Source organism: Streptomyces sp. NPDC047043, assembly GCF_040644055.1.
Classification (GTDB): domain Bacteria; phylum Actinomycetota; class Actinomycetes; order Streptomycetales; family Streptomycetaceae; genus Streptomyces.
The window spans coordinates 1-55,304 of sequence record NZ_JBEYVO010000051.1 but is presented as its reverse complement, the minus strand read 5'-3'; the positions used below and the strand labels follow the sequence as shown (position 1 = coordinate 55,304).

54 protein-coding genes and 2 pseudogenes (1 of these 56 running past the window's edge) are annotated in these 55,304 nt (G+C 71.1%); 23 read left to right on the top strand and 33 right to left on the bottom strand.

Annotated elements, in window-relative coordinates:
• The 11 genes from ABZ880_RS50120 to ABZ880_RS50070 all read right to left on the bottom strand — a co-directional run.
• A protein-coding gene (locus ABZ880_RS50120; RefSeq protein WP_361277776.1) for an enoyl-CoA hydratase-related protein crosses the window boundary here: on the bottom strand, positions 1–801 show its 5' portion. The gene continues 258 nt to the left of window position 1, outside the view; 801 of the gene's 1,059 nt are visible here — the first part of the coding sequence; it begins with the start codon at positions 799–801; its stop codon lies beyond the left edge, outside the window.
• Positions 798–1,568, bottom strand: a complete 771-nt coding sequence (locus ABZ880_RS50115; protein ID WP_361277775.1) for an SDR family oxidoreductase — start codon at positions 1,566–1,568, stop codon at positions 798–800. Before ABZ880_RS50115 ends, ABZ880_RS50120 begins: the two co-directional genes overlap by 4 nt.
• A complete protein-coding gene (locus ABZ880_RS50110; protein ID WP_361277774.1) occupies positions 1,565–2,341 on the bottom strand; it encodes an SDR family oxidoreductase in 777 nt (258 codons plus the stop codon). The genes ABZ880_RS50115 and ABZ880_RS50110 overlap by 4 nt, the downstream gene beginning before the upstream one ends.
• Positions 2,338–3,552 carry an acyl-CoA dehydrogenase family protein gene (locus ABZ880_RS50105; RefSeq protein ID WP_361277773.1) on the bottom strand — a complete coding sequence of 405 codons (1,215 nt, stop codon included), beginning with the start codon at positions 3,550–3,552 and terminating at the stop codon, positions 2,338–2,340. The genes ABZ880_RS50110 and ABZ880_RS50105 overlap by 4 nt, the downstream gene beginning before the upstream one ends.
• A gap of 12 nt (positions 3,553–3,564) precedes the next feature.
• Entirely contained in the window at positions 3,565–4,536 is a 972-nt protein-coding gene (locus ABZ880_RS50100) for a phosphotransferase family protein (RefSeq protein ID WP_361277772.1), read from the bottom strand.
• On the bottom strand, positions 4,533–5,744 hold the full coding sequence (locus tag ABZ880_RS50095; RefSeq protein WP_361277771.1) for an acyl-CoA dehydrogenase family protein: 1,212 nt from the start codon (positions 5,742–5,744) through the stop codon (positions 4,533–4,535). The genes ABZ880_RS50100 and ABZ880_RS50095 overlap by 4 nt, the downstream gene beginning before the upstream one ends.
• Before the next feature lie 30 nt (positions 5,745–5,774).
• Positions 5,775–6,923, bottom strand: a complete 1,149-nt coding sequence (locus ABZ880_RS50090; protein WP_361277770.1) for a thiolase family protein — start codon at positions 6,921–6,923, stop codon at positions 5,775–5,777.
• On the bottom strand, positions 6,920–7,291 hold the full coding sequence (locus ABZ880_RS50085) for an OB-fold domain-containing protein (RefSeq protein ID WP_361277769.1): 372 nt from the start codon (positions 7,289–7,291) through the stop codon (positions 6,920–6,922). Before ABZ880_RS50085 ends, ABZ880_RS50090 begins: the two co-directional genes overlap by 4 nt.
• Entirely contained in the window at positions 7,276–8,064 is a 789-nt protein-coding gene (locus ABZ880_RS50080) for an enoyl-CoA hydratase/isomerase family protein (protein ID WP_361277768.1), read from the bottom strand. Before ABZ880_RS50080 ends, ABZ880_RS50085 begins: the two co-directional genes overlap by 16 nt.
• Positions 8,065–8,168: 104 nt before the next feature.
• Entirely contained in the window at positions 8,169–9,302 is a 1,134-nt protein-coding gene (locus tag ABZ880_RS50075) for an acyl-CoA dehydrogenase family protein (protein WP_361277767.1), read from the bottom strand.
• 116 nt (positions 9,303–9,418) lie between these two features.
• Positions 9,419–10,213 (bottom strand): SDR family NAD(P)-dependent oxidoreductase, encoded by a 795-nt coding sequence (locus ABZ880_RS50070; RefSeq protein WP_361277766.1) that lies wholly within the window; start codon positions 10,211–10,213, stop codon positions 9,419–9,421.
• 61 nt (positions 10,214–10,274) lie between these two features.
• Between ABZ880_RS50070 and ABZ880_RS50065 the strand changes: the two genes are divergently transcribed.
• From ABZ880_RS50065 to ABZ880_RS50045, 5 genes are all read left to right on the top strand, one after another.
• Positions 10,275–11,351, top strand: a complete 1,077-nt coding sequence (locus tag ABZ880_RS50065) for an NAD(P)-dependent alcohol dehydrogenase (RefSeq protein ID WP_361277765.1) — start codon at positions 10,275–10,277, stop codon at positions 11,349–11,351.
• Between the two features lie 119 nt (positions 11,352–11,470).
• Positions 11,471–12,829, top strand: coding sequence for an FAD-dependent oxidoreductase (locus ABZ880_RS50060; protein WP_361277764.1), 1,359 nt, complete (start codon positions 11,471–11,473; stop codon positions 12,827–12,829).
• A gap of 163 nt (positions 12,830–12,992) precedes the next feature.
• Positions 12,993–13,862 (top strand): branched-chain amino acid ABC transporter permease, encoded by an 870-nt coding sequence (locus ABZ880_RS50055; RefSeq protein WP_361277763.1) that lies wholly within the window; start codon positions 12,993–12,995, stop codon positions 13,860–13,862.
• 12 nt (positions 13,863–13,874) lie between these two features.
• Positions 13,875–16,400 (top strand): ATP-binding cassette domain-containing protein, encoded by a 2,526-nt coding sequence (locus ABZ880_RS50050; RefSeq protein WP_361277762.1) that lies wholly within the window; start codon positions 13,875–13,877, stop codon positions 16,398–16,400.
• 68 nt (positions 16,401–16,468) lie between these two features.
• The gene (locus ABZ880_RS50045) at positions 16,469–17,635 is read left to right on the top strand and encodes an ABC transporter substrate-binding protein (RefSeq protein ID WP_361277761.1); all 1,167 of its coding nucleotides are present in this window, start codon (positions 16,469–16,471) and stop codon (positions 17,633–17,635) included.
• Between the two features lie 30 nt (positions 17,636–17,665).
• On the opposite strand, the gene ABZ880_RS50040 is transcribed toward ABZ880_RS50045, so the two are convergent.
• Positions 17,666–19,204, bottom strand: coding sequence for a CYTH and CHAD domain-containing protein (locus tag ABZ880_RS50040; RefSeq protein ID WP_361277760.1), 1,539 nt, complete (start codon positions 19,202–19,204; stop codon positions 17,666–17,668).
• 148 nt (positions 19,205–19,352) lie between these two features.
• Between ABZ880_RS50040 and ABZ880_RS50035 the strand changes: the two genes are divergently transcribed.
• From ABZ880_RS50035 to ABZ880_RS50020, 4 genes are all read left to right on the top strand, one after another.
• Complete coding sequence (locus ABZ880_RS50035; protein ID WP_361277759.1) at positions 19,353–20,525, top strand: MFS transporter; 1,173 nt, start codon at positions 19,353–19,355, stop codon at positions 20,523–20,525.
• A gap of 204 nt (positions 20,526–20,729) precedes the next feature.
• A complete protein-coding gene (locus ABZ880_RS50030) occupies positions 20,730–21,932 on the top strand; it encodes an Ig-like domain-containing protein (protein WP_361277758.1) in 1,203 nt (400 codons plus the stop codon).
• Positions 21,933–22,003: 71 nt separating this feature from the next.
• Complete coding sequence (locus ABZ880_RS50025) at positions 22,004–22,543, top strand: hypothetical protein (RefSeq protein ID WP_361277757.1); 540 nt, start codon at positions 22,004–22,006, stop codon at positions 22,541–22,543.
• A gap of 78 nt (positions 22,544–22,621) precedes the next feature.
• Positions 22,622–23,584 (top strand): MerR family transcriptional regulator, encoded by a 963-nt coding sequence (locus ABZ880_RS50020; protein WP_361277756.1) that lies wholly within the window; start codon positions 22,622–22,624, stop codon positions 23,582–23,584.
• Here the strand turns inward: ABZ880_RS50020 and ABZ880_RS50015 are convergent.
• The gene (locus ABZ880_RS50015) at positions 23,572–23,988 is read right to left on the bottom strand and encodes a hypothetical protein (RefSeq protein WP_361277755.1); all 417 of its coding nucleotides are present in this window, start codon (positions 23,986–23,988) and stop codon (positions 23,572–23,574) included. The genes ABZ880_RS50020 and ABZ880_RS50015 overlap by 13 nt on opposite strands.
• Before the next feature lie 212 nt (positions 23,989–24,200).
• Between ABZ880_RS50015 and ABZ880_RS50010 the strand changes: the two genes are divergently transcribed.
• Entirely contained in the window at positions 24,201–24,407 is a 207-nt protein-coding gene (locus ABZ880_RS50010) for a hypothetical protein (protein ID WP_361277754.1), read from the top strand.
• 53 nt (positions 24,408–24,460) lie between these two features.
• Here ABZ880_RS50010 and ABZ880_RS50005 read toward each other — a convergent pair whose 3' ends face one another.
• The 6 genes from ABZ880_RS50005 to ABZ880_RS49980 form a co-directional block, all read right to left on the bottom strand.
• Complete coding sequence (locus ABZ880_RS50005) at positions 24,461–24,733, bottom strand: DUF6510 family protein (protein WP_361277753.1); 273 nt, start codon at positions 24,731–24,733, stop codon at positions 24,461–24,463.
• A gap of 12 nt (positions 24,734–24,745) precedes the next feature.
• Positions 24,746–25,471: a ferredoxin reductase gene (locus ABZ880_RS50000; protein ID WP_361277752.1), complete on the bottom strand. Its 726-nt coding sequence runs from the start codon at positions 25,469–25,471 to the stop codon at positions 24,746–24,748.
• Positions 25,472–25,473: 2 nt separating this feature from the next.
• Positions 25,474–26,073 (bottom strand): sulfite oxidase-like oxidoreductase, encoded by a 600-nt coding sequence (locus ABZ880_RS49995; RefSeq protein WP_361277751.1) that lies wholly within the window; start codon positions 26,071–26,073, stop codon positions 25,474–25,476.
• 107 nt (positions 26,074–26,180) lie between these two features.
• Entirely contained in the window at positions 26,181–26,789 is a 609-nt protein-coding gene (locus tag ABZ880_RS49990) for a DJ-1/PfpI family protein (protein ID WP_361277750.1), read from the bottom strand.
• Positions 26,789–27,472 carry a BBE domain-containing protein gene (locus ABZ880_RS49985; protein ID WP_361277749.1) on the bottom strand — a complete coding sequence of 228 codons (684 nt, stop codon included), beginning with the start codon at positions 27,470–27,472 and terminating at the stop codon, positions 26,789–26,791. The genes ABZ880_RS49990 and ABZ880_RS49985 overlap by 1 nt, the downstream gene beginning before the upstream one ends.
• 42 nt (positions 27,473–27,514) lie before the next feature.
• A complete protein-coding gene (locus ABZ880_RS49980; RefSeq protein ID WP_361277799.1) occupies positions 27,515–28,117 on the bottom strand; it encodes a Crp/Fnr family transcriptional regulator in 603 nt (200 codons plus the stop codon).
• 197 nt (positions 28,118–28,314) lie between these two features.
• Between ABZ880_RS49980 and ABZ880_RS49975 the strand changes: the two genes are divergently transcribed.
• Entirely contained in the window at positions 28,315–29,055 is a 741-nt protein-coding gene (locus ABZ880_RS49975; protein WP_361277748.1) for a maleylpyruvate isomerase family mycothiol-dependent enzyme, read from the top strand.
• 18 nt (positions 29,056–29,073) lie between these two features.
• Here the strand turns inward: ABZ880_RS49975 and ABZ880_RS49970 are convergent, their stop codons facing one another.
• Positions 29,074–29,475 (bottom strand): MarR family transcriptional regulator, encoded by a 402-nt coding sequence (locus ABZ880_RS49970; RefSeq protein WP_361277747.1) that lies wholly within the window; start codon positions 29,473–29,475, stop codon positions 29,074–29,076.
• Between the two features lie 85 nt (positions 29,476–29,560).
• Between ABZ880_RS49970 and ABZ880_RS49965 the strand changes: the two genes are divergently transcribed.
• Positions 29,561–31,051 carry an MFS transporter gene (locus ABZ880_RS49965; RefSeq protein WP_361277746.1) on the top strand — a complete coding sequence of 497 codons (1,491 nt, stop codon included), beginning with the start codon at positions 29,561–29,563 and terminating at the stop codon, positions 31,049–31,051.
• A 71-nt stretch (positions 31,052–31,122) separates the two neighbouring features.
• Entirely contained in the window at positions 31,123–31,407 is a 285-nt protein-coding gene (locus ABZ880_RS49960) for a DUF6332 family protein (protein ID WP_361277745.1), read from the top strand.
• On the opposite strand, the gene ABZ880_RS49955 is transcribed toward ABZ880_RS49960, so the two are convergent.
• From ABZ880_RS49955 to ABZ880_RS49945, 3 genes are all read right to left on the bottom strand, one after another.
• Positions 31,368–32,033, bottom strand: a complete 666-nt coding sequence (locus ABZ880_RS49955; RefSeq protein ID WP_361277744.1) for a response regulator transcription factor — start codon at positions 32,031–32,033, stop codon at positions 31,368–31,370. The genes ABZ880_RS49960 and ABZ880_RS49955 overlap by 40 nt on opposite strands.
• Positions 32,030–33,271: a sensor histidine kinase gene (locus ABZ880_RS49950; protein ID WP_361277743.1), complete on the bottom strand. Its 1,242-nt coding sequence runs from the start codon at positions 33,269–33,271 to the stop codon at positions 32,030–32,032. Before ABZ880_RS49950 ends, ABZ880_RS49955 begins: the two co-directional genes overlap by 4 nt.
• A 103-nt stretch (positions 33,272–33,374) precedes the next feature.
• Positions 33,375–34,085: a TetR/AcrR family transcriptional regulator gene (locus ABZ880_RS49945; protein WP_361277742.1), complete on the bottom strand. Its 711-nt coding sequence runs from the start codon at positions 34,083–34,085 to the stop codon at positions 33,375–33,377.
• A gap of 171 nt (positions 34,086–34,256) precedes the next feature.
• On the opposite strand from ABZ880_RS49945, the gene ABZ880_RS49940 reads away from it, so the two are divergent.
• Together ABZ880_RS49940 and ABZ880_RS49935 are read left to right on the top strand one after the other, a co-directional pair.
• A complete protein-coding gene (locus ABZ880_RS49940; protein ID WP_361277741.1) occupies positions 34,257–34,724 on the top strand; it encodes a nitroreductase family deazaflavin-dependent oxidoreductase in 468 nt (155 codons plus the stop codon).
• 110 nt (positions 34,725–34,834) lie between these two features.
• Complete coding sequence (locus tag ABZ880_RS49935; protein ID WP_361277798.1) at positions 34,835–35,230, top strand: nitroreductase/quinone reductase family protein; 396 nt, start codon at positions 34,835–34,837, stop codon at positions 35,228–35,230.
• 6 nt (positions 35,231–35,236) lie between these two features.
• Here the strand turns inward: ABZ880_RS49935 and ABZ880_RS49930 are convergent, their stop codons facing one another.
• Complete coding sequence (locus ABZ880_RS49930; RefSeq protein ID WP_361277740.1) at positions 35,237–36,502, bottom strand: geranylgeranyl reductase family protein; 1,266 nt, start codon at positions 36,500–36,502, stop codon at positions 35,237–35,239.
• Positions 36,503–36,634: 132 nt separating this feature from the next.
• Between ABZ880_RS49930 and ABZ880_RS49925 the strand changes: the two genes are divergently transcribed.
• The 3 genes from ABZ880_RS49925 (at position 36,635) to ABZ880_RS49915 (ending at position 39,826) form a co-directional block, all read left to right on the top strand.
• Positions 36,635–37,990, top strand: coding sequence for a dipeptidase (locus ABZ880_RS49925; RefSeq protein ID WP_361277739.1), 1,356 nt, complete (start codon positions 36,635–36,637; stop codon positions 37,988–37,990).
• 61 nt (positions 37,991–38,051) lie between these two features.
• Positions 38,052–38,756, top strand: a complete 705-nt coding sequence (locus ABZ880_RS49920) for an MBL fold metallo-hydrolase (protein ID WP_361277738.1) — start codon at positions 38,052–38,054, stop codon at positions 38,754–38,756.
• A gap of 11 nt (positions 38,757–38,767) precedes the next feature.
• Positions 38,768–39,826, top strand: a complete 1,059-nt coding sequence (locus ABZ880_RS49915) for a protein kinase family protein (protein WP_361277737.1) — start codon at positions 38,768–38,770, stop codon at positions 39,824–39,826.
• 13 nt (positions 39,827–39,839) lie between these two features.
• Here ABZ880_RS49915 and ABZ880_RS49910 read toward each other — a convergent pair whose 3' ends face one another.
• Together ABZ880_RS49910 and ABZ880_RS49905 are read right to left on the bottom strand one after the other, a co-directional pair.
• A complete protein-coding gene (locus ABZ880_RS49910; protein ID WP_361277736.1) occupies positions 39,840–40,883 on the bottom strand; it encodes an NUDIX domain-containing protein in 1,044 nt (347 codons plus the stop codon).
• A 138-nt stretch (positions 40,884–41,021) separates the two neighbouring features.
• Positions 41,022–41,234: a hypothetical protein gene (locus ABZ880_RS49905; protein WP_361277735.1), complete on the bottom strand. Its 213-nt coding sequence runs from the start codon at positions 41,232–41,234 to the stop codon at positions 41,022–41,024.
• Positions 41,235–41,316: 82 nt separating this feature from the next.
• Here ABZ880_RS49905 and ABZ880_RS49900 point away from each other — a divergent pair, with 82 nt between their 5' ends.
• Positions 41,317–41,661 (top strand): hypothetical protein, encoded by a 345-nt coding sequence (locus ABZ880_RS49900; RefSeq protein WP_361277734.1) that lies wholly within the window; start codon positions 41,317–41,319, stop codon positions 41,659–41,661.
• Positions 41,662–41,671: 10 nt separating this feature from the next.
• Here the strand turns inward: ABZ880_RS49900 and ABZ880_RS49895 are convergent, their stop codons facing one another.
• From ABZ880_RS49895 to ABZ880_RS49885, 3 genes are read right to left on the bottom strand one after another with little or no spacing between them, the layout of a single operon-like run.
• On the bottom strand, positions 41,672–42,604 hold the full coding sequence (locus ABZ880_RS49895) for a carbohydrate ABC transporter permease (RefSeq protein WP_361277733.1): 933 nt from the start codon (positions 42,602–42,604) through the stop codon (positions 41,672–41,674).
• Positions 42,601–43,518, bottom strand: coding sequence for a sugar ABC transporter permease (locus tag ABZ880_RS49890; protein ID WP_361277732.1), 918 nt, complete (start codon positions 43,516–43,518; stop codon positions 42,601–42,603). The genes ABZ880_RS49895 and ABZ880_RS49890 overlap by 4 nt, the downstream gene beginning before the upstream one ends.
• Positions 43,519–43,536: 18 nt before the next feature.
• A complete protein-coding gene (locus ABZ880_RS49885) occupies positions 43,537–44,808 on the bottom strand; it encodes an ABC transporter substrate-binding protein (protein WP_361277731.1) in 1,272 nt (423 codons plus the stop codon).
• A 267-nt stretch (positions 44,809–45,075) separates the two neighbouring features.
• On the opposite strand from ABZ880_RS49885, the gene ABZ880_RS49880 reads away from it, so the two are divergent.
• Positions 45,076–47,097 (top strand): NPCBM/NEW2 domain-containing protein, encoded by a 2,022-nt coding sequence (locus ABZ880_RS49880; RefSeq protein WP_361277730.1) that lies wholly within the window; start codon positions 45,076–45,078, stop codon positions 47,095–47,097.
• A 91-nt stretch (positions 47,098–47,188) separates the two neighbouring features.
• On the opposite strand, the gene ABZ880_RS49875 is transcribed toward ABZ880_RS49880, so the two are convergent.
• Positions 47,189–48,136 (bottom strand): ROK family protein, encoded by a 948-nt coding sequence (locus tag ABZ880_RS49875; RefSeq protein ID WP_361277729.1) that lies wholly within the window; start codon positions 48,134–48,136, stop codon positions 47,189–47,191.
• 188 nt (positions 48,137–48,324) lie between these two features.
• Here ABZ880_RS49875 and ABZ880_RS49870 point away from each other — a divergent pair, with 188 nt between their 5' ends.
• Together ABZ880_RS49870 and ABZ880_RS49865 are read left to right on the top strand one after the other, a co-directional pair.
• Positions 48,325–49,434 (top strand): LacI family DNA-binding transcriptional regulator, encoded by a 1,110-nt coding sequence (locus ABZ880_RS49870; RefSeq protein ID WP_361277728.1) that lies wholly within the window; start codon positions 48,325–48,327, stop codon positions 49,432–49,434.
• 7 nt (positions 49,435–49,441) lie between these two features.
• Positions 49,442–50,263, top strand: a pseudogene (locus tag ABZ880_RS49865) (hypothetical protein).
• Here the strand turns inward: ABZ880_RS49865 and ABZ880_RS49860 are convergent.
• Both ABZ880_RS49860 and ABZ880_RS49855 read right to left on the bottom strand, forming a co-directional pair.
• On the bottom strand, positions 50,209–52,200 hold the full coding sequence (locus ABZ880_RS49860) for a serine/threonine-protein kinase (protein ID WP_361277727.1): 1,992 nt from the start codon (positions 52,198–52,200) through the stop codon (positions 50,209–50,211). The pseudogene ABZ880_RS49865 and the gene ABZ880_RS49860 sit on opposite strands and share 55 nt — an antisense overlap.
• Before the next feature lie 96 nt (positions 52,201–52,296).
• Positions 52,297–53,595 carry an aldolase/citrate lyase family protein gene (locus tag ABZ880_RS49855; protein WP_361277726.1) on the bottom strand — a complete coding sequence of 433 codons (1,299 nt, stop codon included), beginning with the start codon at positions 53,593–53,595 and terminating at the stop codon, positions 52,297–52,299.
• 212 nt (positions 53,596–53,807) lie between these two features.
• Here ABZ880_RS49855 and ABZ880_RS49850 point away from each other — a divergent pair, with 212 nt between their 5' ends.
• Positions 53,808–54,755: an endonuclease/exonuclease/phosphatase family protein gene (locus ABZ880_RS49850; RefSeq protein ID WP_361277725.1), complete on the top strand. Its 948-nt coding sequence runs from the start codon at positions 53,808–53,810 to the stop codon at positions 54,753–54,755.
• A gap of 30 nt (positions 54,756–54,785) precedes the next feature.
• Here ABZ880_RS49850 and ABZ880_RS49845 read toward each other — a convergent pair.
• Positions 54,786–55,118 (bottom strand): annotated as a pseudogene (locus ABZ880_RS49845) (zinc ribbon domain-containing protein); the annotation flags it as partial.
• Between the last annotated feature and the right edge of the window lie 186 nt (positions 55,119–55,304).

Genomic DNA, 55,304 nt, shown 5'->3' with positions numbered 1-55,304 from the left:
CGCGACCTCGGACCCGGCACCCCCAAGCCGCACGAATTCCGGCCGGCGCCCCGCGAGAAACGCCGCCACGCCTTCCCGGCCCTCCGCGGACACCGCGGCGGCGGCCAGCTGACGGGCCTCCGCGGCAAGGTGTTGGTCGAGGTCGGCGGAGAGCGCCCGACCGACCAGCCGTCGCGTCGCCCCGTATGCCGCCGTGGCTCCACGCGCCAGCGTGCCCGCCGTCTGCACGGCCTCCTCGTTCAGCCGCTCGGGCGCCACGACCCTGCTCACCAGACCCATCTGCAGGGCCTCGGCGGCCGGGACGCGCCGGTTCGTCAACAGCAGGTCCACTGCCCGCCGCGGTCCCACCAGCCGGGGCAACGACCAGCTGACCCCTGCGTCCGGCGTGTACCCGATCGCGGTGTACGCGGCCGTGAAACCGGCGTCGCTCGCCGCGAGACTCACGTCCGCCGCCCCCACCAGCCCCAGCCCGGCCCCCGCAACCGCCCCCTGCACCGCGACCACCAGCGGAGCGTCCAGCGCGGCGAGAATCCGCAGGGCCCCGTGGAGCGCGTCGGTGACGTCGGTGAGATGTGCTGCCAGGCGCTCACCCGATAGCGCAGCGAACTCCTTGAGGTCACCGCCGACGCAGAAGGACCGCCCTCGCCCGGTGAGCAACACCGACCGTACCCGCGCCTTCTCGCACTCCCGGGCGGCGTCCAGCAGCGCCCGGGCCATCGCCAGGTCGATCGCGTTGCCCGAACCACGGCACATCTCGACCCGTGCCAGCCCGTCGCCGTCGATGTCGACCGTGACCCTCATCGCGCCGTCCACCCGCCGTCGACGGTGAGCACGTGCCCGGTGCAGTACGAGGACGCGTCCGAGGCCAGATAGAGCACCGCCCCGTCCAGTTCCCCCTGCTCACCGCCACGCCCCAGCATCGTGCCCCGCTCGACCCACCGCCGGGAGCGCTCGTCGGAGAACAGCCCCTCGGTCATCTCCGAGCGGAACCAGCCGGGGGCGAGCGCGTTGACCCGCACCCCCGACCCGCCCCACTGGCCCGCCAGTTCACGGGTCAGCCCGACGAGCCCGGCCTTGGAGGCGGCGTAGGCCGCACCGCCCAGTGGGGCGCCGGAAACCAGCCCGAGGACGGACGAGACGTTCACGACCGATCGCGTACGACCGGGATCGGGCACCGGGGCCTCGGCGAGAAGCCGTGCGAGGTGGAAGGGGGCCACAAGGTTCACGGCCAGTACGTCCGCGAAGTCGTCGGCACTCTCGTCCTCGGCGCGAACGGCGCCGGGAGCGCCGGCGTTGTTGACGAGCACGTCGATCCGTCCGGTCTCGTCGAGTGCCGTCTCCATCAGCCGCACACGGTCCGCCTCGCGCGACACATCGCAGACGGCGGGATGGATGCGCGGATCCTCGTCGGCGAGTTCCTTGAGCTTCTCCAGGCGCCGGGCGGCGGCGAAGACAGTTGCACCGGCCGAGGCAAGCACGGTGGCGAACCGGGCCCCGAGGCCGGACGACGCACCAGTGACCACGGCGGTCCGCCCCCGCAGCGAAAACAACTCCCCGACGCTGGTCACGCCTCCACCCCGATCGGCAACACGGTCGCCCCGCCGTCCAGGACCAGCGTCTGCCCCGTCATCCAGGAAGAGGCCTCGGAGGCCAGGAAGACGGCCGCGTGCGCCACGTCCTCCACCGTCCCGAGTCTGCGCAGCGGCAGCTTCGCGGTCAGGATCGGCTCCCTGGGCTCCCAGACGGCCCGGGCCAGCTCGGTCTTGATCAGCCCGGGCGCGATCGCGTTCACGCGTGCCATAGGGCCGAGCTCGTAGGCCAGTTGCCGGGTCATGTGCAGCATGGCCGCCTTGGTGGCGTTGTACCAGCCGATGTGCGGGTCGACGACCAGTCCGCCGACGGAGGCGATGTTGACGACCGCTCCCCCGTGCTCCCGCATCCACGCCCGCCAGGCGCACCGGGTCCAGGCGACCATGCCGTACTGGTTGACCCGTACGGTCTTCTCCGCACGCGGCAGGTCGAGGTCGAGGAGATCGCCCATGTAGGGGTTGGTGGCCGCGTTGTTGACCAGGACGTCGAGGCTGCCGAGGCGCGACACGGTCTCCTCGACACAGCGCTCGGCGTCCGCCGGCTCACCGACGTTGGCGACGACCTCGTGGATCTCGCCGTCGCCCTTGACCCGCAGCAGTTCCTCGCGGGCCGCGGCCAGTCCGTCCGGCTTCCGGGAGGCGATGACCACATGGGCGCCCGCCTCCCGGTACGCCTTGGCGATACCGAGTCCGATGCCCCGCGACCCGCCGCTGATCACTGCGACCCGGCCGCCCAGTTCCTGTCCGTTCACGCCGACTCCTCCGGATACTTGGCCAGTTCACGCCGCGCGACCGTCCGCAGATGCACCTCGTCCGGTCCGTCCGCGATCCGCAGCGCCCGAGTGATCGCGTACAGCCGTGCCAGTACGGTGTCGTCGCTGACCCCCGCGGCGCCGTGCGCCTGGACGGCCCGGTCGACCACCCGGTGCGCGACCTCCAGCGCGGCCACCTTGATCGCGGCGACTTCGGTACGGGCGGCCGCGTTGCCCGAGGTGTCCATCAACCAGGCCGACTTGAGGACCAGCAGCCGCAGTTGCTCGATCTCGATGCGGCTGCGGGCGATCCACTCGCGCACGACGCCCCGATCGGCGAGCGGGCCGCCGAAAGCGGTGCGGGTGAGGGTCCGGCGGCACATCAACTCCAGTGCGCGCTCGGCGAATCCGACCGCACGCATGGCGTAGTGCATGCGTCCCGGCCCCAACCGCCCCTGAGCCAGGGCGAATCCCTCGCCCTCGCCGCCCAAGAGCGCCGACACCGGCACCCGTACGTCCTCGAAGAGCACGTCGCCATGACCGCAGCGGTCGGTGTAGCCGAACATCGGCAGATCGCGCAGCACCGTGATGCCAGGGGTGTCGCGCGGGATCAGCAGCATGCTCTGCTGCCGGTATGTCGGTGCGTCGGGGTCGGTGACCCCCATCAGGATGATCAGCCGGCAGTCGGGGTCGAGGATCCCGGACGTGTACCACTTGTGGCCGTTGACGACGTACTCGTCGCCGTCCCGGGTGATCCGGGTGCGGATGTTGCGCGCGTCGGAGCTGGCCACTTCGGGTTCGGTCATGGCGAAGCAGGAGCGGATCTCGGCGGCCAGCAGGGGCCGCAGCCAGCGTTCCTGCTGTTCGGGGGTGCCGAAGAGGGCGAGCAGCTCCATGTTGCCGGTGTCGGGGGCGGAGCAGTTGAACACCTCCGGCCCGATGATCGACCGTCCGGCCAGCTCGGCGAGCGGCGCGTACTCGAGGTTGGTGAGGCCGGCGCCCCAGTCGCCGTGCGCGAGGAAGAGGTTCCAGAGCCCTTCGGCGCGTGCCTTCTCCTTCAACTCACGCATCACCGGCGGCAGTTCATGGTGATTGTCCGCCTCGGCGAGCTGCCGGTCGTAGACGGGCTCGGCGGGCAGGACGTACTCCGCCATGAACGCGGCCATGCGCGAGCGGAGTTCGTCGGCCCTCGGGGAGAGTCCGAAATCCATGGTGGCGCTCCTTCAAGGCCGTCGGGCGAGGATGTCGCGGGCCGTGCGGATCATTGCCGCGATGGTCGGCGGCAGCCGCTCCTGGTCAGGGTCGTGGTGCTTGCCCTCGCGGTGCCGGCGCAGGTTGTGGCCCATGATCGCGGCCATCTTGGTGCGGGCCAGGGCACGGAACCAGTCGAGGGTGGGGGGTTCGGGACGGCCGTCCAGATAGGCGGTGAGCAGCTCTTCCTCACCGGGTAGGCCGGAGACGGCACGGCCCACCCGGGGGAAGTTTCGGTGGTCGGCGAAGAGGAGGAACCAGGCGAGGTCGATGCGCGGATCGCCGTACGCCCAGATCTCCCAGTCGACGACGGCGGCCGGACGTTCGCCCCGGCACAGGACGTTGCCGAGGCGGAAGTCGCCGTGGGTGAGGGTGGCAGGAATGCCGTCGGGGATGCGCGAGGCCAGGACGTCCAACAGATCCTCGGCCCCGGGACGCAGTTCCGGCGGCACGGCCCGCATGGTGCGGCTCCACCTCTCCAACTCCCCTGCCGGGTCCAGCGGTTCACCCGCCTCCGGTCCCGTCGTGCCGTGCAGATCCCGGAGCACGTCGGCCAGGGCCAGCATCCGGGCCCGGCAGAGCCCCGGATCGAGCCGGTGCTCGTCGAGGACCGGCTCGATCGCCTCGCCGTCCACGAACTCCATGGCGAACCAGGCGGGTTCACCCTCGTCGACGGCGAGGACACCCGGCACGGGCACCGGTGATCCGGCGAGTGCGCGCAGGACCAGTGCCTGACGCAGGACGTCGTTGCGGCCGACGGGGCGTTGTCCCGGTGGCACCGCTTTCACGACGTACGAGGCCGGTCCCGCCGTGACGACATAGGTGAGGCCCGAGTGGCCGCCGGGCAGCGTGCGCAGGTCACTGACGTGCTCGCCCGGGTGTCGATCCGCGAGCCGCTCACGGACCCGTCGCCCGAGTTCGGTCACCTCGGTCGTCGTACTCAACTTCCCGCTCCTTTCGGCTCCTTGGGCAGCCGCAGCACCCGCTCGGCCAGGATGTTGCGCTGGATCTCGTCGCTGCCGCCGGCGATCCGGTAGCCGGGAGCGCCGAGCAGGTGCTCGGTCCAGGCGAACGTGCCCCACTCCCCCGTGTCGGCGGCCAGGCGCGGCCCGAGGAGTTGCTGGACGAGGTCGGTGGTGGCGCGCATGGTCGCGGTGGCGTGCAGCTTGCCGACCGAGGCCTCGGCGCCCGGCTCACGGCCGGCCGCAAGGGCCGAGGTCACACGCAGCCCGATGAGCCGCTGGACGAGCGTGCGCACGAACAGGTCGGCCGCCTGCTGCCGTTCGCCGCCGGTGAGCGGGCGGGGCAGGTGCCGGGCGAGGTCGAGAGCGCGGTCGGCGTTGTCCAGGCCGAGGCCGCCGGAGTCGAGGCGTTCGGCGGCGAGCACGGTGAGGGTGACCCGCCAGCCCTCGCCGACGGGGCCGAGCCGGTCGCTGTCGGGCACGAACACGTCGTCCAGATAGACCTCGTTGAAGCTGGCGCCACCGGTCATCTGCCGGATGGGCCGTACGGTCACGCCCGGCGCGTCCATCCGCACCAGGAAGACCGTGATGCCCGCGTGTTTGGGTACGTCCGGGTCGGTGCGGCACACGGCCACGCCCCAGGTGGCGACCCGGGCACCGGACGTCCAGATCTTGTGCCCGCGCAGGACCCAGCCGTCGCCCTCCCGCACCGCCCGGGTGCGGACGGCAGCGAGATCGGAACCCGCCTCGGTCTCCGAGAAGAGCTGGCAGGCGAGTTCGTCGGTGCGGAGCATGGCGCGCAGCCAGCGGCGCTTCTGCTCCTCCGTGCCCCAGATTCGGACGGCTGGGGCGACGAGCTGCTGGGTGACCGGGAAGACCTCGGTGCGTCGCGGCACGTCGAAGGCGGCCTCCTCGGCGCGGTACAACTGCTCGTAGTACGAGGGCAGTTCACGCCCGCCGTACTCGGGCGGCCAGCCGAACGCGCCCCAGCCCTGGTCGTACCGGATGCGCTCCCAGTCCCGTATACGGTCGGTGTGGGCACGCTCCTCGGCCTCGGTCCAGTTCTCGAAGACGGCCACCGAGTCGTCGCCACGGCCCCATTCCCGGTCTGCGGCGCGCTCTTTCGCCACGCCGGTCAGCCAGTTGCGGGCCTCGGCGCGGAACTCGTCCGGGCCGGGTATGCCGTCCATGATCCTCCTTTCAGCCGGTCAGCACGGTCCTCAGCGGGTCAGCACGGTGCAGGCGCTGACGCCCGGTGCCCCGTAGACATGGGTGAAGCCGGTCGACGGATCCCCCGGCACCTGCCGTTCGCCGGCGCGGCCGCGCAACTGCTGCACGACCTCGTGGACCTGGCGCAGTCCGGAGGCGCCGATGGGCTCGCCGTTGGCGATGCACCCGCCGTCGGTGTTGACCGGCAGCGAGCCGCCGATGCCGGTCGCCCCGAACGGGATGAGAGACTCCTGCTCGCCGTGCTCGCAGAACCCGCACTCGGCCAGGTGCATCACCTCGGCGCCGCTCTCGGTGTCCTGCAGCTGGCACACGTCGATGTCGCGCGGCCCCAACCCGGCTTCCTCGAAGGCGTGTTGAGCGGCGTCGGCGCTCACACTCGTCGGCGTCCCGGGCGGCGCCCAGGGGCTGAACACCTCGAAGGAGCCGAACCGACGGGTCCGTACGACCGCCGCCCGCAGCGTGACCGGCGTTCCGCCGAGTTCGCGGGCCACCGCCCTGCTGCACAGGATCAGGGCGACGGCACCCTGGCCGGGCGAGCAGAACATGTATCTGGTCAGGGGGTCGTTGACCATCCCGGACGCCAGGATCTCGTCCGCGTCGAGCGGCTTGCGGCGCCAGGCGTGCGGGTTGAGCACTCCGTTGGCGTACGCCTTCTCGGCGACCAGCGCGAGGGTGCGGGCGCTGATGCCGTGGTCGTGCATGTACCGCTGGATCTTCATGGCGAAGAACTGCGTGGTCACCATCAGCCCGTCGCGGCCGTACGCCTCGTCGAGCCCCCAGTCGGCGGGCCGCGGGTCGAAGGCGCCGCGCGGATGCTTGTCGAAGCCGACCGCGAGAGCGACGTCCGCCGCCCCGGACCGGATCGCGCCCACGGCTGCAACCAGTGCGCTGCCGCCGGTCGCACAGCCGTTGCGCACGTTCGTGAACGGCACGCCCGTCAGGCCGAGTTCCGCGACCAACGTGTCGGCGTTGCCGGCCGCATCGCTGCCGCCGTACGCCGCCCGCACCCGCGACCACGGCAGTCCTGCGTCGACGAGGGCGGACCGCACGGCCTGCACTGCCAGCTGCCGGCCGCTCGCCTCCGTACGGGCGAAGGAGGTGATCCCGGCGCCGCAGACGAGCACGTCCTCGCCGCTCATACGGCGGCTCCCGCGGCTCTCGGCACGCCGTCCCCCGCCGTGATCGTGAGCGGCATGCCGATCTCCGCCTCCTCTGGCCGGATGTCGAGGACGGCCAACACCCGTACTCCTTCCGGCAGTTCGACGTATCCGACGGCGAACGGGGCGAATCCGGCGGCGGGCGGAACGTACGGCGGCGTTTTGGGCGCGTACCGCTGCACGGTCCAGGTCCACAGCGTGCCCGTGGCGGAGAGCACGACCGGCTCGGCCGGCCCTCCGCAGCGCGGACACGCCGGGTCGGCGGGGTAGGTGGCCACCGCGCAGTCGGCGCACCGGGAGCCGCGAAGCCGGCTCCCGGTCTCCCGCACCGCGCTCAGCGGCCCTTCCACTGCGGCTCCCGCTTCTCCAGGAACGCCGACACACCCTCCGCCGCGTCCTCGGAGTTGAGCATCACGCCGACCGCGAGGTGCTCCATGACCATCAGCGACTGGATGTCGGCGTCGAGGCTGCGGTCGATGGTCATCTTGGTGATCCACATGGTGAACGGGCTCTTGTCGATGAGCTGGTCGGCGAACTCCTCGACGGTGGCGTCGAGCTTGTCCGCGGGTGCCGAGGAGTTGATGAGGCCGAACTCGGCGGCCTCGACCCCGGTGAGCAGCTTGCCGGTGAGCATCAGCTCCTTGGTCTTGCGGACGCCGATCATGCGCGGCACCCGGTAGATCGGTCCAGCACCGCCGAACAGTGCGCGCCGGATGTGGAAGTCCCCGATCAGGGCGTCGTCCGCGGCGATCGCGAAGTCGCAGGAGATCATCAACTCGAAGCCACCCGCGGTGACATGACCCTCGAGGACCGCGATCGACGGGGTCTTCATCGAGTAGAGCCGGTCGCAGACCTTCGCCGACAGCACGGCGACGTCGATGGCGTTGGACCTGCCGACGAAGTCGGCCTTGAGGCTGTCCAGGTCGAACCCGGAACAGAAGGTGTTGCCGCGGCCGCGCAGCACCAGCACGCGCAGCTCGGGGTCGGCGTCGACCTCGGTGATGATCTCGTCCAGCCGGTTCAGGATCGGCACGGTCACACAGTTCTTCTTGTGCGGCCGGTTCAGCCAGACCCGTGCCACATGCCCGTCCCGCTCGAACTGGATCTCGTCCTCGACTGCCATGAGCTCCTCCAAACTGAACTGAATTGAGTTCGATTCTGTGGGCGGATGGGTGCCCCTGTCAATGGATCGGGAGGCGGTGACCGCTCCGATCGGCCGGCGCGTGATCAGCCGGTACGGCCGGTGAGGCCGAGCAGACCGGCCAGGCGCAGGCGATGGTCGTCGCCCGTCCCCAACAGCGCCTCGTCGGCCCGTGCCCGGCGCAGATACAGATGGGCCGGGTGCTCCCACGTGAAGCCGATCCCGCCGTGGAGCTGCACGTATTCCGTGACGGCGAGGCGATAGGCACCAGTGCACGCAACGGCTGCGGCACTCGCGGCCACGGGCAGTTCCGACGTATCTCCGGCAAGACAGGCGCTCGCGTACGCCGAGGCCGACCGTGCACCCTCGACCTCGACGAGCAGATCGGCCAGCCGGTGCTTGACGGCCTGGAACGAGCCGATGACACGCCCGAACTGGGTCCGTTGGGACACGTAATCGAGTACGGCGTCCAGGGCGTGCGCACTGCCACCGACGTGCTCGGCGGCCAGAGCCACCCGGCCCGCGTCGAGCACGGCCTCGACGACTCCCGCCGCCTGCCCGGGCTCACCGACCGCCTCGGCCGGCGCCCCCCGGAAGCGCACGAGTGCCTGACGCCGCGTGGAGTCCAGGACCCGCCGAGCCGCACGGTCGCAGGTCGCACCGTCCGGCTCACAGGCGAACAGCCGCTCCCCGTCCGGTGCGCGGGCGGCGACGAGCATCAGATCGGCACCCTGCCCGCCGGGCACGAAGTCGGCCTCCCCGCGCAGTACCCAGCCGCCCGGGGTGCGCTCAGCCGTCACGTCGGCAGGGTGCAGGAATCCGGCGACCGTCGCCGTGAGTGCGCCGGCGGCGATGCCCGGCAGCCAGCGCGCACAGGCCCGTCGATCGCCGCTGCCCAACAGGGCGTGTCCGGCGAGGACGACGGTGGTCAGCAGAGGCGCGGGACACAGCACACGCCCGGTCTCCTGCAGCACCACGGCAAGTTCGGCAAACGTGTACCCGCTCCCGCCGTACTCGTCGGGCAGGGCAAGCCCGTGCACTCCGATCTCGCCGGCGAGCCGTTCCCAGAGCACCTGGTCGTACCCGCGCGGGCTCTCGGCTTGCCCACGGATCTCCTCTGGCCCACAGGTCTCAGCAAGCAAGGCCCGTAGGACTCCTCGAAGTTGACGCTGCTCATCGCTCTCCAGCAACAGCGCTGGATCGGCATCGAGCCGAAACATCCAAACCTCCCTCGACCACACCCCTCAGGGGCGCGGGGCTGTGACATCGTGCGGCTCCGCCGCGTGGGCGCGACCAGCCACAAACAACCCGCAGCCGACCACTCGGGGTTGGTCCCTCACACCGTGAACCGCCCACCATTCGCCAGCAACACAGCGCCCACAAGATTCGCCGCCTCCGAACTCGCCAGGAACAACGCAACGTCGGCAATCTCCTCCGCCGTCGCATACGGACGAACCCGCGGATCGGCAAACCCCCGCCGAAGCGCCGCAGGCGTCCGCGCCGCCATCCCCGTCTCCGTCGGCCCCGGCGCCACCGTGTTGACGCGAACCCCGAACGCGATGGCCTCCTTGGCCACCGACTGGCTCAGCGCATGCACCCCGGCCTTCGAGGCCGCGTAGTGCGGATAGCCGGCCTGGGCGTCGAAGGCCGACGAGGAGCCCACCGTCACCACGGTTCCGGACCGGTGCGGCACCATGACCCGCAGAGCGCCACGCAGCACATGAAACGTGCCGTCCAGGTTGACGCGCATGACGCGCCGCCATGCCTCGTCGCCGAGCCGCGCCGTCACCTCCGGCGGCCGGTCCGCGACCAGGGCCTCGGCGATCCACTCCTTGGCCGTGGGGTCGTCGACTCCGGCCGCGTGCACCACGACGTCGAGCCGTCCGTGCCGCCGTACGACTTCGTCGAAGGCCTCGTCGACCTGCGCGGGGTCGGCCACGTCGACGGTGAGGGAATGCGCTCGCGGCAGCTCCTTCGCGACGGCCTGCGCCGCCGGGCCGTCGACGTCCGCGACGAACACCTCGGCCCCCTGTGCGGCAAGTCCCCGGGCGACCGCCGCGCCGATGCCGGATCCCGCACCGGTGACGAGGGCGACCCGCCCGGCGAAGCGCCCCACGTGCTCACCGCCCATGCACGACCACCACCTCACAGTCGGCTACTGAACTGACTTCATTTTTGTTAATGTCTCAGGTATGTCAACAGGCAGGACGAGAGCGGTACGACTGACCCGGTGGGGCGGCCCGCCGATCCTCACCGAGGTGGCACGCCCCACCCCCACGGCCGAAGAGGTGCTGGTCCAGGTGGAGGCGGCCGGCCTCTGCCGTTCGGACCTCCACGTCGTCGACGCCCGGCCGGGAGACCTCCCGTACCGGATTCCGTTCACCCTCGGACACGAGGTCGCGGGCCGAGTGGTGGAGCGCGGCCCGCTCGCCACGGGTCCGGCGGTCGGTGAACGCGTGGTCGTCTACGGCCCCTGGGGCTGCGGGCGTTGCGCGCGCTGCGCGGTCGGCGCGGAGAACTACTGCGACCGGCGCGCGGCTCTGGACGCCGACCGCGTCGGCACGGGGGCGGGACTCGGGCGCGACGGCGGGATGGCGGACCTGATGCTCGTACCGTCCGGGCGACTGCTGGTCCCGGTCGGCGACCTGGCCGCCGACCGGGCCGCGCCCTTGTCGGATGCCGGGCTCACCGCGTACCACGCCGTGACCACAGTCCGGCATGCATGGAACGACGACGTCCCGGATGCCTGCGTGGTCGTCCTCGGCATCGGCGGCCTGGGGCATCTGGCCGTCCAGATCCTGCGCGCCACGACGACCGCACAGGTGCTGGCCGTGGACGTGCGGGAGGAGGCGCTCGTCCTGGCCGACGAGTGCGGGGCGCACTTCGGAACGCTTCTGCGGCCCGACACCGCGGCGGTCCTGCGGGAGCGGACGGGCGGAGTCGGGGCGGTGGCCGTGCTCGACTTCGTGGGCAGCTCCTCCAGTCTGCAGCCGGCGGTGGACGTGCTGCGGCCGGGCGGAGAACTGGCCGTGGTGGGCAGCGGCGGCGGGGAACTCGCGGTCCGCAAGCCCGGCGTACTCCCTCCCGGGACGCGGATCTCGCTGCCCTTCTGGGGGACCCTGCCCGAACTGGAAGAGGTCGTGGCCCTGGCACGCAAGGGCGTGCTGCAGGTGGGGGTCGAACGGTTCGCGCTGTCGAGCATGCCGGAGGCCATGGCGAGGCTCCGCACCGGTGATGTGCGGGGGCGTGCGGTCCTCATTCCCGACTGACGGCCGACTCGGCCGAAACCCGTACTGTCGCACCACTTGTCGACCACCCTCTCGACTCCAGAAGTGAGTTCAATTAGCGTCTTGTTCCACTCGGCGACGTGAAGGCGGTGGGACCCGCTATGGATGCGGAGACAGTGGATCTGCTGGTGATAGGCGGCGGCATGGCCGGACTCTCGGCCGCCGCCCGGGTGGCCGCGGAGGGCGGCTCGGTGGTTGTGGTGGAGAAGGCGGAACGCACCGGCGGCTCCGCCCGCTTCGCCGGTTTCGTATGGACGACCCCGACCGTCGAGGAGATGCGCCGGGTCAACCCGGACGGAGACCCGGAGCTGGCCGCCGCCCTGGTGGACGGGTTCGCCGACGGCGTGGCCTGGATCCGGTCGCTCGGCGTGGAGTGCCGGCCGCCGGTTCCGGTGCTCGGCTTCGGCCGCGGTCACCAGGTGGACACGAACCACTACCTCGACACGTGCGAGCGGCTGATCCGCGACCGCGGCCAGGAAGTGCTGACCGCCACCCGGACCGTCTCCCTCGTGACGGAGGACGGCGTGGTCAAGGGTGCCGACTGCCTCCTGCCGGACGGATCCCGGCGCCGGATCCAGGCCACCTGGACCCTGCTCGCGACCGGCGGTTTCCAGGGGGATCCGGGCCTGCGCGCCGAGCACGTGCATCCGCGGGCCGCGGACATCGGACTGCGCGCCAACCCGCGCAGCCGGGGCGACGGCCTCAGGCTCGGGCGCGGCGCGGGCGCGGCGTTCGGCAAGAAGGACGCCGGGTTCTACGGGCACTTGATGCCGGCGGGCGTCTCCCTGGCCGACCCCGCACGCTTCGTCGACCTGGCGCTCTACTACAGCGAGCACGCCCTGCTGTTCGACACGGCCGGCGAGCGCTTCGTCGACGAGACGGTCGGGGATCATCTGACCACCATGGCGCTGCTGGAACGGCCGGAGTCCCGCGGCCTGTTGGTCGCCGACGCGCGGGTGCACCGTGAGTGGATCAGCGCCTCGTACGTGGAGGGCATCCCGGGCGTGGACAAGTTCCAGCTGTGCCATCGTGCAGGTGCCCGCAGCGCGGTGGCGGACAGCCTGGAGGACTTCGCGTCGATGCCCGAGGAGTGGGGTTATCCCGGCGCCACGATCCGCGACCGCATCGAGGAGTTCAACGCCACCGTGAGCGCGAACGGCGCGACGACGCCCGGTCGGCTGCTCGACCGCCGGCCGCTCGACGAACCGCCGTACTACGTCGTCGAGGCGGCCCCGGCGATCACGTTCACGTTCGGTGGCCTGCTGATCGACGCCGGCGCGCACGCACTGACCGCGGACTCGGACCGGCCCGCTCCGGTACCCGGCCTGCTCGTGGCCGGCGCGGACGCGGGCGGGCTGTACCGGCGCGCCTACGCGGGCGGGCTCGCACCGGCGCTGGTCTTCGGCCTGGCGGCGGCACGGACGGCGCTCACCGAGACTCCGACGACCGTCGGTCACTGATCTCCGGCCGGCCGCTCGGCACAAATCCTGTGCACGAGTCTTGCCCGCCCGGCACCGGAGTACCTAGCTTACTGAATTGAGTTCACTTTGACTCCGTGGTTCGTGAGGTGATCATGCTTCTCACATGCGTGGCGCGAACGCGCTCTTTTCCGAGGGAGGGACTGTGAGTCAGTTCCTGCTTGTCCTGGTCAGCGGTGTGGCCAGTGGAGCCGTGTACGGCCTCATGGGTCTCGGGCTGGTCATCATCTACCGGGCCACGGACGTCGTGAACTTCGCGATGGCCTCGCTCGCGACCCTGGGCCTGTATGTGGCGCTCTCGCTCCACGACCGCGGTGTGGCGACGGTGCTCGGCATCCTCGCCGCCGTCGCGATCACCGTGGCGGCGGGCCTGGTGGTGCGCGAGACGGTGATCCGGCCGCTGGGGCAGGGGCAGTTGTTCTCCGCGCTCGTGGTGACGATGGGCGTGTCCCTGGTCGCGGAGAGCACAGCCGGATCGATCTGGGGCGACCAGCCCAAGGACTTCCCCAATCTGGTCGACGGGTCGGTGCGCTGGTCGGGCGCCGCGGTGCCGGTCCAGAGCCTGGTGACGATCGCCGTGGCCGCCGTGGCGATGGCGCTGGTGGGCTATCTGTTCGCCCGCACCACACTCGGCTCGGCCATGCGCGCCGCGGCCGAGTCGGCGGACACCGCCCGCGTGGTCGGGCTGAGTTCGCAACGGCTCGCCAGGATCTCCTGGGCGCTCGGGCTGGGGCTGGCCGCGCTGGCCGCCTGTCTGTACGCACCGCGGTCCGGCCTGGTGCCCACCGCGCTCGTCGCGCCCCTGTTCCGGGCCTTCGCCGGAATCTTCCTGGGCGGCCTGACCAGCATGTACGGCGCCGTCCTCGGCGGGCTGACCATCGGCGTCCTGGACAACATGGCGGCGAACTACGTCTCCGCCAGCTTCCGGGACACGTTCGTGTTCTCGTTCACCGTGCTGGTCCTGCTGATCCGCCCCCAGGGCATGTTCGGCACCCGCACCTTCCAACGGGTCTGAGGGGTCGCATCCATGGTCTTCAACCGTTCCCTCCTGGCCAGGGCCGCCCTGGGCCCGGCCGCCGGCGCGGTGCTCATGGCGTTCATGGCCTCCGGCGCGATCCCCGCGTACCAGATGTACTCGGTGGGCCTCGCGGCCGTGTACACCATCGTCGTACTGTCGGTCGGCCTGCTCGCCGGCTGGTCCGGCATCTGGTCGGTGGGCCATCCCGCCTTCTTCGCCATCGGCGCCTACTTCGCGGCGTACGGCAGCGGTCACGAATGGCCTCTGGAAGCGGTGATTCTCGGGGCCGTTGCCACCGGTGCCGTCCTGGGCGCCTTCCTGGGGTACGCGGGCGCCAGGTTCTCGGTGCTCTACATCGCCCTGCTGACCCTCGCGTTCACCACGGTGACCCTGGAGCTGATCAACCGCTGGAGCAGCGTGACCGGCGGCGACCAGGGGGTGCCGGTCGTCCAGCTGCGCAGCGCACTCGGCCTGGGCACCCTCCTGGGTGGCGGCACCGAGGCCCAGTACCTCGCGGTCGGCGCCGCCGCCGTCGTACTCGCGCTGGCCGTGCCGGCCGCCGCCTCGGGGCTGCGGATGCGGCTGGTGGCCGCCAAGTCGCACCCCCTGGCCGCCCGTACGATCGGCATCGCGCCGGAGGCGCAGTCGTCGCTGTCGTTCGCGGTGAGCGGGGCGTGCACCTGCTTCGCGGGCGTGCTGCTGGGCCTGCTCACCGGGTTCGTCAGCCCGGATCCGTTCTCGCTGAGCTTCGGCATCTCGCTGATCGCGGCATGCGTGCTCGGCGGGGTCGGCACCATCCTCGGCGCCGTGGTCGGGGGCGTCTACCTGACCTGGAATCCGTCCCTCTCGTCCGCCGTCGGGATGCCCCAACCCGTCGTACAGGGCCTCGTGTTGATCGCGGTGCTTCTGTTCCTGCCGGGCGGGGTCGTACCCTTCCTCGCCAAGCCCGCACGAAGCCTCCTACGGCGGGTGCGGCGACGACCGGACGCCGAAGTGCCGCTGCCTGCCGACGAGTTGACGGATATTGCGCCGCTCGGGCCCTCCGGCGACGGCCCCGTCCTGCTGCACCTGGAGCACGTGTCGGTCTCCTACGGCGGACTCAAGGCCCTGGAGGACGCCTCGCTGTCCCTGCGACAGAACGAGATCCTGGCGGTCATCGGGCCCAACGGGGCAGGAAAGACAACCCTGTTGAACGCGCTGTCGGGGCTCACCGGCAACGGCCGGGTGAGCGGGAGCGCCGAATTCGCCGGACGCCCTCTCCTCAAGGCCAGGGCGACCGCACGGCGGCGGCTGGGCATCGGCCGTACGTTCCAGCACGCGGAGGTCTTCTCCGAACTCACCGTCGCGGAGAACGTGTTGTGCACCCGCCGCCGGATCACCGCCCGGGACCGGGCCGAGGTCACGCGGCTGCTGCGCTCCGTCGGTCTCGCGGACGTGGCCGACCGCCGTCCCGGGGAGCTGCCGTTCGGTCTGCAGAAGCGTCTCGACCTGGCGCGTGCGATGGCCGAGGATCCGAAACTGCTGGTCCTGGACGAGCCGTTCGGCGGCCTCGACGCGGGTGAACGGGCGCTGCTGGCACGGCACATCAGGCGGCTGCACGCCGAGGGCACCGCGGTCGTGGTCATCGACCACGTCCTCGACGACCTCTTCTCCGTCGCCCACCGGGTGCTCGCGTTCGACTTCGGCCGCACGATCGGCGAGGGCACCCCGGACACCGTTCTGCAGGACCCGAAGGTGCGGTCCTCGTACCTGGGAACCGTCGACGGCAGGACCCGGCCGCCCGCGCAAGGGGGCGAGCGGAGCATGATCCGCCTGCACGGGGTCGGCCACACGTACGGCGGCGTGGTCGCCCTGCGGGACGTCGATCTCGATGTCCGCCAGGGGGTCGTGCTGGGCATCGCCGGAGCCAACGGCGCGGGCAAGAGCACACTGGCCGGCATCCTGCACGGCTCGCTCGAACCGGCCCGTGGCGACCGGGAGTTGGGCGGGGCGGTTCGCACCAGCCTGGCGCCCGAGGGGCGGGCCCTGTTCAAGACGCTCTCCCTGCGCGAGAACCTCGAAGTCGCCGCGTACGCGGCGGGCATCAGCGGTCCGCCGCTGCGCGCACGGCTGGAGGAGACCGTCCAGTGGCTGCCGGCGCGGCTGCGTGACCGGATGTCCGCCTCCGCGGGCGGGCTGTCCGGCGGGGAGCAGCAGATGCTCGCCATCGCCCGGGCCCTGATCGTCGCGCCGGACGTCCTGATCGTCGACGAACCGGCACTCGGGCTGGCCCCTGCCCTGGTCGACGAGGTGTACGACCGGCTGGCCACGCTGGCCCACGAAGGCCTGACCGTCGTGCTGCTCGAACAGCTGCTCAGCCGGGCCATGTCCGTGTGCCACGAGGTGGCCGTGCTGCACGAGGGCGTCGTCGCGGCCCAAGGGCGGCCGGGCGACCCGGAGTTCGCGGCGCTGGCCGAGGCGGCGTACTTCAGCGGCGGCCTGGACGCGGCCGCCCCGACCGCGGCGGCCAACGCCCGCACTTCCCCAGTGAATTGACAATCCCGTTGTGAACGAGGTGGACCGTGTTCCGAACGATGAGAAAATTCCGCCGTACCGCGGGAGCGATGGCCGTCATGGCCGCGGTGGCGCTCACCGCCAACGCCTGCGCCGGCCAGGACTCCGCAGCGGCCGGCGGCAGCTCCTCCGAGATCCACATCGGCGCGTGGCTCCCCCTCACCGGCGCCACCGCCACGTACGGCGTGGCCGAGAAGGCGGGCGCCGACGCCTACTTCAAGATGCTCAACGCCAAGGGCGGCATCAACGGCCGCAAGGTCAAGTGGACCGTCAAGGACAACGCGGCCGACCCGCAGCAGACCGTGCAGATCGCCCGCGAACTGGTCGGCCAGGACAAGGTCGTGGCCATCGTCAACGCGAACGGCACCTCCCAGGCTGAGGCGGCCTTCCCGTTCGTCCTCAACCAGTCCAAGGTGCCGGTCCTCAACGAGGTGGGCGGCACGGAGACCTGGTACAAGCCACCGCGCCCCGGCCTGTTCGGCACCCAGACGCTCTACGAGGACCAGGCCGCGGCGATCGCCGCCTGGGCGGTGCAGGACGGCGCGAAGAAGATCCTCGTCGTGCACAGTGACCCGGCCGCGTTCGTGAACGTGGCCAAGCAGGTGGAGCCGGTCGCGAAGAAGGTGGATCCCTCGGTCGAGGTCGACCGGCTGCCGGTCAAGTACCAGACCACCGACTACACACCCGTGATCAGCAAGGTGAAGGCCGCGAAGACCCAGGCGGTGGTCCTGATCCTCACCTCCCCCGAGGCGGCCGCCTTCCTCAAGGAGGCCAAGCTCCAGGGCCTGTCGCTGCCCACCTACGCCTACGCGCCCGTCGCCGCCGAGTCGACAATCGCCCTGGCCAAGGACGCCGCCGAGGGCCTCAAGGCCGTACAGCTGGTGAAGGCGCCCTCCGACGACGACCCCGCGGTGAAGGAGTTCCGGACCGCGATGGCCAAGTACGAGCCCGGTCAGACCGCCGGATTCCTCGCTCTGTGGGGCTGGAGCAACGCGAAGGTGTTCGCCGAGATCGCGAAGACCGTCAAGGGGCCCGTCACCTCCCAGGCCCTCAGTGCGGCGTACGCGAAGGCGTCCTCGGTGGACCCGGGCGTCTCGCCGGTGATGAAGTTCGGCGCGAGTGACCATCTCGGCACGCGCAGCGTGCAGCGGGTGGTCGTGAAGAAGGGCGTCTGGACATCCGTCGGCGACTTCTACACACCGCCGACGCGCGGCTGAAGGTTCCTGCGGAGCCCCGCGGCCCCGGAGTCAGCGGACGAGCGCCTTGCGCAGACGACGCTTCGAAGCGTCGGCCCACACATCGGGCAGCTCCCGTTCGCGCTCCGCGGCCACGGCCCGCTCCTTGCCGTACAACAGGCCCCAGGTGAAACTGGGTTCTGCGGCCGCGTGCGCCGCCAGGGCCAGGTTCCGCAGGGCGTCCCGGGCCACCACGCTGTCCTGGTGGTCCCCGAGCACCTTCTGTACGGCCTTCACGCGCTTGCCGAGCCGCTTCGCATGCTTGCCGAGCGAGGCACGTGCCGGTTCGGTGGCGTAGCGCGTCTTCTTGGCCGACTTGCGGGCCTCGTGGAGGGCCGTGTCCCGTTCCGTTCCGGGCGAGAGTTCCAGCGCGTGTGTCGTCCGGTCGGCCAGCCGGTCGTACTCCTTGAGGATCGCCTTGACCATCACCTTCTTCGGCTTGCGCGCGGCCTTGCGCCGCAGCGGGGGCCGCTCGGTGAGCGTGGCCAGGGAGTCCAGAAGGGCGAGATGGCGGGGCGAGCGCAGGGCCTCCAGGGTGCGCTCGCGCGCCGCGGAGGTGTTGGCCACGTTCCACGCCTTCAGCCGGGCGGCGACGGGCCCGAGAACGAGTTCGGGGGGCTCGTGGCCGATGCGGGAGCCGAGCCGTTCCATGAGGACCTCCTGGTCGCGCTCCGCGCCCAGTTCGCCGCCCAGCCACTTGAGGTCGTCGCGGATCGGATCGGTGACGTCGCGGGCCAGCACCGAGCGGTAGGAGCGCAGGGTGCTGCGCAGCCGACGGCAGGTGACGCGCATCTTGTGCACCGAGTCGGGACGGTCACGGCGTACCGCGGGATCGAGGTCCGCCAGGGCGCGCACCTGCTCGTCGAGGTACGTGAGGACCTCGTCGCCGGCCGAGCCGGGTTCGACGCGCTCGGCGCGGGCGTCCGGCAGGCGGGGCCCGCCCAGACCGATGGCCTCCAGGGCCCGGGCCAGCTTCGACGGGTAGTCGGCGCGGTCGATGCCGTTCCTGTGCAGCGCCTTGTCCACGAGGTCCAGCAGCGCGGGGTCGGCGTCGTCGGCGAGCTCGACCTCCATCTCGGTCCAGGCGGCCAGTGTGGTCGTGCCGCGCAGGGACTCCGCACGGACGCTGTCGACGGTCAGCTCGGCCAGGACCGCACGGTCGGAATCGACGAGGTGCCAGGTCCTGCGGGTGGACCGGATACGGACGAGGGGTGTCAGCTGGGCCCCTCGGGTGCGGGAGAGGGCCAGGTCACGCAGGGCGTCCGGAACCGTGTCGGACAGCGGGGCCTGCACCTCCTCCCTGCTGTCCCCGGACAGCGGCAGCTTCAGGTGCCAGCCGGCATCGGCCCCACCCGTCCTTCGCCTCAGTGTGGCCGACGCACCGGCCAGGCGCAGGTCCTCGGTGTCGTAGTACACCGCGTCCAGTTCGTCGATGCCTCGTTCCACAACCGACGCGATGCCGTCCACGCCGGTGAGCTCCGGGAGCCACGACGTGTCGTCGGCCGACGGAGCAGCGTACTTTCGCTCTGTCTCACGCTTCGATCGGGTCATACCCATCGCGTACACGCCTCAGGGCGACTCAAACACATATGAAGCGGTATCTCGCGGGCCCGGCGCCCTCACGAACCTTGCTCCATCACGGCACCCCGCCTAGCCTGACTTTGTGCCGCAAATAAACAAATCCCGAACGCACAACGTCGTGCCGGGCAACAACGGTGACGACCTCACCCGACTCCGCATCGCCCTCACCGTCTTCTTCGCCCTCGACGGCTTCGTCTTCGCCGGCTGGGTCGTCCGCATCCCCGCGATCAAGCACCAGACCGGCGCATCCGCCAGCGCCCTCGGACTGGCCCTGCTGGGGGTCTCCGCCGGAGCGGTGATCACGATGATGCTCACCGGCCGCCTCTGCCGCCGCTACGGCAGCCACCGGGTCACCGTCGTCTGCGGCATCCTGCTCTCCCTGAGCGTCGCACTGCCCCCGCTCACCCACTCCGCCGTCGCACTCGGCGCCGTACTGCTGATCTTCGGGGCCGCATACGGCGGGATCAACGTCGCGTTCAACAGCGCGGCAGTCGACCTGGTCAGGGCCCTGCAACGGCCGATCATGCCCAGTTTCCACGCCGCGTTCAGCCTCGGCGGAATGATCGGCGCCGGAGCCGGCGGACTCGTCGCCGGGGCGCTGTCCCCCACGCAGCACCTGTTCGGCCTCACCGTGATCGGCCTGCTGGTCACCGCGGTCGCCGGACGCGCCCTGCTGCGCCTCCGGCCCCCGGTGCCGCCCGAGAGCTCGGCGAGGGAGAAGACCGCCCCCCGCCGCCTCGACACCCGCACGCGCGGCATCGTCATCACCTTCGGACTGATCGCCCTGTGCACGGCCTACGGCGAGGGAGCCCTGGCCGACTGGAGCGCCCTGCACCTGGAGCAGGACCTGGACGCCACACCCGGTGCGGCGGCCGTCGGCTACTCCTGCTTCGCGCTCGCCATGACCGTCGGCCGGCTGACGGGGACACGGCTCCTCGAACGCCTCGGCCGCACCCGCACCCTCGTGACGGGCGGCGCGATCGCCGCGGCCGGCATGCTGCTCGGCGCGCTCGCCCCCTCCCTGTGGGCAGCCATCCTCGGCTTCGTGATCACCGGGCTCGGCCTCGCCAATCTCTTCCCCGTCGCCGTCGAACGCGCCGGCACGCTGGCCGGCCCCGAGGGCGTCGCGATCGCCTCCACCCTCGGCTACGGCGGCATGCTCCTCGGCCCGCCCGCGATCGGCTTCATGGCGGACTGGTTCTCCCTGCCCACGGCGCTCACCAGCGTGGCGGCGCTCGCGGCGACCGCAGCGGTCATCGGACTCGTCACGCGGCGCGCGGGAGAGCGCTGATTCGCGCGCCGGGCGCGCGTTGCAACGCCCATCGGGTGCCGAGGGGTTCACACTGCCCGCGGACTGTGCCGGTACGGCGACGGCGGAGACCGTACAGACCGGGTGAGCGAAAGTCCGTGGCCGGGCGGGCCGACGGCCTTCGTCTGGGTACCAGGGAACCAGCGACGCCGAAGCAATCAGAGCCCTGGGAAAGGGGAGGATCCCATGCCACAGCGCCTGCCAGCTCAGTCGGTCCGGTGGGCCGCGCGTCCGCTCGTGCTCGTGTCGGCCGTCGCCGTCGTTCTCGCCGGGTGCAGTTCCGGCGGTGACGGGGACGGCGGGGGCAGCGACGGCAAGAAGAGCGGGCCGCCCGCGATCATCGTGCAGCCCGCCGACGGCGGCGGCAAGGTGCCGGTCGGACGGAAGGTCACGGTGCATGCCCGCGGTGGGTCCCTGACGTCCGTCGAGGTCGGCTCCCCCGGGCCGGGCAAGCTGTCCGGCACCTGGTCCAAGGACAGGTCCGTGTGGACCTCGACCACGCCGCTCGCCCCCGGTGCCACGTACACGGTGAAGGTGAACGGCAAGGCGGAGAGCGGATCGGCGCTCGACAAGACCGCGTCCTTCACCACCGAGGCGCCCAAGAACGCCGTCGTCGGCGAGTACTTCCCCGACAAGGGCACGACGGTCGGCGTCGGGATGCCGGTCTCGATCACCTTCAACAAGCCGGTCCAGGACAAGGCGGCCGTCGAGCGCAAGCTCCACGTCACCGCCTCCCCCGCGGTCGACGGAGCCTGGAGCTGGATGAAGGACCGCAACGGCAGGGACCGCATCGACTACCGCCCCGAGAATTACTGGAAGCCCGGCACCGACATCACCCTGCGCATGGACCTCGCGGGCGTGAACGCGGGCGGCGGGGTCTACGGCACCCAGCAGCGCGTCGTGAACTTCCGCATCGGCGACGCCGTCACGAGCACGATGGACGTCAGGAAGAAGACGATGACGGTGGCGAGGAACGGCAAGACCCTGCGGACCCTGAAGGTCTCCAGCGGCAAGAAGGGCTACGAGACCTGGAACGGCACGATGGTCGTCCTGAGCAAGGTCCCGACCATCCGCATGAACTCCCGTACCGTCCGCATCTTCGGCCAGGAGGCGTACGACCTCGGCAAGGTCAAGTGGGACGTCCAGCTCACCCCGTCCGGCACGTACGTGCACGCTGCGCCCTGGAACGCGGGCAAGTTCGGCGTGGTCAACGGCAGCCACGGCTGCATCGGCATGAGCACGAGCGACGCCAGGTGGTTCTACGAACAGGTCCACCTCGGCGACCCCGTCACCGTCGTCCACTCCGTCGACACGGTGGCGGCCAACAACGGCTACGGCGACTGGAACGTCGACTGGGCCACCTGGCAACAGGGCAGCGCCCTGGACTAGGAGCAGGGTGGCGGCATGCTGGTATCAGCGCCCGTTGGTATCGGTGCGAGCGGCGGGCCGGGAGGTGCGCGATGCGGTGGTGGTCCTGGGCATGGATGATCGCCGGGACGGTCGTCCTGGCGGCGTGCGGCACGTCCGCGGGCGGCGGAGCTGCGGGAAGGCCGTCCGAGAGCACCTCGCCGGGGCCGTCGTCCACTGCCCCGACACGCAGTGTGTCCCCGTCGACTCCCACCCCGAGCGAATCGGCTACGACGCCCTCGTCCTCGGCGGGCAACTGCACCGCCGGGCACGCCTCCGTCAGCGTCGCCCCCGGTGACCCGGTCGACCAGCGGCTGTGCGTACGGCCGGGCACCACGGTGTCCCTCGTCCTGCGCCCCCGGGCGGACGACAAGCGCTGGACGGCCGTACACAGCTCCGCGCCGGTCTTCGTCCAGGTCGCCGGCTGGCGACCGGACCCCGACGGCACGGCCCGCGCCTCCCTGCGCTGCGCGGGCACCCGCGGCGGTACGGCCGAGATCACCGCGCTGGCAAAGGCCCCGGACGTGGCGGGCGCGGCCCGCGCCGTCTTCACACTGCACGTGAGTGTGGTGCCGTACACGACGCAGGGGTGAGGGACGCCCGTGACCTGTGGGAGCCGGGGGGGCGCGCAGACTTGAGTCTCCCGCAGGGGGAGACATGAAGGTGGGGTCATGGACGGCGGCACCCTTTACTCGATCGGTGAACTGGCCCGGCGCACCGGGCTGACGGTCAAGACGATCCGGTTCTACTCCGACCGCGGCATCGTGACGCCGACCGATCGCACGCCCGCCGGATACCGCCGCTACGGCCCGGACGCCGTCGCTCGTCTGGCCCTCGTACGCACGCTGCGCGAGCTGGGCCTCGGCCTCGACGCGATCCGGCGGGTCACGGACCGGGAGCGCACGCTCGGCCAAGTCGCCGCGGAGCACGCCGCTGCCCTGGACGTGCAGATCGGCATCCTGCGGCTGCAGCGAGCGGTGCTGACCACCGCGGCCAGGCGCGACCCCACCTTTGAGGAGATGGAACGCATGCACCAGCTCGCCACCCTGTCCGAAGCTGAGAGGCGCCGCCTGGTCGACGAGTTCCTCGACGTCGTCTTCGGCGGCCGGTCCGGCGGAACCGGCCATGCCGCGGTCCGGCGCACCATGACCCCCGAGCTGCCCGACAACCCCACCGAGGAACAGGTCGCGGCGTGGGTCGAGCTTGCGGAACTCTCCCTGGATCCCGAATTTCGCGTCGCCGTGCGGAACTTGGTCGCCGACCATGTGCCCGACCCACCCGAGAGCAGCGCCAATCCGCCGCGCCCGGACGTCGTGGCGGTCACCCGGGAACTCGTGGGAACGGCCGTGCAGTCCGGCCTCAGCCCCGAGTCCCCGCAGGCCGACCCCGTGGTCGCGACTCTCACCGCCGGGTGCGCACTGGCCCTCGGCCACCCCGACGACGCCCCGCTGCACGGCCGGCTGCTGCAGCGCCTGGAGACCGCGAACGACCCACGCAGGGACCGGTACTTCGACCTGCTCGCCGTCATCAACGGCTGGCCCGCCCCGGAACCCCTGGCACCGGTCATCGACTGGTCCGTCAAGGCACTGAGGATCCGAACCGCGCGGCACGGCAACTCCATTCACCCCGCCTGACGTTCCTGCCCTTCAATGAGTGAGCCGTAGACGGCGATTCCGTCCTCGGGTCCATTTTTGAACCGCTTGATCACTCGTTGCACCGGCCAGACGACTCCGCCTTCGGGGAGATGCAGCTCGACGTTGATCTCCCCACGCGGATCGTCATCGTCGGCCTGCCAAGTTCCGCCCCGCTCTCGGCGAATGGTCTCGCCGACATACGCGCCGAGGGCGAAGAGTTTTTGGCCCAGCCCGTCGGCGAGCAGGCCGCCGGGGAGGGCACTGCCTTCGGACGAGTGGTCGTCGAGGAAACGGTCGATCTCCGCCAGGCTCTCCGGGGAGAAGTCCGCCTGGTAGCCCGAGTGTTGCAGGGCGCCCGCGATCCATTCCGATGCGCTGCTCACGTCTTGCAGCAGGGTAGCCATGGACGTTCCTCTCTCCCGGAAGATCTGATGCCGCTGCTTCCAGGGCGATCATCCATCCTTCGACCGAGGAATCACGACTGAAGCCCCCCAACCATGGCCGTTCGGCCGAGGCGGCCGGGTCGCGGTGACGGGAGATTGAAGGCCGGTTTCCGTTCCCGGCCGCTGGAGCTCTGGTGTCACATCCGTCCTCTGCTACGAGCAGCGTGATCCGTGTGGTCCTGGTCGATGACCAGGACCACGTGCGCTCGGGGCAGCCGCACGGCAGCCGCTCCACCCACCGCCCCGCGGTCGTCCACGGCCCGCAGTCGCTGATGCTGACCACCATCGACCTCGACGACCGCTCGATGCGGGGGAACCGGGCCCAACTCGCCGTCCTCGCCCACGAGTCGGCAGTCGTACGACCCCACACGCCGCCGTGACCGCCGACGCCGCCTCTTCTTCAACCTGCCTGATCGCCGAGCGGTTGTGCGCGCTACGCCGTGCGGAAGCGGAACGCCCCCGTGCCCCCGCCCAACGTGAGCCAGACGTGCTCCCCCTCCTTGACCAGCCGGAGGGCGATGTACGCGCACCCGGGACAGCGGGCGGTGAGGCCCGGTTCCGGCCCGTAGACGTGGAGTTGGGCGAGCGGGCCCGACTGTGCGCACTCCGGGCAGCGCCACCAGGCCGTCGTCGTCTCCACGGAGAGGATCTCCGAGAGCGGGCCGGCGAGACAGTTGCCGTCGAGGTGGGCGGTGTCGTCTGCCATCGGGACCTCCGGTCAGCCGAAGCGTTCGGTGCGGATGGTGGCGGGGTCGCGGCCCAGGTCGACCAGGAGGTTGCCGGCCGTTTCCACGAAGCCGGTGGGGCCGCAGACGTAGACCGGGCTGGCCGGTTCGAGGCGGGCCGCCGGCTTTTCCAGGTCGGTCGGCATGAGGCGGCCGGCGGCTCGCGGGCTGCCGGGCGGGGCCTGCCGCGTATAGAGGAACTGCACGTCGAGCTGCGGGTCTTGGTGGTCGGTGAGCTCGTCGCCGTACCAGATGTCGGCCGGGGTGCGGACCGAGTACAGCAGGTGGAAAAGGCTCGTCGAGCCTGCCGCGCGGTGGGCCCGGATCATGGCCGCCAGCGGTACGACCCCCGAGCCGCCCGCCACGAGCAGCGCCGGCTCGGTCTGTTCGGGGCGCCAGACGAACCAGTTGCCGAGCGGGCCGCGCACCTCCACCTCGGCGCCCGGCGGCAGGTCGTCGGCGAGGTAGGGCGAGACCTCTCCGTCGGACACGGTCTGCACGCCCAGTTCGATCCGGTCGCCGTCGGCGGGCGCGGCCAGCGAGTAGCTGCGCACGGCCTGGTAGCCGTCGTCGGCGGTGAGGCGCACGTCGACGTGCTGGCCGGGCAGGTGGCCGGGCCAGCCGGGTACGGTGAACAGCAGCGAGCGGGCGGTCGCGGTCTGCGGGCGCCGCTCGTCGAGCCGGGCCCGGCGCCAGGCGACACCGGTGGACATCACCATGGTCAGTCTCCCCAGTTGCGCTGCTCGCGCCAGGGGTCGCCGTAGTTGTGGTAGCCGACGGACTCCCAGAAGCCCGGCTCGTCCTCGTGCGTGAGCTGCAGCCCGCGCACCCACTTGGCCGACTTCCAGAGGTACAGGTGCGGCACGAGCAGCCGGGCCGGTCCGCCGTGTTCCGGGGAGAGCGGGTAGCCGTCGTAGGTGTGGGCGAGCCACGCCTTGCCGTCGAGGAGGTCCTCCAGCGGGAGGTTGGTGGTGTAGCCGCCGTAACTGTGGGCGAGGACGAAGTCGGCGGACGTCTCCACGTCCTCGAAGAAGGCGTCGAGGGAGACTCCGCGCCACGGGGTGTCGAACTTGGACCAGCGGGTCACGCAGTGGATGTCCGTGACCGTCTCCTGCTGCGGAAGGGCCATCATCTCCGCCCAGGTCCAGGAGTGCGTCTCCCCGGTTTCCGTGGTGATGGTGAAGGCCCAGGTGTCGGTGGACACCCGCGGGGTCGGCCCCGCGGACAGCACCGGGAACTGTTCGGTCGGGTACTGGCCGGGAGGCAGCCGGTCCGCCAGCGAACGGGCCCGTCCGCGGAAACCGGGTGAGAAGGAACTCATGACGTCGTCGGTCTCCTCGGCTCTGAGGGGCGGGACAGCCGGATTCCCCCATCATGAGCCGCCCCCGCTTTGCCCGCACGCCGTTCGGACATACGGCCGACCCGCACTCAGCGCAGGGCCACCTCGCCCGCGGTTACGGCACGCATCGCGCGCTCGACAGTCGCCTCGTTCTCGCCGACCGGAGCCACGTAGTCGATGACGTCACGCGCGGCGTCCGCCCCGAGGGTTCGGGTGATCACCCACGTGGCGAGGTACTGCGACGCCAGACAGCCGCCCGCCGTGGCGATGTTGCCCTCGGCGTGGAACGGCACGTCCAGCACGGTGATGTCGCAGGCTTCGACGAAGGGCCGGCTCTTCCGGTCCGTGCAGGCAGGCATCCCGGCGAGCAGCCCGAGCCGGGCGAGCACCAGCGCGCCGGAGCACTGGGCGCCGATCAACTGCCGCGAAGGGTCGAGCCGCAGCCGGGAGATCAGCCGGTCGTCGGCGACCACCTCGCGCGCCTTCACCCCACTGCCGATCAGCACTACGTCGGCCTCGGTCGCGAACTCCATCGGGCGCTGCCCGGTCACCTCGACCCCGTTCATCGAGGTGACCACCGGTGTCGGCGTCGTGATGAAGGCCTCCAGGCCGTCTTTGCGGCACCGGTTGATCAGCGCGGATGCGATGAAGCTGTCGAGCTCGTTGAACCCGTCGAAGGTGACCACGGCTACCTGCATCACGACTCCTCCAGTACGGCACCGGCACGGCAGGGGATCTGCAGCCTCCCTGACGCGCTGCCGCGGGTCGAGAGCCAATCGGCGGCCGGTGGCATGACCTCACGCGCGCTGAGCTGCGCCGGCTCCGGCGGGATGTTCTGGTTCAGCCGGAAGACGTTGTCGGGTTCCCAGCGCGTCTTCGCCGCGGTGAGCCGGGCCCACGCCTCCGCGTCGTAGGCGGCCCGGGTGCGGTCCGTTCCCTCCGCGCCGGGGAAGCTGACGTGGACACCACTCGTGTGCGGCTCGGCGGTGGCCCAGAACTCGCGGACCCAGTCGATGACGGCCCCGTCGTCGGCGGGCTCCTGCCACGTGCCGACGACGTTGATCGCGAACTCGGCGTCCCGGTGCGCGAAGGCGGCCGTGTCCCGCTCGGCCCGGCGGACGACGCCGCCCATGTGGTGCAGATGCACCTGGGCCAACGGCGAGGTCGGGTGCCCGGCCCGCACGACGAGGGCCGGGTAGCGGTCGATCATGCCGTTCCATACGCGGCGGGCGTCGTCGTAGGCGTCGTCCGCGGGCCGGATCACCCGGCCCCGCATCCCGGCAGGGCGGTGTGCGCTGACGTCGCGGGCCTGCGAGCAGCGTCGTGCCGGACCACGGGTGTGTCTGCGCTTGTGGTCCCCGTCGTGCGGGCCTTGTGTCACATTCGCGCCTCTCCCGTACGAGGCTTCGGCCGCGCCCGGTTCCTACGGCGTGCTCGGCCACGTGTCCGCCGCCAGCCGGCCCGGATCGCACAGCACGACCCGGCCCCGCTCGGTCCGCACCAGGCCCTCGTCGCGCAGATCCCGCAGGATCCGTACGGCGACCTCCCGCACCGTCCCGGCGTGCTCGGCGCGCTCCTGCCGGGAGAGCGCGGCGACGAGCTCACCGGTGGGCGGGGCGACGGCCGCGACGTCGAGCAGATGGCGCCCCAGCCGCTGTCTGACCGAGGCGAAGGTGGTGTGGCCGACGGCCTCCATGTACTCGCAGAGCCGGTCGCTGACCTCGGCGAGCAGGGCGTACCCGATCCGCACCTCGGTGCGCGCGAGTTGCCGCGCCACCGGGACCGACAGGGCGAGCAGCCGTGCGTCGGTCAGCGTGTGGACGTCGACCGTGTCGCCCTCGCTGAACGCCGAGGCGATGCCGAGCAGGGCGCCGGGGCGGGCGTACCGGATGGTGACGCGGCGGCCCTCCTCGGAGGTGATCACACTGCGCAGGACCCCGCGCACCAGCAGCAGGGCCGGCGGTCCGGAGCCCGCGTGGTGGACCACCGCGCCGGCCGGGACGTCGAGGGGGACCGCGCCGGACAGCAGCCGTACGACCAGGTCGGCGGCAGCGGCGCGAGCCGCCCGGCGGTGACCGCCCGCACCTCCGCGTCGAGGAGACCGCCGGCCTGCGGCAGTCGCATGCTCACCCTGCCGGCGTGCGTCGCCGCCGGCCCGGCCCGCACTCCGGATGCCCGCGCCGGGCTTCCCTTCGACCGCACTCCATCCGGCACACTCCCCCCATGGACACAGCGGAGTTCGTGGAGATCCTGGACCGGGAGGGCCGGCTGCTGGCCGCGGCCGCGGAGGACGCCGGGACCGAGGCCAAGGTGCCGACCTGTCCGGACTGGCAGGTGAAGGACCTGCTGCGGCACACCGGGATGGTGCACCGGTGGGCGGCCGCCTTCGTCGCCGAGGGACACACGTCGTACCACCCCGACGGTGGGCTGCCCGACCTCGACGGCGAGGAGTTGCTGGCCTGGTTCCGGGAGGGGCACGGGCATCTCGTCGACACCCTCGCGTCCGCCCCGTCAGACGTACAGTGCTGGCACTTCCTGCCCGCGCCGTCGCCGCTCGCGTTCTGGGCGCGGCGGCAGGCCCACGAGACGACCGTGCACCGCGTCGACGCGGAGTCGTCCCGCGGCGGACCCCACTCCGAGATCGCCCCCGGCTTCGCCGCGGACGGCATCGACGAGCTGCTGCGCGGATTCCACGCCCGCAGCAGGAGCAAGGTCCGCAGCGACGAGCCTCGGGTGCTGCGGGTGCGGGCGACGGACGCGGACGGCGCGGTGTGGACCGTACGGCTGTCCCAGGAACCCCCGGTGGCCACACGGGACGCGGCAGGAGACGCCGACTGCGAAGTGGCCGGAACCGCCGGGCGGTTGTATCTGGCGCTGTGGAACCGGACGCCGTTCCCGCAAGTGACCGGGGACGCTTCCCTCGCCGCCCTGTGGCGCGCGAAGTCCGCGGTCACCTGGAGTTGAGGAAGGGCTGCTCGGAGCTCAGGTCGGCCGGCTGGAGCCGAGGTCGGCGGTCAACATCCGCGTCAGTACCGCGCGCTGCACCGGCAGCACCTCGCCGTGCAGCGAGCGCCCCTTCCCGGTGAGCGCCACGCGGACGCCGCGCCGGTCCTCCTCGCACATGGCGCGCTCGACGAGCCCGTCCTTCTCCAGCCGGGCGATCAGCCGCGACAGTGCGCTCTGGCTGAGATGGACGCGCTCGGAGATCTCCTGGACCCGGTAGGCGCAGGACTCGCCGGACAGCACGTCCAGTACCTCGAAGTCGCTGGCGCACAGGCCGTGTTGGTGCAGTGCGCGATCCAGTTCGCACTGGGTGCGCGCATGCAGCGCCAGGATGTCCCGCCACTGGTCCACGAGCGCCTGCTCGGCCTTCTTCGCCGCCATGGGCGCACCGTAGCAGAGAAACGACTTTGTTGCATCGGAATTAAATGCATTTGCATTCGATGCATGCGCATGTAGTGTCTTCGGCATGACCTCTCCGCTCACCAACCCCGCGGCCCCGTCCTCGGCGGTTCGCTGGACGCCCCGGCTGTGGGGCACCCTGCTGGTGCTCTGCGCCGCGATGTTCCTGGACGCCCTGGACGTGTCGATGGTCGGCGTCGCCCTGCCGTCCATCGGCTCCGACCTCGATCTGTCCACCTCGACGCTGCAATGGATCGTCAGCGGCTACATCCTGGGCTACGGCGGTCTGCTCCTCCTCGGCGGCCGCACGGCCGACCTGCTCGGCCGGCGTCAGGTCTTCCTGATCGCCCTGGGCGTCTTCGCACTCGCCTCACTGCTCGGCGGGCTCGTCGACTCGGGCCCGCTGCTGATCGCCAGCCGCTTCATCAAGGGCCTCAGCGCGGCCTTCACCGCGCCCGCCGGTCTGTCCATCATCACCACGACCTTCGCCGAGGGCCCGCTGCGCAACCGGGCCCTGTCCATCTACACCACCTGCGCGGCCACCGGCTTCTCGATGGGCCTGGTGCTCTCCGGCCTGCTCACCGAGGCCAGTTGGCGCCTGACCATGCTGCTGCCCGCGCCCATCGCCCTGATCGCCCTGCTGGCGGGCCTGAAGCTGCTGCCGCGCAGCGAGCGCGAGAAGGACCACAACGGCTACGACATCCCCGGCGCCGTCCTCGGCACCGCCTCGATGCTGCTGCTCGTCTTCACCGTCGTACAGGCACCGGAGGTCGGCTGGGCCTCGGCCCGAACTCTGCTGTCCTTCCTGGCCGTTGCCGTCCTGCTGACCGTGTTCGTGGTCGTCGAGCGGCGCTCGCCCGGTCCGCTGATCCGGCTCGGCGTGCTGCGCTCCGGCAACCAGATCCGCGCCCAGCTCGGCGCGCTGGCCTTCTTCGGCTCGTACGTCGGTTTCCAGTTCCTGACCACGCTTTACATGCAGTCGCTGCTGGGCTGGTCGGCGCTGCACACGGCACTCGCCTTCCTGCCGGCGGGTGCGCTGGTGGCGGTGTCCTCGACGAAGGTGGGCTCGATCGTCGACCGGTTCGGCACCCAGCGGCTGATCGCGGTGGGCTTCGCGCTGATGGTCGTCGGGTACGCGCTGTTCCTGCGCATCAACCTCGACCCGGTGTACGCGGCCGTCATCCTGCCGTCGATGCTGCTGATCGGCGCGGCCTGCGCGCTGGTCTTCCCCTCGCTCAACATCCAGGCCACCAACGGGGTCGAGGACCACGAGCAGGGCATGGTCTCCGGGCTGCTGAACACCTCGGTGCAGGTGGGCGGCGCGATCTTCCTGGCCGTCGTGACGGCCGTGGTGACCGCAGGCGCCCCCGAACACGCCACCCCGCAGGCCGTGTTGGACAGCTACCGGCCCGGCCTGGTGGTGGTGACGGGCATCGCGGTCGCCGGGTTGCTGATCACGCTCACGGGTCTGCGCAGGCGTCGTAACCAATCGCAGCAGTCCGTCGTGGTCGCCAAGTCCACCTCCCTGGAGGCCGATCGCGTACCCGTACGCGACTAGGGGGACGCCTCCCAGCGTGTGCCCGGCGGGGCCGCTTGCCCCGCCGGGCACACTGTTGTGAAACTCCCGGTATGACTGAACACGGGGGACGGCGCACTCAGGCCGAACGGGACGCGATCACCGTCGAGATCGGATACGCGCTGTGCAGTGCGGTGTTCGCGGCTGCGCTGGTCTTCGGGGCGGTGGCGGGACCGGCGTTCGCCTTCGATCTGTCCGACGCCGCGCAAAGCACGCTGGTCGGCTCCGGGGCCACGGTGGCTGCGGTGGTGTTCTTCGCCCGGGTGGCCGGCGTGCTGATGCGTTTCCGGCGGCCGGATCAGCCCAGCCAGCCGGGCCGCACCAATCCCGACTCGTAGGCGAGGACGACCAGTTGGGCCCTGTCCCGGGCGCCCAGCTTGACCATGGTGCGGCTGACGTGGGTCTTCGCGGTGAGGGGGCTGACGACCAGACGGCGGGCGATCTCCTCGTTGGACAGACCGATGCCGACCAGGGCCATCACCTCCCTTTCCCGCTCCGTGAGTTCGCCGAGGGCATCCTCGGCGGCGGGCTCCTTGGACCGGGCGGCGAACTCGGCGATCAGTCGGCGGGTCACGCCGGGCGAGAGCAGTGCGTCGCCCTCGACCACCGCCCTTACGGCGCGCAGGAGTTCGTCCGGTTCGGTGTCCTTGACCAGGAAGCCGGAGGCGCCCGCGCGGATCGCCTCGAAGACGTACTCGTCGAGCTCGAAGGTGGTGAGCATGACCACCTTCACGCCGCCCAGGTCGGCGTCCTCGGTGATGCGGCGGGTGGCGGCCAGTCCGTCCCGCACGGGCATGCGGATGTCCATCAGGACGACGTCGGGGCGCAGTTCGCGCACCTTGCGCAGCGCCTCCTCGCCGTCGGCGGCCTCCCCGGCCACCTCGATGTCCGGCTGCGCGTCCAGCAGTGCCTTGAACCCGGCCCGCACCAGTGACTGGTCGTCGGCGAGCAGTACGCGGATCACCGGTCGTCCTCCTTGGCCTTCACCTTCAACGGCAGTACGGCGAGCACCCGGAAACCCCCGTCGGGACGCGGGCCCGCCTCGATCGTGCCACCCAGGGCTGCGGCCCGCTCCCGCATTCCGGCCAGACCGTTGCCGCTGCCGCCCGCATCCGCGCCGGTCGCGGGCCCGTCGTCGTCGATACGCAGCCGTAGCGCCTGGGTGTCGTGGTCGACGTGGACACGCGCGTGGCGCGAGCCCGAGTGTCGTACGACATTGGTGAGGGCCTCCTGGACGATGCGGAAGGCGGCGAGGTCGGTGCCGGGCGCGAGCCGGGGCCGCTCCCCCTCGACGTCCACCGTCAGGCCCGCGCTCGCGGCCTGCTCGACCAGTTCGGGCAGCCGGTCGAGGCCGGGTGCCGGCGCGCGCGGCGCGTCACCCGGCGTGCGGAGGGTGTCGAGGACCTGGCGGACCTCGCCGAGCGCCTCCTTGCTGGCGGCCTTGATCGTGGTGAGCGCGGTGCGGGCCTGCTCCGGGTCGCTGTCGAGGAGGGCGAGACCCACCCCCGCCTGCACATTGATGACGGAGATGCTGTGGGCGAGCACGTCGTGCAGCTCGCGGGCGATGCGCAGCCGCTCCTCGTCGGCCCGCCGCCGGGCCGCCTGCGCCCGCTCGGCCCGCTCGCGGTCCCACTGCTCGCGCCGGATCCGGACGAGCTCCGCCAGCGCCACGATCGCCACCACCCACGCGGCGACCACCCCCTCCTGCGTCCAGGAGGCCGCCGAGTCGTGGGACGGCGGCAGCCACCGGTACAGCCAGTGCGCCACCAGTACATGCCCGGCCCAGAGCATCGCCACCGCCGCCCAGGCGGCCCGCCGGTGCCCGGCGACCACGGCGCTGAAGCAGGCCAGTGCGACGGTGAAGAAGACCGGCCCGTACGGGAATCCGGCGCCCAGGTAGACCATCGCGGCGGCCGCCGTGCCGAACACGACGAACACCGGATACCTCCGCCGCCACAGCAGCAGTCCCGAGCCGACGAGCAGCAGCACACGCGCGAAGAGATCGAGGGCGGCCCGCTTCCCCTCCTGCTGGTGGGCGGCGTAGTTCGATCCGGCGAGCACGAAGGCCGTGAGCAGCACGGTGGAACGCCACGGCCACCGGGCCTGCGGCCGCTCCTCACCGTCCCAGCGGCTCAGCCACGGCGGCCCATGCCGCCACCACTGCGGCGGCCCGCCCCGCCGTACACGCTGCTGCTCCTCCATGACGGCCACGCTAGACGCCGCCGCACCTGGTGGGCGTCCGCCGGGCGTGGTGATCACACGTACTCCCCGGGAAGTACGCGGACGAGCGCCACGAACGGCTGCGTCATCCCGGCATAGCAGGAGGACGGTCCGACAGTCCCACGCCCCGCGCCAGTTGCCCCACCGCATGCCGGAAGAACATTTCCCGCTCCTCCACCACCCGGTTGAACTGGCCGAACAGCTCGAACCCGATCAGCCCGAACAGCTGGGCCCAGGCGGCGACGAGTGCCGCCGCAACGGCCGGGGGGAGGTCGGGGGCGATGTCGGCGGAGAGGCGCTCGGCCTCGGGGCGCAGTTCGGCGGGGAGCGGGGGAAGGGCCAGGCCGCGCGCTCGGTAGGCGTCGCGGACGATGCCGATCAGGACGAGGCCGACGCGGGAGGCGGGCGGGACGGTGGTGGCGGGGGCGGTGTAGCCGGGGACCGGGGAGCCGTAGATCAGGGCGTACTCGTGCGGGTGCGCGAGGGCCCAGGCGCGGGCGGCCTCGCAGACCGCGGTCCAGCGCTCGACGGGGCCGGCCCCGGCCGCGGCGGCATGTGCCGACTCGGCCGCCTCGCCCACGGAGTCGTAAGCATCGATGATGAGAGCGGTCAGCAGGTCGTCGCGGCTCGGGAAGTACCGGTAGAGCGCCGAGGAGACCATGCCGAGTTCGCGGGCCACGGCCCGGAGCGACAGCTTGGCGGCACCCTCGGCCGCGAGCTGTCTGCGTGCCTCGTCCTTGATGGCCGCGGTGACTTCGATCCTGGCCCGGGCACGGGCGCCCTGTGCGGTGCTCATGGGGTGCAGTGTCCCACGAAAGCAGAGCAGTGCACACAAACGAGAGCACCGAACAAATAAGAGAGCACTGCTCTTGCTTTGGATCACCGATCCGGTGCAGACTCTTCACGAGGCGAGCGAGAGCACTGCTCACACAAGAGAGCAGCGCTCACACTATCGCTCCACCAACCGATGGGGGTCACCATGTCCACGTCCGCGCACGTCCAGAAGCCCGGCTGGTTCACCGTCAACGTCTTCAACCGCATCGTGGCGTGGATGACCCGCCGCGGCATCAGCGTCTGGGGCTCCCGGGTCCTGGCCGTCCGCGGCCGCAAGAGCGGCGAGTGGCGGACCACCCCCGTCAACCTGCTGACCGTGGACGGGCAGCAGTACCTGCTCGCACCGCGCGGTCACGTCCAGTGGACGCACAACATGCGCGCGGCCGGCGGCGGCGAGCTGCACCTCGGCAAGAAGGTGGAGGCGTTCACGGCCACCGAGGTCGCCGACGACGACAAGGTCCCGCTGCTGCGCGCCTACCCCAAGCGCTGGAAGGCCGAGGTCGGGGTCTTCTTCAACGGGGTCGGCCCCGACTCCCCTGACGCCGAGCTGCGCCGCATCGCCCCCGACCACCCGGTCTTCCGGATCGAGGTCGCCGAGTGAGCGCTCCTGCTGCCGCCGACCGGCCTCGCACTGCGCGCCCGGCGGCCCCCGTGGCCCCCTCCGCGCCGTACTACCTCAAGGGCAGTCCGCTGACCGTGCGCTTCAACAGAATGATCGGTCTGCTGGCCCGGCACGGCCTCAGCCTCATGGGCACGGCGGAGATGTCCGTGCGCGGCCGCACCAGCGGCCGGATGCAGCGCATCCCGGTCAACCCGCACAGCTACGAGGGCGCGCACTACCTCGTCTCCGCCCGCGGCCACTCTCAGTGGGTGCGCAACATGCGGGTCGCCGGCGCCGGCGAACTGCGGGTCGGGCGCAGGGTCCGTGCGTTCACCGCGGTGGAGCTGCCCGATACGGAGAAGCTCCCGGTCCTGCGGACCTATCTGGAGAAGTGGGGCTGGGAGGTCAACCAGTACTTCCAGGGCGTGACCGCCCAGTCCACCGACGAGGAGATCCTCGCGGCGGCCGGCGACCACCCGGTCTTCCGCATCACCGTCACGAGCTGATCACCATCACGAACCAGCCTCGCCCGCCTCGCCCGCCTCGCCGTCGGCAGCCTCGACCGCCAGCGGCCGCCGGTCGAGCGCGGTCAGGGCGCGCTGGGCCATGGGATGGACGCGCACGATCTCGCCCAGGGACGTCCTGCCCTGCGTGATCTCCTTGAACGCGTTCCACGCGGGCCGGAACCCGGTCAGCGCCGCGTGGAACAGGCCGGGACGGCGCTCGAACACCGTCAGCAGCCGCTTGCCGACGCTCATCTCGACGCCGAGCCCCGCCTTGACCGCGAACGCGTAGTTCAGGGCCTGGCGCCGGGTGTCCACCGCGTCGTGCGCCTCGGCGATCCGTACCGCCCACTCCCCCGCGAGCCGACCCGAGCGCAGCGCGAACGAGATGCCCTCGCGGGTCCACGGCTCCAGCAGCCCCGCCGCGTCCCCGCACACCAGCACCCGGCCGCGCGAGAGCGGCGAGTCGTCGGCCCGGCAGCGCGTCAAGTGCCCGGAGGAGATGCTCGGTTCGAAGCCGGCGAGACCGAGCCGCCCGATGAACTCCTCCAAGTACCGCTTGGTCGCGGCCCCTTCGCCGCGCGCCGAGATCACACCGACCGTGAGCGTGTCGCCCTTGGGGAACACCCAGCCGTAACTGCCCGGGATGGGGCCCCAGTCGATGAGGACCCGGCCCTTCCAGTCCTCGGCGACGGTCTCCGGCACCGGGATCTCCGCCTCCAGGCCGAGGTCCACCTGGTCGAGCTTCACCCCGACATGCGCTCCTATGCGGCTCGCGCTGCCGTCCGCGCCCACCACGGCCCGCGCGAGCAGCGTCTCGCCGCCCTGCAGGACCACGGCGACGGTACGCCGGTCCGGCACCGCCGACCCGTGCTGCTCCACGCGCTGCACGGTGACGCCGGTCCGCAGCTCGGCGCCCGCCTTCTGTGCGTGCTCGACCAACTGCTGGTCGAACTCGGGCCGGTTGATCAGCCCGAACAGCATGTGCTTGGAGCGGCGGGTGCGGGTGAAGCGGCCGTTGTTGGAGAACGTCACCGCATGCACGCGATCCCGCAGCGGCAGTTCGAAGCCGGGCGGCAGGGAGTCGCGCGAGGGACCGATGATCCCGCCGCCGCACGTCTTGTAGCGCGGCAGCTCCGCCTTCTCCAGCAGCAGGACGCTGCGCCCCGCGACCGCCGCCGCATAGGCGGCCGAGGCCCCCGCGGGGCCCGCGCCCACCACGACGACGTCCCACACCCGCTGCACGTCGTCCGCCGAAGAGTTCTCGCTGCTCACGATGGTCTACTGCTCCCGATCAAGCCATTACCGCACCTGTCCCCCGCATCCTACGGCGGACATCACCGCAGGCCGCTGTGGGAGGATCCCGATATCCACACGTACAACGTCGCACCCACAAGGAGCGTGCCCATGTCGTCGAATCCGGTCGCCGAGACCGTCGCCTCGCTGATGCCGAGGGCGCAGGCCGAGCTCGCCGAGCTCGTCGCCTTCAGGTCGGTGGCGGACTTCGACCAGTTCCCGAAGAGCGAGAGCGAGGGCGCCGCGAACTGGGTCGCCGACGCGCTCACCGCCGAGGGCTTCCAGGACGTGGCCCTGCTCGACACCCCCGACGGCACACAGTCGGTCTACGGCTACCTGCCCGGCCCCGAGGGCGCGAAGACCGTCCTTCTCTACGCCCACTACGACGTGCAGCCGCCGCTCGACGAGGCCGCCTGGACCACCCCGCCCTTCGAGCTGACCGAGCGCGACGGCCGCTGGTACGGGCGCGGGGCCGCCGACTGCAAGGGCGGCGTGATCATGCACCTGCTGGCGCTGCGCGCCCTGAAGGCGAACGGCGGCGTCCCGGTGCACGTCAAGGTCATCGCCGAGGGCTCGGAGGAGATGGGCACGGGCGGCCTGGAGCGGTACGCCGAGGACCACCCGGACCTGCTGGCCGCCGACACCATCGTCATCGGCGACGCGGGCAACTTCCGCGTCGGACTGCCGACGGTCACCTCCACGCTGCGCGGCATGACCCTGGTCCGCATACAGATCGACACCCTCCAGGGCAACCTCCACTCCGGCCAGTTCGGCGGCGCGGCCCCCGACGCCCTGGGCGCGCTGATCCGCGTACTGGACTCGCTGCGCGCGGAGGACGGCTCGACCACGGTCGACGGGCTGGCCCCCGGATCGCGCTGGGAGGGCCTGGAGTACGACGAGGAGCAGTTCCGCCAGGACGCCAAGGTGCTGGACGGCGTACAGCTGATCGGCTCCGGTTCGGTCGCCGACCGCATCTGGGCCCGCCCGGCCGTCACCGTGCTCGGCATCGACTGCCCGCCGGTCGTCGGCGCCACCCCGTCGGTGCAGGCGGGCGCCCGTGCGCTGGTCAGCCTGCGGGTGCCGCCGGGCGTGGACGCGGCCGAGGCGACCAAGCTGCTGCAGGCCCATCTGGAGGCCCACACCCCGTGGGGCGCCCGCGTGCGCACCGAGCAGGTCGGCCAGGGCCAGGCCTTCAGCGCCGACACCACCAGCCCGGCGTACGCCGCCATGGCGGACGCGATGGCGATCGCCTACCCCGGCCAGGAGATGCAGTACGCCGGCCAGGGCGGCTCCATCCCGCTGTGCAACACCCTCGCCGCCCTCTACCCCCAGGCGGAGATCCTCCTGATCGGCCTGAGCGAGCCGGAGGCCCAGATCCACGCCGTCAACGAGAGTGTCTCCCCCGACGAACTCGAGCGCCTGTCGGTGACGGAGGCACTGTTCCTGCGGAACTACGCGGGTAGCTGACCGGCTCTGCCGACAGCCAAGGGCGCCTCGCAGTCCGGCGGGGCGCCCTTACGTTCGCCCCATGGACGTCATCGAACTCCTCCCTCGCCTCCACCTCCTCCGCTTCCCCGTCGGCCAGGCCTACCTCTGGCGGGACGGCGACGAGTTGACGCTGATCGACGCGGGTCCGCCGGGCTCCGCTGCGGCCCTCGCTGCAGTTGCCGGTGCTCTGGGGAACGTACGACGCATCGTGCTCACCCACTTCCACGAGGATCATGCGGGCGGCGCGGGCGAGTTCGCGGCGCTCAGCGGCGCCGAGGTCATGGCCCACCGCCTGGACGCCCCCGTGGTGCGGGGTGAACTCCCGGGCCCGCCCCCGGTGCTGGAGGACTGGGAACGCCCCCTGCACGCCGAGGCCGCCCTGCACCTCCCCGAGGGCGACTTCGTACGACCACCGCATGTCACCGGCCTCTCCGACGGCGACGCCCTCGACTTCGGCGACGGAGCCCGGGTGATCCATGTCACCGGCCACACGCACGGCAGTATCGCCCTCCATCTCCCGCGGCACGGAGTCCTGTTCACGGGTGACACCGTGGCGGCATCGCCGGTGGACGGCAGGGTGCTGCCGGGTGTGTTCAATCTCGACCGGGCGCAACTGCTCGCCTCGTACCACCGGCTGGCAGGACTCGACTCCGACGTGGCGTGCTTCGGGCACGGCGATCCGGTGATCGGCCACGCGGGCACGGTCCTTCGCCGATCGGCAGACAGGTACCCGGTGTCACCCTGACCATGAAGGTCATGTCCTCCGCCACGCGTCGCGCCGCCCACACCGACCTCGCCACCTCCCTGGCCCTGCTCAGCGACCACGAGCTGGCCGACCTCGTGGCATCGGGGACGCCCGTCGGCGTGGGGATCGGGGGACGTTCGGCGCTGGTCGAGGTGGACGGCCGCCCGGTCTTCGTGAAGCGGGTGCCGCTCACGGACCTCGAGCGGCTGCCCGAGAACGTGCGGTCCACCGCGAACTTCTTCGAGCTGCCGCTCTCCTGCCACTACGGCACCGGCCGCGGACCGGGCTTCGGCGCCTGGCGCGAGCTGGCCGTGCACACGATGACGACGAACTGGGTGCTGGCCGACCGATTCCCGGGTTTTCCGCTGATGCACCACTGGCGGGTGCTGCCGGACGCCGTACAGCCGCTTCCCGAGGAACTGGCCGACGTCGAAGGGGTGGTCGCCCACTGGGGCGGCGCCGCGCGGGTACGCGAGCGCATCGAGGCCCAGCGGACGGCGTCGGCGAGCCTGACACTGTTCCTGGAGTATTTTCCGCACACGCTCCACGACTGGCTCGACGCACAGGTGCGCGGCGACGACGCGGACCGGGTCTGCACGCGGGTGGACGAGTGGCTGGGGACGCTGACCGCCTTCCTCCGCGACAACCGACTCCTGCATTTCGACGTCCACTTCCACAACGTCCTCACCGACGGCGAGGAGTTCCACCTCGCCGACTACGGACTCGCGTTCAGCTCGCGGTTCCGGCTCGCGCGGCAGGAGCGCGCCTTCTTCGACCGGCACCGCGACTACGACCTCGTCTACTCCCGGGCCCACCTGGTGAACTGGCTGGCCACCGCCCTGTACGGATACGACCGCCAGGAGCGGGAGGCCTTCGTGCGGGCCTGCGCGATCGGGGCGCACGCCGACGGCGTCCCCGAGGCCGCCGCCGAGATCATCGCCCGTGATGCGCCTTTGACCGCCGTCTTCAACGGCTTCTTCGCCCGGTTGCGGCAGGAGAGCAGGCGGACTCCCTACCCGTTCGAGGAACTGCACCTGGCCTACAACAGCTCCCCGTTCTCCGCGCGGTGACGGCCGCGGCGCCTCATCCGACCGGGATGCCCGCCTCCAGATACAGCGCCGCCCCACGCTCCCGCGCCCGCAGCGCCCACCGCAACCGCTCGTAGCGCACGGGGGGCAGCAGGTCGGCGGCCTCCTCCTCGCTGACGAAGCGCCACTCGCGCAGTTCGGGCCCGGGCAGCAGCAGCCGGGCCGCCTCCATGGAGTCGAGGCGGCCGCCGTCGAAGAGGAGACGCAGGCCGCCGAAGCCGGGGGGCGCGGGTGCCTCCCAGTCGACGACCAGGAGGCGCGGTACGTCGACGAGGCGGATGCCGGTCTCCTCCTCGACCTCGCGCATACCGGCGCGGGCGGGCGCCTCGCCGGGCTCGACGACACCGCCGGGGAACTCCCAGCCGGGCTTGTAGGTCGGGTCGACGAGGAGCACCCGGTCCTGTTCGTCGAAGAGCAGGACGCCCGCGGCGAGGGTCTCGGCGGTGGGTTCGGGGGTCTGCACGATGTCGCAGACGGGCACCTCACCGCTGCCGACGGCCTCGGCGATGCGGACGGCCGTCTCGTACGGAGTGAGGGTGCCGGTGTCGACGGGGTACGCGTCGGCGGTGAGCCAGGACGCGAGGGCGGAGCGGTACGGCTCGATGTGGTCGTACGACCACTGCCGTATCCGCATGTCGCCGTCGGGGAGGTCGGGCGGGACCTCCCGGCCGGCTATTCGCTCCCGCAGGATCGTTTCGGCCGGAGCGAGGAGGACATGCCGGACCGCGATGCGGCGGGCGGCGAGGCCGCCGAAGATCTCGTCGCGGTACTCCTGGCGCAGCAGGGTCATGGGGACCACGAGGGTCCCGCCGAGCTCGGCGAGCATGGCGGCCGCCGTGTCGATCACGAGTCGCCGCCAGATGGGCAGGTCCTGGTGGTCGCCGACCTCGGCGAGGTGCTTGGCCGGCAGCAGGTGTGTCAGTCCCCCGCCGATGACCTCGGGGTCGAAGAGCGTGCTGTTCGGGATCAGGTCGATCAGTTCCCGTGCGGTGGTGGTCTTCCCCGCACCGAACGCGCCGTTGATCCAAACGACGGTCACGGTTCCCCCTCTTCTGTTGGCCCCCTGAGGCTTGCCCCCTCCACCCTGTCACGGAAACCAGCCCCAGGTGAGAGCGCACATACGGCGGCGCCGGCACCCCCGAAACGGAGGCACCGGCGCCGCGCTGTGCCGACCGGGTCAGCCCTGCTGCCCGAAGGCGTTGTCGGTCGTGGCGAGGCCGCTCTTGCCGACAGCGTCGGTGACCGTACCGAGGGTGCTCTCGACCCCCACGTCACCGATTGCCTGGTGATCACCGAGTACGTGGGTGTCGCTGCCGTGCGACGGGCTGATCGCCGCGACGACGAACCCGGTGGCGAGGGAGGCGATGGCCATCATGCTGCGCTTTTTCATGACCGGATCAACTGTCGGACCGGGGTCGGGGTAACGCATGCCTGGCATGCTCGACCGAAGGGCCGCCGCGTGGGGAGGACGGATGGACGGGACCGACGGGCACATCCACGTCGACTCGAGACTGCTGCTCGACAATGCCGCCGTACGCGGCATGCTCGCGAGCTCCTTCGGCCTCGTCGGCGACGCGCCGAGCGCCGTCACCTCGGGATGCGGCCTGCGGGTCCCGTACGCGATGACTTCGCGGCGCCCGGAGAGCGTCACGTGTCTGCCCTGCCGGGAACACGCCGTTCGCGAGTATCTGCGTGCCGCCGAGTCGCTCGAACGCCTGGGCTCGTCCCCCGGGGCCACCCTCGACCACGAGCAGGTGCGGCAGGTCGCGGCCCACCATCGTGACCTTGCGCAGAGGTTCTCCGACGGCCGGCCGTGACCCGCCGCGCTCACCCCTTCGTCGACCCGAGCGTGAGTCCCGCGATGAAGTGCCGCTGCAGCAGCAGGAACACCAGGATGGTCGGGAGTGCGACCAGTACCGACCCCGCCGCGAGCAGGTTGTAGTCCGTGAAGAACTGCCCGCGCAGATTGTTCAGCGACGACGTGATCGGCAGCTTGTCGGGGTTGGAGATGAAGATCAGCGCCCAGAGGAAGTCGTTGTAGATCCAGGTGAATTCGAGGGTGGCCAGGGCCGCGAGCGCGGGGCGGCACAGGGGGAGGGTGATGTGCCAGAACTGGGTCCACACGCCCGCGCCGTCGACGATCGCCGCCTCCAGGATCTCCTGGGGCAGCGTGCGCATGAAGTTGGCGAGGACGAAGACGCAGAACCCCATCTGGAAGCCGATGTTGACGACGATCACGGCCCAGTAGGAGTCGTACATGGTCAGCGAGTCGGACATCCACCAGGGCAGTGGGATCTTGTTGAACAGGACGTACAGGGGCGTCACGATCACCTGTTGCGGCAGCAGGTTGCCCGCCGTGAAGAACATCAACAGGACGATTCCGCCGCGGAGTTTGAGCCGGGAGACCGCGAAGGCGACGAACGCGGCCAGGAAGAGGGTGACAATGACGGCCGGGATCGCGATCAGCAGCGTGTTGGTGAAGTACCTGCCCATGCCGGACTCGGTGTAGGCCCGCCGGTAGTAGTCGAAGGACAGGTGCCTCGGCCAGGAGAGGTAGCCGTGCTGCGCCGTTTCCTCGTACGGCCGCAGGCTGGCGTAGACGGCGAGCAGCAGTGGCGCGAGGAACGCCAGGGAGACCGCCGCCAGGAAGATGTGCACGCCCCAACGGCCGCGCCGGGGGCGGGACTTCGGGCTGCGGGCGGGTTCCGCGGCCCGGCGGCGGGGCACGGTGGACGCGGTGGTGCGGATGTCTGCGGTCATCGGTCGCGCGCACCTCGCAGCTCTTGGACCAGGAACGTCACGATGAATCCGAGCGATACGACGAGCAGGACGACCGCGATGGCCGAGCCGAAGCCGATGCGGCTGGCCTCGCCGATGATGTTGTCGGTGATGAGGACGGAGAGGAGTTCCAGGCCGTTGCGGCCCTTGTTGACGGCGTAGACGATGTCGAAGGCGCGCAGGGCCTCGATGACGGTGATGATGCCGACGATGACGTTGACCGGGCGCATGGTCGGGAAGACCACGCGGAAGAAGGTCTGGCGCTCGTTCGCGCCGTCGATCGCCGCCGCCTCCTTGAGCTGGGGGTCGACGGCCTTCAGACCGGCCAGGTAGAGGATCATCACGTAGCCGACGTGCCGCCAGCTCGCGGCGATCATCATCATCCAGATGTTGAGGTGGGAGTCGCCGAGCCAGTCGACGGGGTCGTCGTGGTTGTTCAGGATCGTGTTGACCACGCCCTGGTCGGTGCCGAGGATCAGCTGGGCGATGAAGCCGACGATGGCGAGCGAGAGCACGACCGGCATGTAGAGGACGGACTGGTAGAAGCGGCTGAAGCGGACGCCCCGGTCGATGAGGACGGCCAGGAACAGGCCGAAGGGCGTGGCGATCAGGCCGAGGAACAGCAGCCACATGATGTTGTGGCGGACGGCCGGCCAGAACGGCGGGTAGTTGTCGGCGAGGTTCTTGTAGTTGTCCAGGCCGACCCAGTGGATGTCCCCGATGCCGTCCCAGGCGGTGAAGGACAGGCCGATCGAGGCGAGCGTCGGACCCCAGACGATGGCGATGTCGAGCAGGACCGGTATGCCGAGCAGCACGCCGAGGACGGCGACGTCACGGCGGGTGAACCGCCTCAGGCGTCGCCGTCGTCCGGCGCGTCGCGGGAAGGTGGGCGCCACGGATCTTTCCCCCAGTGATCAGCCGACGGGCTGCGAGAAGATGGTCTTCTTCTGCCGCTCGATGCTGTTGCACAGCCCGTCGACGTCCTTCGGGTTGCCGATGAAGTCCTGGATGGACTGGATCATCACCGTCGAGGCGAAGTCGGGCCGGGTGTCACGGTCCAGGAACTGCGAGATCTGTTTGGCGCCCGAGACGAGCTGCGCGGACTTCTTCTGCAGGGCGCTGTACTTGGAGGTGTCGGCACCGGAGTTGACCGCCACGTTGTTGGGGTCGTACTTGAGGTAGACGTCCTCGGCCTCGGGCTTGCCGAGCCACTTGAGCAGGTCCCTGGCGCCGGTGAGGTTCTTGGACTTCTTGGCGACGAGGAACCCGTCGATGGGCGCCTCCACGGCGTCCTGGCCCCACTGCGGGTCGATCTCGGGGAAGGCGAAGAAGTCGATGTCGTCGCGCTCGTTCGCCGGGAACTGGGTGCCGGGGTGCGGCATGCCGAACACCGCCATGCCGGTCTTGCGCTGCTGCAGGCTCTGCCCGGCCTCCTCCCACGTCCGGCCGAGCGCGCCCTTCTGGTAGTACGGCATGAGTTCACGCCAGGTGTCGAAGACGTTCTTCACCTTGGTGTCGGTCCACGATTCCTCGCCCGCCATCAGGGACTTGTGGAAGTCGTAACCGTTCAGCCGCAGATTGATGTAGTCGAAGGTGCCCATCGCGGGCCAGCCGTCCTTGTCGCAGAAGGCGACCGGATTGCCGTCCTTCTGCATCTGTTTGGCAAGGGCGATGAAGTCGTCCCATTTCGCGGGCTGTTGATAGCCCTTCTGCTCGAAGAGGCTCTTACGGTGGAAGACCGCCCACGGATAGTAGTAGTAGTACGGCACGAAGTACTGCTTGCCGTCGTGCGTGGACTGCGCCTTCAGGGCGTCCGAGAAACCCGAGAAGGTCTTCCAGACGTCACTGATCTCGGTCAACAGGCCTTTCTCCGCGAAGTACTGCATGCGGTATCCCGCGAACCACATGAAGACGTCGTCGGGAGTGCCCTGCAGATAGCGGTTGATGTTCTCCTGGAAGTCGTTGTGGTCCTTGGTGTTGACCTTCACCTTCTTTCCGGTCTTCTTCTCGTACGCCTGGAAGGCCGCCGCGTACGCCTTCTTCGGTACGGCGTCCGAGGCGTTGGAGCCGACGGTGACTTCCTTCTTGTTGCCGCCGGGTCCCTTGCCGCACCCCGAGAGCAGGGCGGGCAGCGTGACCGCACCGGCGCCAAGGGCCGCACCACGTAAGAGATTTCGCCGGGACATCGGATGACCTGCCCATCCTTGGGCTGGACCAACCCGCTGGAACGATGACTGTGCCATGTGCCCCTCCCGGGAGCGCCACCCAACACAACCGAACGCGTGGCTTGGATCTCACCTCCGTGTGGCCTCGCAGTCAAGGGTTCTGACGGGATATCGAACAACCGTTACCTGTTCTCTTCCAACACAGTCCGACACGTCCTACCGTAAACGCGCACTGATGACGCGGACATGATGTCATCCAACCTTTCGCGTGTTCGGAGGAACGTAACGATGCGTCACCTTCACACCCGCACAACCCGCCGAAGAGTGGTCGGAGCGCTCACCGCAGGACTCCTGTGCGCGGCCGGACTCGCCGTGCCGGCCGCGGCGGCCCCCACCGCCGAGCCCGCCGCGCCGACCCTGGCGGACGGCCTCGCCCCGACTCCTCCGATGGGTTTCAACAACTGGAACTCCACGCACTGTCGTGCCGAGTTCAACGAGTCCATGGTCAGGGGAATCGCGGACATCTTCGTCGAGAAAGGCCTCAAAGACGCCGGTTACCAGTACGTCAACCTCGACGACTGCTGGGCCCTGCCGAGCCGGGACGCGGACGGCAGACTCGTGCCCGATCCGGTCCGTTTCCCGAACGGGATCAAGGCGGTCGCCGACTATGTGCACTCCAAGGGTCTCAAGCTCGGCATCTACACCAGCGCGGGCACGAAGACCTGCAACAGCGCGGGATTCCCGGGCGCGTTGGGGCACGAGTACAGCGACGCCCGGCAGTTCGCCGACTGGGGCGTGGACTATCTCAAGTACGACAACTGCAACAACCAAGGTGCAGACGCCAAGTTGCGTTACACGACGATGCGCGACGCGCTCAAGGCGACCGGCCGCCCCATCGTCTACAGCATCTGCGAATGGGGCGAGAACAAACCCTGGGAATGGGCCGCGGATGTGGGCCACTTGTGGCGCACGACCGGTGACATCAGCGACAACTGGGGCTCCATGCTGGGGATCCTGAAGAAGAACCTGCCGCTCGCGCCGTACGCGGGCCCCGGGCACTGGAACGACCCCGACATGCTGGAGGTCGGCAACGGCGGCATGACGGACACCGAGTACCGCTCCCACTTCTCGATGTGGTCGATCATGGCCGCCCCGCTCCTCATCGGCTCCGACCTGCGCAAAGCGACCCCGGCGACCTTCGACATCCTCGACAACAAGGAGGTCATCGCCGTCGACCAGGATCCACTGGGCAAGCAGGGCTCGGTCGTCTCCTCCGCGGGCGGCCGCTGGGTCGTCGCCAAGGAGTTGAAGGACGGCAGCCGCGCGGTCGCCCTCTTCAACGAGTCCGGCACCGCCCAGCACATCGCCACCACCGCCGAGGCGGCCGGCCTGCCCGAGGCCTCTGCCTACACCCTGCGCGACCTGTGGCAGCACAAGAGCTACAACACCGCGGGCACCATCTCGGCGACCGTCCCCGCACACGGCACGGTTCTCGTACGGGTCTCCGCCGACCGCAAGTGGGCCACGCATCCGCCCGCCGTCGAACTCGGCCTGGACGGCAGCCCGTTGCTGGAGGCGGGCAAGCCGGCCACCCTGACATCCGCCGTCACCGACCTCGGCCGCACGCCCGCCCTGCACGTCTCGGCGGAGCTGACGGGGCCCGAGGGCTGGACGGTGAAGGCGACTTCGCGGACCACGTCCGCCGTCGTACCGACAGGCCGCTCCCTGCGCACCAACTGGTCGGTCACCGCACCGGCCGGGACGCCGACCGGTTCGTACGACCTGACACTGAAGGCGAGTTACCGCTCGCCGACCGGTGTCCGCGTCGACAGCACGGTGCCGCTGACGGCATCCGTCGTCGTAGCGCCGCCTTCGGGGACGTCCGGGCTCGGTGACCTGGCATGGCTGTCGGCCACCAACGGCTACGGACCGGTCGAGCGCAACACCAGCAACGGGGAGAGCGCCGCGGGCGACGGCCATCCCCTCACCATCGGCGGAGTGGTCTACGGCAAGGGGCTCGGCGTGCACGCGGAGAGCGCCGTCGAGTACTACACCGGCAAGGCGTGCAAGACGGTCACCGCGGACGTGGGCGTCGACGACGAGAAGGGCGCCAAGGGCACCGTCGCCTTCGAGATCTGGGCCGACGGCACCAAGGTCGCCTCGAGCGGTGTCCTGACCAACGCGATGCCGGCCCAGCCGCTCACCGCCGACGTGACCGGCGCCCAGGTGGTCCGCCTCGTCGTCACCGACGGCGGCGACGGCATCGACTCGGACCACGCGGACTGGGCGAACGCACAGTTGAGCTGCTGAGCCCCACCAAGCTGCTGAGCCCCACCGAATGGCCCAGCAGCCCGCCTGAACGTTCCTGCGCCGCTCAGCGCCTCCGCTGCCGCCGAGGCGCTCAGACCGCGGCCGCGTCCGCCCGCTTGGCGAGCGCGGCCGCGGCCGCCCCCACCAGCCCGGCGTCCGTGCCCATCTGGGCCGGTGTGATCTCCAGGCGCTGCACGAAGGAGAGCGTCGCGTAGTCGCCGAGCGCCTTGCGCAGCGGCGTGAACAGCACGTCGCCCGCCTTGCCCACTCCCCCGCCGATCACCGCGATGTCGATCTCGACCAGGGTCGCGGTCGCCGCGATGCCGGCCGCCAGCGCCTGGGCCGCCCGCTCGAAGGAGGCCACCGCGACCGGGTCGCCGAGCTGCGCGGCGGCGGCCACCGCGGCGGCCGAGGTGTCGCCGTCGGGGCCGGGCCGCCAGCCGTTCTCCAGCGCGCGGCGGGCGATGTTCGGCCCGCTCGCGATGCGCTCCACGCAGCCGCGCGAGCCGCACGGGCACGGGTCGCCGTCGAGGTCGACGCTGATGTGGCCGATGTGGCCCGCGTTGCCGGTGGGACCGGGATGCAGCTGGCCGTTCAGGACCAGGCCGCCGCCGACACCCGTGGAGACCACCATGCACAGCGCGTTGTCGTGGCCGCGGGCCGCGCCCTGCCAGTGCTCGGCCGCGGTGATGGCCACGCCGTCGCCGATCAGCTCGACGGGCAGACCGCCGGCCGCCGCCCGGACCCGCGCCACGAGCGGGTAGTCGCGCCAGCCCGGCACGTTCACCGGGCTCACCGTGCCCGCGGAGGCGTCCACCGGACCGGCGCTGCCGATGCCGAGGGCCGTGGCCCGCCCCCACAGGGGCGAGGCGGTCAGCTCGCCGAGGACCTCCTCCACGGCGCCCATCACGGTCTCGCCGTCCTGCTGCGCGGGCGTCGCGCGCTGTGCGCGCACCACGATCTGGCCGTGGCCGTCCACCAGCGCCCCGGCGATCTTGGTGCCGCCGATGTCGAGCGCTGCCACGAGGTCGGTCTGCATCGGTGTCGGATCTCCCCGTCAACCATCGGATCTCCGGTCAGCCAGGGGAAGTTCCCCCTTCAACCATGGAGAAGGGTGAGCCGGTCTGGCGGTGGGGGCGCAGGCCGGAGATTGCGGTGGACAGTCTCTCTTGCATATGACAACGTTGTCCAGGCTCTATGCTCGACGCCACATCCTCATACAAACTCATGGTCCGACGCATCCCCGTGAACGAGACCCGTGGACGAGACAGGACAGGACAGCGCATCGTGCCCGAGACCGCTCGCCGAACAGCCCCCCTCTCCGGAACGCGTTACGGCAACCGTCCGACCATGAAGGACGTGGCGGCGCGCGCCGGAGTCGGCCTGAAGACCGTCTCCCGTGTGGTCAACGGCGAGCCCGGTGTCACGCCGGAGACCGAGCGCCGCGTCCAGGAGGCCATCGACGCGCTGGGCTTCCGCCGCAACGACAGCGCACGCGTGCTGCGCAAGGGCCGCACCGCCAGCATCGGCCTGGTCCTGGAGGACCTCGCCGACCCGTTCTACGGCCCCCTCAGCCGCGCCGTCGAGGAAGTGGCCCGCGCGCACGGCGCCCTGCTGATCAACGGATCCAGCGCCGAGGACCCGGACCGCGAGCAGGAACTGGCGCTGGCGCTGTGCGCCCGGCGGGTGGACGGCCTGGTGATCATCCCCGCCGGTGACGACCACCGCTACCTCGAGCCCGAGATCAAGGCGGGCGTCGCCACGGTCTTCGTCGACCGCCCGGCCGGGAAGATCGACGCCGACGTCGTCCTCGCCGACAACCACGGCGGCGCCCGAGACGGCGTCGCCCACCTCATCGCCCACGGCCACCGCCGGATCGGCTTCATCGGCGACATGCCCCGCATCCACACGGCCGCCGAGCGGCTGCGCGGCTACCGGGCCGCCATGGAGGACGCGGGCATCGCGGTCGAGGACTCCTGGACGTCCCTGGGCGTCACGGACCCGCAGCGGGTGCGCCGGGCCGCCGAGGAGATGCTCTCCGGACCGGAGCCCGTCACCGCGATCTTCACGGGCAACAACCGGGTGACCGTCACCGTGGTCCGCGTACTCGCCGAGCAGTCCCGCCGGGTCGCCCTGGTCGGCTTCGACGACTTCGAGCTCGCCGATCTGCTGCAGCCTGGCGTCACGGTCGTCGCCCAGGACGCGGCGGCACTCGGCCGTACCGCCGCCGAGCGGCTCTTCCGGCAGCTGGACGGCGCCCTGCTCACTCCGGAACGCATCGAGCAGCCGACCCGGCTGATCACCCGTGGCTCGGGCGAGCTGCCGCCGACGGACTGAGCCGGCCGTGGACGACCGCACACTGGAGTCGCTGGGCCTGGCCGAGGCCCCGCGCGACCATCCGCTGCTCTACCCGGGAGCCTGGCCGTCGGAGTCCGGGCTGCTCGAGGGCGACCGTCTGCTGCCCCTCGACCGCCTCGTGCACGAGGACCGCACCCCCGTTCTGGCGGTCGGCTCCAACGCCTGCCCGGGCCAACTGCGCAACAAGATGACCGAGTCCGGCATCACCTCGCCCATCCCGATGGTGCGCACCCGCGTCACCGGGATCGCCGTGGGCGTCTCCGGGCATGTGAGCCGCCTCGGATACGTGTCGGCATCACCGGTCCAAGCGCCCGGCACCGTACGGGAGTTGTTCCTCACCTGGCTCGACGCCGAGCAGCTCGCGGTGATCGACGCGAGCGAGGGTGTGCCGCTGCCGTACGGCAACTTCCGGCGCGCCTGGCTGCCTGCGCCGGAGGTGCGGGTGGAGTTGGAGGACGGCACTCGGCTGCCCGGTGCCTACATCTACGTCAACCGCCGGGGCGTGCTGCGCAACGGCAGCGGCACCCCGCGCGCGCACCCCGGCCAGCGGCCGCTGATCACCGAACTCCTCGTCGGATCCGCCCGGTTGAGGGAGCTGTTCGGTGCCACACCCGAGGAGTTCTGTGCGCGGGCCCGGGCCGACGCGGCGCTGTGCGAGCGGGGCACCCGGGTGTTCGCCGAGGAGGAACTGGTGACGACTTCGGGGCTGGAGCGGTACGTGGCGGACGTATGAGGGTGGGGTTCGCGTGAGCGTCAGCAGACCGGGAGTCCGGGGACCGGCTCGTCGTTGTCGCCGCCCTTGATGTAGACATCGCTGACGTAGACGTTCGTGTTGCCGCTGTCGTCGTCCGTCTTCGCCCACCAGACGTTGGTCCACTGGCCGTAGGTCTCGCGGCGGCCCAAATTCTGCTGGCAGTAGAAGTAGTTGGTGCCCGCTCCGAGGACGCCGACCTCGGTGCCGGAGGCGGTGTAGGACTTGGCGGTGCGCCAGACCGTGCAGTTGTACTTGCCGCCGCCGATGGACTGACAGGCCGGCGCCTCGGTGGTCGCGCCGCCCGTCGGGGTACCGCCGTTGCCGGAACCTCCGCCGGCGGAATCGCTCGAGGCGGACGGAGTGGCCTTGCCCGAGGGTGTGGTCTCCCTTTGGTGGCTCGGCGTCTCCGTCGCCGTGGGGGTCTTCTCGTGGCCCTGCTGAGTGGGCTTGGCGTCGTCGGAGCGGTCCGCGTCGGTGCGGCCGGACGCCGACGAGGAGGTCTCCGCGCGCGTACTGGACGAGGTGGGCTGCGTCCTGGCTTCCGCGTCACCGGAGTTGTTCATCAGCGCAACGGTGACACCGGCCGCCGCGAGGACGACGGTGACGGCCGCGGCGGCGAGGAGGGCACGCCCCTTGTGACGGGGGGACCGCTGGGTGGGGAGGAGCCCGGTGGGGGCGGAAGCCGGGGTCGGACCTGCGGGAGCGGGCGGCCCAAAGCCCCCGGCCGCATGCGCGGCAGGCTCCGCGGAACCGAAGCCCGGCCCCGCTTGGCCGGGTTGCCGCGCAGCACCGAAGCCTTGCACGCCCTGCTGTGCGGGCCCGAAACCCTGGGCTCCCCGGCCGGGCTGCCCCGCGGAACCGGATGCCTGTTGCCTGGCCCGCCCCGCAGCACCAAAGCCGTGCGCGCCCCCTCCGTCCCACTCCGCGGAACCGGCCCCCTGATCGCCCTGCGCGCCGGTGACCTCCGTCCCCGGCAGCCCGAAGCCCGGCCCCGCAGGGCCCGCGGTTCCCACCCGCTCGACCGACCCGAACCCCGGCGGCACCGACGGAACGCTCCGCTCCGTCTCCTCCCGTACGGGTGCTGCCGCGCCGCGCAGTGTCGTCGTCGGCGTGTCCGTGCCGGCCCTGTCGACCACCGCCTGCAGCAGCTCGCGGGCCTGTTCGGCCTCGGGGCGGGCGTCGGGCCGTTTGTCCATGAGGCGGCGCAGCACGGGGGCGAGGGAACCGGCGTGGCGGGATTCCGGCAGCGGCTCGGTGACGATCGCGGCGAGCGTGGAGTACGTCGACGTACGGCGGAAGGGCGAGGAGCCCTCGACCGCCGCGTACAGCGTGGCGCCCAGGGCCCAGATGTCGGAGGCCGGGCCCGGGTCGGCGCCCTGGGCGCGCTCGGGGGCCAAATAGTCCAGGGAACCGACGAGTTCGCCGCTGCGGGTGAGGTGGGTGGCCGAGCCGTCGCCCGGGTCCTCCATGGTGGCGATGCCGAAGTCCGTGAGGACGACGCGGCCGGAGCGGTCGAGCAGGATGTTGCCGGGCTTCACGTCGCGGTGCAAGACGCCGGCCCGGTGGGCGGCGGCCAGCGCGTCCATGACCTTGGCGCCGATGTCGGCGGCCTCGCGCGCGTCGAGCGTGCCGCGCTCGCGCAGCACGTCGTCCAGGGACGGCCCGTCGACCAGCTCCATGACGATCAGCGGGCGGCCGTCGACCTCGGCCACGTCGTGCACGGCCACGACCCCGGGATGGCGCACCCGGGCCGCCGCGCGGGCCTCGCGCTGCATCCGCAGCCGCAGATCGGCGAGTTCGGGCCCGTCGGCGTCGGTGTACGTCCGCAGTTCCTTGACGGCGACCTCGCGGCCGAGGACCTCGTCGACGGCTCTCCACACCACGCCCATGCCGCCGCGCCCGAGCTGGGACACGACGCGATAGCGCCCGGCCAGCAGCCGACCGGTCTCGTCGCCCTGGCCCTTTCCTGCCGAAGTCTCCCCCGAAGACACCGCCCGCCCCGATCCTGTGACACGTCAATGCGTGCCGTACACACTACGGGGCGGGGGTGACAACGCCAGCCGTCGGTGACGGCTGTGACAGGCCCTCTACTTGCTGGAGACGGTCAGGTCGCCGCGCCGGGGCGATGCGAAGGCCTCCAGATCGGCCCGGGTCAGACCGGTCACCTGGGCGACCTCGGCGATGTCCAGCGCACCGCAGTCCAGCCCGCGCAGCAGGTAGCCGCTGAGGGCCTTGGCGGTGGCGGGCTCGTCCATGACGTCGCCGCCGGCCCGGTTCGCGTAGCGGGCGAGACGGGCGGCCGCCTGCTCGAAGCCCTCGCGGTAGAAGGCGAAGACGGCCGCGTACCGGGTGGGGATGTGGCCGGGGTGCATGTCCCAGCCCTGGTAGTAGGCGCGGGCCAGGGCGCGGCGGGTGAGGCCGTAGTGCAGGCGCCACGCGTCGTGGACCTTCGCCGTCGGGCCCACCGGCAGCACGTTCGTCGAACCGTCCGACACCCGGACCCCGGTCCCCGCCGCCGCGACCTGCATGATCGCCTTGGCGTGGTCGGCGGCCGGGTGGTCGCTGGCCTGGTAGGCGGCGGAGACGCCGAGGCAGGCGCTGTAGTCGAAGGTGCCGTAGTGCAGTCCGGTGGCGCGCCCCTGGGCGGCCTGGATCATACGGGCGACGGTCGCGGTGCCGTCGGTGGCGAGGATGGACTGGCTGGTCTCGATCTGGATCTCGAAGCCGATCCGGCCGGGCTCGAGGCCGCGCGCCTTCTCGAACTCCTCCAGCAGCCGCACCATGGCGGTGACCTGTTCGGCGTAGGTCACCTTGGGCAGCGTCAGCACCAGCCCGTCGGGCAGACCGCCGGCCTCCATCAGACCGCTGAGGAAGATGTCGAGGGTGCGGATGCCCCGGTCGCGCACCGGCGCCTCCATGCACTTCATTCGGATGCCCATGTACGGCGCCGCGGTCCCCTTCGCACAAGCCTCCGCGATCAGCCGGGCCGCGCGGGCCGCGGTCTCGTCCTCCTCGGCGTCCGGGCGCGGACCGTAGCCGTCCTCGAAGTCGACGCGCAGGTCCTCGATGGGCTCGCGCTCCAGCTTGGCCCGCACGCGCGCGTGGACGGGCTCGGCCAGCTCGTCGGACAGGCCGAGGACCGCGGCGAAGGAGGCGGCGTCCGGAGCGTGTTCGTCGAGGGCGGCGAGGGCCCGGTCGCCCCAGGAGCGGATGGTGTCGGCGGCGAAGACGTCACCGGGGACATAGACGGTGTGGACGGGCTGCCGGGTGCCGGGGTCGCCGGGGTAGCGGCGCTCCAGTTCGGCGTCGACCGGCGCGAGGGAGGCGCTGATCTCCTCGCTGATCGCACCCGCGAGGCTCGTCGCCACCTGCTCCTGCTGGCCCATCCCATACCCTCCTGTTTTCCACTGTACGGAATCAACAATCCGTAGAACGAAGTTATCCGGGCACCTTCCGGATGGTCAACACCATGTCCACGGGCAGCAAGGCTGTGATCTCGGCATGTTCACGCTCATCTCACACCCGGGTATGACACTTCCCTACGCACGACTCGTCCCCACGCCCGACTCGTCCGGCTGTCGCCACCGAAGGAGCCGCCGTGCCGAACCACCGCCGAGTCACCCGCCGTCTGGGGCTGCAGGCCCTCTTGGCCGCGGCGGTCACGGTGCCCCTCTCCAGTGCCGCGATCCCAGCCTCGTCCGCCTCGCCCGTATGGGTCTCGCGCGCCCGGTCCGACCCGTCCCCCTCGGCGGAGGGGCGCCGGGCGCCCCGTCTCGAGGTCATGACCTTCAACCTGCGTTTCGCGAGTACCACCGAACCCAACAGCTGGCACGACCGCAGACCGGTGATGCGCGAACTGCTGCATCGCGCGCACCCCCAGATCATCGGCACGCAGGAGGGCCTCTACCAGCAACTGCGCGACATCGACTACGACCTCGGCCCGGACTACGCGTGGATCGGCACCGGCCGGGAGGGCGGCAGCCGCGACGAGTCCACGGCGATCTTCTACGACACCCGGCGCCTGGCCCCGGTCGAGCACTACACCTTCTGGCTGTCCGACACCCCGGAAGTCATCCGGTCGAACACCTGGGGCGCCGCCTTCCCCCGCATCGTCACCTGGATCCGCTTCCGCGATCTCGCCGACGACGGACGGGAGTTCTACGCCCTCAACACGCACTTCGACCATGCGAGCCAGTACGCGCGCGAACGCAGCGCCTCGCTGATGATCCAGCGGATCGCGCAGCTCGACCGTTCGCTGCCGGTCGTGGTGACGGGTGACTTCAATGTCGCCGCGCACGAGAACCAGGTCTACGACACGCTGATGGCTTCGGGGCTGGTCGACACATGGGACGTCGCGGAGCGACGCAGCGCCCTGTACGCGACCTTCCACGGCTACAAGGGGCTTACGCCGAACGGCGAGCGCATCGACTGGATCCTCACCTCGCCGTGGGTGACGACGCACCGGGCGTCGATCAACACCTTCTCCGTGAACGGCCAGTTCCCGAGCGACCATCTGCCCGTGCAGGCGTCGCTCAGCCTGGATTGACTTCCTCCCCTTCGTGTACGAGGGGAATTCCTACGGCTCGCGCCGTGGGGTTTTCTGCTTCACCGCCGACTGCCCGCCCGGAGTTCTCCGTTGAGGTCTTACACCGACTCCACAGACGGACACCGCCAGCCCGGCGGCCAGAAGGTTCTTCGCCGCGTTCACGTCCCGGTCATGGGCCGTGCCACAACCGTCGCACGTCCAGGTGCGCACGTGCAGCGGCAGCTGCGGCCGGAGGCTGCCGCAGCGGGAGCACAGCTTGGAGGAGGGGAAGAAGCGGTCCACCGCGATCACTTCCCGCCCGTACCAGTGGGCCTTGTACTCCAGCAGGCTGCGGAACTGCCCTGCTCCACAGGAGTCCGTTACCTCCCCCGCCCGACGGCGGGGGTATCCACGGAGGAACCCCGATGAACCGAGGCCCCCGTGACTGTTCGTGCAGTCACGGGGGCCTCGGCCGGGTGCGGGGTGATCAGCCCTTGCGGGTGTTGATCTCCTCGGTGAGCTGGGGGACGACGTCGAAGAGGTCGCCGACCACGCCGTAGTCGACCAGGT

Coding starts and splice junctions, on each gene's coding strand:
- ABZ880_RS50105 (WP_361277773.1), bottom strand. CDS start 3,552: ATGGATTTCGGACTCTCCCCGAGGGCCGACGAACTCCGCTCGCGCATG.
- ABZ880_RS50095 (WP_361277771.1), bottom strand. CDS start 5,744: ATGGACGGCATACCCGGCCCGGACGAGTTCCGCGCCGAGGCCCGCAAC.
- ABZ880_RS50090 (WP_361277770.1), bottom strand. CDS start 6,923: ATGAGCGGCGAGGACGTGCTCGTCTGCGGCGCCGGGATCACCTCCTTC.
- ABZ880_RS50080 (WP_361277768.1), bottom strand. CDS start 8,064: ATGGCAGTCGAGGACGAGATCCAGTTCGAGCGGGACGGGCATGTGGCA.
- ABZ880_RS50075 (WP_361277767.1), bottom strand. CDS start 9,302: ATGTTTCGGCTCGATGCCGATCCAGCGCTGTTGCTGGAGAGCGATGAG.
- ABZ880_RS50070 (WP_361277766.1), bottom strand. CDS start 10,213: ATGGGCGGTGAGCACGTGGGGCGCTTCGCCGGGCGGGTCGCCCTCGTC.
- ABZ880_RS50065 (WP_361277765.1), top strand. CDS start 10,275: ATGTCAACAGGCAGGACGAGAGCGGTACGACTGACCCGGTGGGGCGGC.
- ABZ880_RS50060 (WP_361277764.1), top strand. CDS start 11,471: ATGGATGCGGAGACAGTGGATCTGCTGGTGATAGGCGGCGGCATGGCC.
- ABZ880_RS50050 (WP_361277762.1), top strand. CDS start 13,875: ATGGTCTTCAACCGTTCCCTCCTGGCCAGGGCCGCCCTGGGCCCGGCC.
- ABZ880_RS50045 (WP_361277761.1), top strand. CDS start 16,469: ATGGCCGTCATGGCCGCGGTGGCGCTCACCGCCAACGCCTGCGCCGGC.
- ABZ880_RS50040 (WP_361277760.1), bottom strand. CDS start 19,204: ATGACCCGATCGAAGCGTGAGACAGAGCGAAAGTACGCTGCTCCGTCG.
- ABZ880_RS50030 (WP_361277758.1), top strand. CDS start 20,730: ATGCCACAGCGCCTGCCAGCTCAGTCGGTCCGGTGGGCCGCGCGTCCG.
- ABZ880_RS50025 (WP_361277757.1), top strand. CDS start 22,004: ATGCGGTGGTGGTCCTGGGCATGGATGATCGCCGGGACGGTCGTCCTG.
- ABZ880_RS50020 (WP_361277756.1), top strand. CDS start 22,622: ATGGACGGCGGCACCCTTTACTCGATCGGTGAACTGGCCCGGCGCACC.
- ABZ880_RS50015 (WP_361277755.1), bottom strand. CDS start 23,988: ATGGCTACCCTGCTGCAAGACGTGAGCAGCGCATCGGAATGGATCGCG.
- ABZ880_RS50005 (WP_361277753.1), bottom strand. CDS start 24,733: ATGGCAGACGACACCGCCCACCTCGACGGCAACTGTCTCGCCGGCCCG.
- ABZ880_RS50000 (WP_361277752.1), bottom strand. CDS start 25,471: ATGGTGATGTCCACCGGTGTCGCCTGGCGCCGGGCCCGGCTCGACGAG.
- ABZ880_RS49995 (WP_361277751.1), bottom strand. CDS start 26,073: ATGAGTTCCTTCTCACCCGGTTTCCGCGGACGGGCCCGTTCGCTGGCG.
- ABZ880_RS49990 (WP_361277750.1), bottom strand. CDS start 26,789: ATGCAGGTAGCCGTGGTCACCTTCGACGGGTTCAACGAGCTCGACAGC.
- ABZ880_RS49975 (WP_361277748.1), top strand. CDS start 28,315: ATGGACACAGCGGAGTTCGTGGAGATCCTGGACCGGGAGGGCCGGCTG.
- ABZ880_RS49970 (WP_361277747.1), bottom strand. CDS start 29,475: ATGGCGGCGAAGAAGGCCGAGCAGGCGCTCGTGGACCAGTGGCGGGAC.
- ABZ880_RS49965 (WP_361277746.1), top strand. CDS start 29,561: ATGACCTCTCCGCTCACCAACCCCGCGGCCCCGTCCTCGGCGGTTCGC.
- ABZ880_RS49960 (WP_361277745.1), top strand. CDS start 31,123: ATGACTGAACACGGGGGACGGCGCACTCAGGCCGAACGGGACGCGATC.
- ABZ880_RS49950 (WP_361277743.1), bottom strand. CDS start 33,271: ATGGAGGAGCAGCAGCGTGTACGGCGGGGCGGGCCGCCGCAGTGGTGG.
- ABZ880_RS49945 (WP_361277742.1), bottom strand. CDS start 34,085: ATGAGCACCGCACAGGGCGCCCGTGCCCGGGCCAGGATCGAAGTCACC.
- ABZ880_RS49940 (WP_361277741.1), top strand. CDS start 34,257: ATGGGGGTCACCATGTCCACGTCCGCGCACGTCCAGAAGCCCGGCTGG.
- ABZ880_RS49935 (WP_361277798.1), top strand. CDS start 34,835: ATGATCGGTCTGCTGGCCCGGCACGGCCTCAGCCTCATGGGCACGGCG.
- ABZ880_RS49925 (WP_361277739.1), top strand. CDS start 36,635: ATGTCGTCGAATCCGGTCGCCGAGACCGTCGCCTCGCTGATGCCGAGG.
- ABZ880_RS49920 (WP_361277738.1), top strand. CDS start 38,052: ATGGACGTCATCGAACTCCTCCCTCGCCTCCACCTCCTCCGCTTCCCC.
- ABZ880_RS49915 (WP_361277737.1), top strand. CDS start 38,768: ATGTCCTCCGCCACGCGTCGCGCCGCCCACACCGACCTCGCCACCTCC.
- ABZ880_RS49905 (WP_361277735.1), bottom strand. CDS start 41,234: ATGAAAAAGCGCAGCATGATGGCCATCGCCTCCCTCGCCACCGGGTTC.
- ABZ880_RS49900 (WP_361277734.1), top strand. CDS start 41,317: ATGGACGGGACCGACGGGCACATCCACGTCGACTCGAGACTGCTGCTC.
- ABZ880_RS49895 (WP_361277733.1), bottom strand. CDS start 42,604: ATGACCGCAGACATCCGCACCACCGCGTCCACCGTGCCCCGCCGCCGG.
- ABZ880_RS49885 (WP_361277731.1), bottom strand. CDS start 44,808: ATGTCCCGGCGAAATCTCTTACGTGGTGCGGCCCTTGGCGCCGGTGCG.
- ABZ880_RS49880 (WP_361277730.1), top strand. CDS start 45,076: ATGCGTCACCTTCACACCCGCACAACCCGCCGAAGAGTGGTCGGAGCG.
- ABZ880_RS49875 (WP_361277729.1), bottom strand. CDS start 48,136: ATGCAGACCGACCTCGTGGCAGCGCTCGACATCGGCGGCACCAAGATC.
- ABZ880_RS49870 (WP_361277728.1), top strand. CDS start 48,325: ATGGTCCGACGCATCCCCGTGAACGAGACCCGTGGACGAGACAGGACA.
- ABZ880_RS49855 (WP_361277726.1), bottom strand. CDS start 53,595: ATGGGCCAGCAGGAGCAGGTGGCGACGAGCCTCGCGGGTGCGATCAGC.